Annotated in this window: 55 protein-coding genes and 1 pseudogene (1 of these 56 running past the window's edge); 26 read left to right on the top strand and 30 right to left on the bottom strand. The window is 40.3% G+C overall.

The window, feature by feature from the left end; all coding sequences use genetic code 11:
- Nucleotides 1-76, bottom strand: partial view of a hypothetical protein gene (locus tag ACXYMX_RS00280; RefSeq protein WP_459042209.1) — the start only. The gene continues 116 nt to the left of window position 1, outside the view; the window shows 76 of its 192 coding nt (coding positions 1-76); its start codon is at nt 74-76; its stop codon lies beyond the left edge, outside the window.
- 174 nt (nt 77-250) lie between these two features.
- Nucleotides 251-463, bottom strand: a complete 213-nt coding sequence (locus ACXYMX_RS00275; protein ID WP_459042208.1) for a helix-turn-helix transcriptional regulator — start codon at nt 461-463, stop codon at nt 251-253.
- A 154-nt stretch (nt 464-617) separates the two neighbouring features.
- Here ACXYMX_RS00275 and ACXYMX_RS00270 point away from each other — a divergent pair, with 154 nt between their 5' ends.
- Entirely contained in the window at nt 618-1244 is a 627-nt protein-coding gene (locus tag ACXYMX_RS00270; RefSeq protein WP_459042207.1) for a helix-turn-helix domain-containing protein, read from the top strand.
- Nucleotides 1245-1328: 84 nt separating this feature from the next.
- On the top strand, nt 1329-2708 hold the full coding sequence (locus ACXYMX_RS00265; protein ID WP_459042206.1) for a recombinase family protein: 1380 nt from the start codon (nt 1329-1331) through the stop codon (nt 2706-2708).
- 500 nt (nt 2709-3208) lie between these two features.
- Here ACXYMX_RS00265 and ACXYMX_RS00260 read toward each other — a convergent pair whose 3' ends face one another.
- Together ACXYMX_RS00260 and ACXYMX_RS00255 are read right to left on the bottom strand one after the other, a co-directional pair.
- Entirely contained in the window at nt 3209-4051 is an 843-nt protein-coding gene (locus tag ACXYMX_RS00260) for a DegV family protein (protein WP_459042205.1), read from the bottom strand.
- A gap of 70 nt (nt 4052-4121) precedes the next feature.
- Nucleotides 4122-5348, bottom strand: coding sequence for an EAL and HDOD domain-containing protein (locus ACXYMX_RS00255; protein ID WP_459042204.1), 1227 nt, complete (start codon nt 5346-5348; stop codon nt 4122-4124).
- A 126-nt stretch (nt 5349-5474) separates the two neighbouring features.
- Here ACXYMX_RS00255 and ACXYMX_RS00250 point away from each other — a divergent pair, with 126 nt between their 5' ends.
- Nucleotides 5475-6251, top strand: a complete 777-nt coding sequence (locus tag ACXYMX_RS00250) for an enoyl-CoA hydratase-related protein (RefSeq protein WP_459042203.1) — start codon at nt 5475-5477, stop codon at nt 6249-6251.
- Nucleotides 6252-6278: 27 nt separating this feature from the next.
- Here ACXYMX_RS00250 and ACXYMX_RS00245 read toward each other — a convergent pair whose 3' ends face one another.
- The 11 genes from ACXYMX_RS00245 to ACXYMX_RS00195 form a co-directional block, all read right to left on the bottom strand.
- Complete coding sequence (locus ACXYMX_RS00245) at nt 6279-7307, bottom strand: ABC transporter permease (protein WP_459042202.1); 1029 nt, start codon at nt 7305-7307, stop codon at nt 6279-6281.
- Nucleotides 7304-8035 carry an ABC transporter ATP-binding protein gene (locus ACXYMX_RS00240; RefSeq protein ID WP_459042201.1) on the bottom strand — a complete coding sequence of 244 codons (732 nt, stop codon included), beginning with the start codon at nt 8033-8035 and terminating at the stop codon, nt 7304-7306. Before ACXYMX_RS00240 ends, ACXYMX_RS00245 begins: the two co-directional genes overlap by 4 nt.
- A gap of 123 nt (nt 8036-8158) precedes the next feature.
- The gene (locus ACXYMX_RS00235) at nt 8159-10135 is read right to left on the bottom strand and encodes a S9 family peptidase (RefSeq protein WP_459042200.1); all 1977 of its coding nucleotides are present in this window, start codon (nt 10133-10135) and stop codon (nt 8159-8161) included.
- A gap of 72 nt (nt 10136-10207) precedes the next feature.
- Nucleotides 10208-11188: a quinone oxidoreductase family protein gene (locus ACXYMX_RS00230; protein ID WP_459042199.1), complete on the bottom strand. Its 981-nt coding sequence runs from the start codon at nt 11186-11188 to the stop codon at nt 10208-10210.
- Nucleotides 11189-12443: 1255 nt separating this feature from the next.
- Complete coding sequence (locus ACXYMX_RS00225; protein ID WP_459042198.1) at nt 12444-13997, bottom strand: fatty acid--CoA ligase family protein; 1554 nt, start codon at nt 13995-13997, stop codon at nt 12444-12446.
- Nucleotides 13998-14095: 98 nt separating this feature from the next.
- A complete protein-coding gene (locus ACXYMX_RS00220) occupies nt 14096-16030 on the bottom strand; it encodes an FtsX-like permease family protein (protein ID WP_459042197.1) in 1935 nt (644 codons plus the stop codon).
- The gene (locus ACXYMX_RS00215) at nt 16002-16781 is read right to left on the bottom strand and encodes an ABC transporter ATP-binding protein (protein WP_459042196.1); all 780 of its coding nucleotides are present in this window, start codon (nt 16779-16781) and stop codon (nt 16002-16004) included. Before ACXYMX_RS00215 ends, ACXYMX_RS00220 begins: the two co-directional genes overlap by 29 nt.
- Nucleotides 16732-17784 (bottom strand): sensor histidine kinase, encoded by a 1053-nt coding sequence (locus tag ACXYMX_RS00210; protein WP_459042195.1) that lies wholly within the window; start codon nt 17782-17784, stop codon nt 16732-16734. Before ACXYMX_RS00210 ends, ACXYMX_RS00215 begins: the two co-directional genes overlap by 50 nt.
- Nucleotides 17781-18482, bottom strand: coding sequence for a response regulator transcription factor (locus ACXYMX_RS00205; protein ID WP_459042194.1), 702 nt, complete (start codon nt 18480-18482; stop codon nt 17781-17783). Before ACXYMX_RS00205 ends, ACXYMX_RS00210 begins: the two co-directional genes overlap by 4 nt.
- A gap of 25 nt (nt 18483-18507) precedes the next feature.
- The gene (locus tag ACXYMX_RS00200; RefSeq protein WP_459042193.1) at nt 18508-18762 is read right to left on the bottom strand and encodes a hypothetical protein; all 255 of its coding nucleotides are present in this window, start codon (nt 18760-18762) and stop codon (nt 18508-18510) included.
- 354 nt (nt 18763-19116) lie between these two features.
- Nucleotides 19117-20109, bottom strand: a complete 993-nt coding sequence (locus ACXYMX_RS00195) for a lipoate--protein ligase (protein WP_459042192.1) — start codon at nt 20107-20109, stop codon at nt 19117-19119.
- A 141-nt stretch (nt 20110-20250) separates the two neighbouring features.
- Between ACXYMX_RS00195 and yhfH (ACXYMX_RS00190) the strand changes: the two genes are divergently transcribed.
- The 5 genes from yhfH (ACXYMX_RS00190) to yhfH (ACXYMX_RS00170) all read left to right on the top strand — a co-directional run bounded on the left by yhfH (ACXYMX_RS00190) (nt 20251) and on the right by yhfH (ACXYMX_RS00170) (nt 21127).
- Nucleotides 20251-20376 carry a protein YhfH gene (yhfH, locus tag ACXYMX_RS00190; protein ID WP_459042190.1) on the top strand — a complete coding sequence of 42 codons (126 nt, stop codon included), beginning with the start codon at nt 20251-20253 and terminating at the stop codon, nt 20374-20376.
- 80 nt (nt 20377-20456) lie between these two features.
- The gene (yhfH, locus tag ACXYMX_RS00185) at nt 20457-20582 is read left to right on the top strand and encodes a protein YhfH (RefSeq protein ID WP_459042191.1); all 126 of its coding nucleotides are present in this window, start codon (nt 20457-20459) and stop codon (nt 20580-20582) included.
- A 79-nt stretch (nt 20583-20661) separates the two neighbouring features.
- On the top strand, nt 20662-20787 hold the full coding sequence (yhfH, locus tag ACXYMX_RS00180; protein ID WP_459042190.1) for a protein YhfH: 126 nt from the start codon (nt 20662-20664) through the stop codon (nt 20785-20787).
- 49 nt (nt 20788-20836) lie between these two features.
- Nucleotides 20837-20962, top strand: coding sequence for a protein YhfH (gene yhfH, locus ACXYMX_RS00175; protein ID WP_459042189.1), 126 nt, complete (start codon nt 20837-20839; stop codon nt 20960-20962).
- Between the two features lie 39 nt (nt 20963-21001).
- Entirely contained in the window at nt 21002-21127 is a 126-nt protein-coding gene (gene yhfH, locus ACXYMX_RS00170) for a protein YhfH (RefSeq protein ID WP_459042188.1), read from the top strand.
- A gap of 48 nt (nt 21128-21175) precedes the next feature.
- Here the strand turns inward: yhfH (ACXYMX_RS00170) and ACXYMX_RS00165 are convergent, their stop codons facing one another.
- The 5 genes from ACXYMX_RS00165 to ACXYMX_RS00145 form a co-directional block, all read right to left on the bottom strand.
- The gene (locus tag ACXYMX_RS00165; protein WP_459042187.1) at nt 21176-22288 is read right to left on the bottom strand and encodes a DHHW family protein; all 1113 of its coding nucleotides are present in this window, start codon (nt 22286-22288) and stop codon (nt 21176-21178) included.
- An 11-nt stretch (nt 22289-22299) separates the two neighbouring features.
- Nucleotides 22300-23703 (bottom strand): MBOAT family O-acyltransferase, encoded by a 1404-nt coding sequence (locus tag ACXYMX_RS00160; protein ID WP_459042186.1) that lies wholly within the window; start codon nt 23701-23703, stop codon nt 22300-22302.
- A gap of 65 nt (nt 23704-23768) precedes the next feature.
- A complete protein-coding gene (locus tag ACXYMX_RS00155) occupies nt 23769-24326 on the bottom strand; it encodes a DUF4358 domain-containing protein (protein WP_459042185.1) in 558 nt (185 codons plus the stop codon).
- Nucleotides 24327-25756: 1430 nt separating this feature from the next.
- The gene (locus ACXYMX_RS00150; RefSeq protein WP_459042184.1) at nt 25757-27136 is read right to left on the bottom strand and encodes a leucyl aminopeptidase family protein; all 1380 of its coding nucleotides are present in this window, start codon (nt 27134-27136) and stop codon (nt 25757-25759) included.
- Between the two features lie 75 nt (nt 27137-27211).
- The gene (locus ACXYMX_RS00145; protein ID WP_459042183.1) at nt 27212-27364 is read right to left on the bottom strand and encodes a hypothetical protein; all 153 of its coding nucleotides are present in this window, start codon (nt 27362-27364) and stop codon (nt 27212-27214) included.
- Between the two features lie 121 nt (nt 27365-27485).
- Here ACXYMX_RS00145 and ACXYMX_RS00140 point away from each other — a divergent pair, with 121 nt between their 5' ends.
- On the top strand, nt 27486-28160 hold the full coding sequence (locus ACXYMX_RS00140) for a DNA alkylation repair protein (RefSeq protein ID WP_459042182.1): 675 nt from the start codon (nt 27486-27488) through the stop codon (nt 28158-28160).
- Nucleotides 28161-28212: 52 nt separating this feature from the next.
- On the opposite strand, the gene ACXYMX_RS00135 is transcribed toward ACXYMX_RS00140, so the two are convergent.
- The 3 genes from ACXYMX_RS00135 to ACXYMX_RS00125 form a co-directional block, all read right to left on the bottom strand.
- Entirely contained in the window at nt 28213-28713 is a 501-nt protein-coding gene (locus tag ACXYMX_RS00135) for a DinB family protein (protein ID WP_459042181.1), read from the bottom strand.
- A gap of 24 nt (nt 28714-28737) precedes the next feature.
- Entirely contained in the window at nt 28738-28971 is a 234-nt protein-coding gene (locus tag ACXYMX_RS00130) for a hypothetical protein (protein ID WP_459042180.1), read from the bottom strand.
- A 91-nt stretch (nt 28972-29062) separates the two neighbouring features.
- Nucleotides 29063-29827, bottom strand: a complete 765-nt coding sequence (locus ACXYMX_RS00125; RefSeq protein ID WP_459042179.1) for a PDDEXK family nuclease — start codon at nt 29825-29827, stop codon at nt 29063-29065.
- Between the two features lie 198 nt (nt 29828-30025).
- Here ACXYMX_RS00125 and ACXYMX_RS00120 point away from each other — a divergent pair, with 198 nt between their 5' ends.
- The 5 genes from ACXYMX_RS00120 to ACXYMX_RS00100 all read left to right on the top strand — a co-directional run bounded on the left by ACXYMX_RS00120 (nt 30026) and on the right by ACXYMX_RS00100 (nt 34197).
- Nucleotides 30026-30484, top strand: a complete 459-nt coding sequence (locus ACXYMX_RS00120) for a YaiI/YqxD family protein (protein ID WP_459042178.1) — start codon at nt 30026-30028, stop codon at nt 30482-30484.
- A 100-nt stretch (nt 30485-30584) separates the two neighbouring features.
- Nucleotides 30585-31664, top strand: coding sequence for a type III polyketide synthase (locus ACXYMX_RS00115; RefSeq protein WP_459042177.1), 1080 nt, complete (start codon nt 30585-30587; stop codon nt 31662-31664).
- An 11-nt stretch (nt 31665-31675) separates the two neighbouring features.
- Entirely contained in the window at nt 31676-32206 is a 531-nt protein-coding gene (locus ACXYMX_RS00110; protein WP_459042176.1) for an isoprenylcysteine carboxyl methyltransferase family protein, read from the top strand.
- 123 nt (nt 32207-32329) lie between these two features.
- Nucleotides 32330-33493, top strand: coding sequence for a M20 metallopeptidase family protein (locus ACXYMX_RS00105; RefSeq protein ID WP_459042175.1), 1164 nt, complete (start codon nt 32330-32332; stop codon nt 33491-33493).
- A gap of 173 nt (nt 33494-33666) precedes the next feature.
- The gene (locus ACXYMX_RS00100; RefSeq protein WP_459042174.1) at nt 33667-34197 is read left to right on the top strand and encodes a competence protein ComK; all 531 of its coding nucleotides are present in this window, start codon (nt 33667-33669) and stop codon (nt 34195-34197) included.
- 379 nt (nt 34198-34576) lie between these two features.
- Here the strand turns inward: ACXYMX_RS00100 and ACXYMX_RS00095 are convergent.
- The 4 genes and pseudogenes from ACXYMX_RS00095 to ACXYMX_RS00080 all read right to left on the bottom strand — a co-directional run.
- Nucleotides 34577-34879: pseudogene (locus ACXYMX_RS00095) on the bottom strand (transposase); the annotation flags it as partial.
- A 223-nt stretch (nt 34880-35102) separates the two neighbouring features.
- Nucleotides 35103-35681: a nuclear transport factor 2 family protein gene (locus ACXYMX_RS00090; RefSeq protein WP_459042173.1), complete on the bottom strand. Its 579-nt coding sequence runs from the start codon at nt 35679-35681 to the stop codon at nt 35103-35105.
- Nucleotides 35682-35799: 118 nt separating this feature from the next.
- Entirely contained in the window at nt 35800-36474 is a 675-nt protein-coding gene (locus ACXYMX_RS00085) for a response regulator (RefSeq protein WP_459042172.1), read from the bottom strand.
- A 21-nt stretch (nt 36475-36495) separates the two neighbouring features.
- A complete protein-coding gene (locus ACXYMX_RS00080) occupies nt 36496-37656 on the bottom strand; it encodes a sensor histidine kinase (protein ID WP_459042661.1) in 1161 nt (386 codons plus the stop codon).
- A 151-nt stretch (nt 37657-37807) separates the two neighbouring features.
- On the opposite strand from ACXYMX_RS00080, the gene ACXYMX_RS00075 reads away from it, so the two are divergent.
- Together ACXYMX_RS00075 and ACXYMX_RS00070 are read left to right on the top strand one after the other, a co-directional pair.
- A complete protein-coding gene (locus tag ACXYMX_RS00075; protein ID WP_459042171.1) occupies nt 37808-38440 on the top strand; it encodes a YigZ family protein in 633 nt (210 codons plus the stop codon).
- 175 nt (nt 38441-38615) lie between these two features.
- On the top strand, nt 38616-39671 hold the full coding sequence (locus tag ACXYMX_RS00070) for an LCP family protein (RefSeq protein WP_459042170.1): 1056 nt from the start codon (nt 38616-38618) through the stop codon (nt 39669-39671).
- A 70-nt stretch (nt 39672-39741) separates the two neighbouring features.
- On the opposite strand, the gene ACXYMX_RS00065 is transcribed toward ACXYMX_RS00070, so the two are convergent.
- Nucleotides 39742-40785: a glycosyltransferase family 4 protein gene (locus tag ACXYMX_RS00065; protein WP_459042169.1), complete on the bottom strand. Its 1044-nt coding sequence runs from the start codon at nt 40783-40785 to the stop codon at nt 39742-39744.
- 309 nt (nt 40786-41094) lie between these two features.
- Between ACXYMX_RS00065 and secA2 the strand changes: the two genes are divergently transcribed.
- Nucleotides 41095-43458 carry an accessory Sec system translocase SecA2 gene (secA2, locus tag ACXYMX_RS00060; protein ID WP_459042168.1) on the top strand — a complete coding sequence of 788 codons (2364 nt, stop codon included), beginning with the start codon at nt 41095-41097 and terminating at the stop codon, nt 43456-43458.
- On the top strand, nt 43455-44351 hold the full coding sequence (locus ACXYMX_RS00055; RefSeq protein ID WP_459042167.1) for an accessory Sec system S-layer assembly protein: 897 nt from the start codon (nt 43455-43457) through the stop codon (nt 44349-44351). The genes secA2 and ACXYMX_RS00055 overlap by 4 nt, the downstream gene beginning before the upstream one ends.
- A 957-nt stretch (nt 44352-45308) precedes the next feature.
- On the opposite strand, the gene ACXYMX_RS00050 is transcribed toward ACXYMX_RS00055, so the two are convergent.
- A complete protein-coding gene (locus ACXYMX_RS00050; RefSeq protein WP_459042166.1) occupies nt 45309-46010 on the bottom strand; it encodes a glucosamine-6-phosphate deaminase in 702 nt (233 codons plus the stop codon).
- 262 nt (nt 46011-46272) lie between these two features.
- On the opposite strand from ACXYMX_RS00050, the gene ACXYMX_RS00045 reads away from it, so the two are divergent.
- From ACXYMX_RS00045 to ACXYMX_RS00035, 3 genes are read left to right on the top strand one after another with little or no spacing between them, the layout of a single operon-like run.
- Nucleotides 46273-46413 carry a cytochrome c oxidase subunit 2A gene (locus ACXYMX_RS00045; RefSeq protein WP_459042165.1) on the top strand — a complete coding sequence of 47 codons (141 nt, stop codon included), beginning with the start codon at nt 46273-46275 and terminating at the stop codon, nt 46411-46413.
- Between the two features lie 25 nt (nt 46414-46438).
- Nucleotides 46439-46945, top strand: a complete 507-nt coding sequence (locus tag ACXYMX_RS00040) for a cytochrome c oxidase subunit II (protein WP_459042164.1) — start codon at nt 46439-46441, stop codon at nt 46943-46945.
- Nucleotides 46942-48597, top strand: coding sequence for a b(o/a)3-type cytochrome-c oxidase subunit 1 (locus ACXYMX_RS00035; RefSeq protein WP_459042163.1), 1656 nt, complete (start codon nt 46942-46944; stop codon nt 48595-48597). Before ACXYMX_RS00040 ends, ACXYMX_RS00035 begins: the two co-directional genes overlap by 4 nt.
- Before the next feature lie 78 nt (nt 48598-48675).
- Here ACXYMX_RS00035 and ACXYMX_RS00030 read toward each other — a convergent pair whose 3' ends face one another.
- Nucleotides 48676-49989: a malic enzyme-like NAD(P)-binding protein gene (locus ACXYMX_RS00030; protein ID WP_459042162.1), complete on the bottom strand. Its 1314-nt coding sequence runs from the start codon at nt 49987-49989 to the stop codon at nt 48676-48678.
- Between the two features lie 226 nt (nt 49990-50215).
- On the opposite strand from ACXYMX_RS00030, the gene brnQ reads away from it, so the two are divergent.
- The 5 genes from brnQ to ACXYMX_RS00005 all read left to right on the top strand — a co-directional run bounded on the left by brnQ (nt 50216) and on the right by ACXYMX_RS00005 (nt 57368).
- Entirely contained in the window at nt 50216-51526 is a 1311-nt protein-coding gene (gene brnQ / locus ACXYMX_RS00025; RefSeq protein WP_459042161.1) for a branched-chain amino acid transport system II carrier protein, read from the top strand.
- Nucleotides 51527-51571: 45 nt separating this feature from the next.
- Nucleotides 51572-51925 (top strand): SCP2 sterol-binding domain-containing protein, encoded by a 354-nt coding sequence (locus tag ACXYMX_RS00020; RefSeq protein ID WP_459042160.1) that lies wholly within the window; start codon nt 51572-51574, stop codon nt 51923-51925.
- Between the two features lie 138 nt (nt 51926-52063).
- Entirely contained in the window at nt 52064-54166 is a 2103-nt protein-coding gene (locus ACXYMX_RS00015) for a methyl-accepting chemotaxis protein (protein ID WP_459042159.1), read from the top strand.
- Between the two features lie 150 nt (nt 54167-54316).
- On the top strand, nt 54317-55912 hold the full coding sequence (locus tag ACXYMX_RS00010) for a SulP family inorganic anion transporter (RefSeq protein WP_459042660.1): 1596 nt from the start codon (nt 54317-54319) through the stop codon (nt 55910-55912).
- Between the two features lie 160 nt (nt 55913-56072).
- Nucleotides 56073-57368: a GTPase family protein gene (locus ACXYMX_RS00005; RefSeq protein ID WP_459042158.1), complete on the top strand. Its 1296-nt coding sequence runs from the start codon at nt 56073-56075 to the stop codon at nt 57366-57368.
- Nucleotides 57369-57671 lie beyond the last annotated feature (303 nt).

Below are 57671 nucleotides of genomic sequence, written 5' to 3'. Positions count from 1 at the left end.
GTAATTCCGAAAGACCAACTGGCGTTTCTATTTTTTCATTCTCAAACGATAAATGAGGGATTTCTATTTTGTACATTTCATGCACCTACTTCGCATTCTTCCACACCTCTTACCTGTAACAACTACATGTGTAGGTATTGATCCTTTCAATGTGCTTCCTCCTTTTTATTTAATCGCCATGATTTTCTAGTCCATTCACGGTCAAGCCTGTTGATAGGCCGATAATACTCTACTTCGGTTTTTCTGAAGTCTATCCTAAAAAAATATCATCTACCGAAACACCTAATGCAAAAGCTAATTTTTCAATATTTCCGTATTGCGCTTTCCGTAAATTGTTTACATCTTTTTCATAATGACTAATGATTTCTCCTGTCATGCCTACTTTTTCGCCAAGTTGCTTTTGTGTCAGATTAGCTCGAACTCGCAATATTTTCAATGGTTCTTTTGATAAAATACACAACACTTTGTCACCTCCTGTCGTTCTATGTCATTACTATATCACTTCGGTTTAACCGAAGTCAACAACTAATTTCAGAAATACAGAAGTATTTTCACAAACACACTTCTAATTAACTGAAATGTATGCAATACTATATATAGAAGGGAGTGGAAAAATAATGTCTAACAATTTCGGAAAGAACTTGAAATACCTAAGAACAAAGAAGCATTTAGAACAACTAGAACTAGCTCAACTATTAGGAAGGAAAAGCGCATCCACAATAAGTGAGTGGGAAAAAGGAACTTATACACCTAAATCAGGAACTCTTTCCGATATAGCTAAAATATTTAATGTCAGTTTGACAGATTTGATGGAAAGAGATTTACAAAAACCAACAAACATCATAGAAGTGTCTCAACGTACCGTGAGAATACCTGTCCTTGGAACAATATCTTGTGGAGATCCGATACTGGCCGAAGCAAACTATGAAGATTACAGAATCGAACTAGCTGATCGGTTACCATCTGGAAACTTGTTCTACTTAGAAGCAAAAGGAGATTCCATGTATCCGGAAATACCAGATGGCTCAATGGTTTTATTAAGAGAACAGAATGAAGTCGAAAATGGCGAGATCGCTGCGGTCATGGTCAATGGAAATACAGAAGCTACATTGAAAAGAATCAAGAAACAAGATGGAATGATGATATTATTGCCAGTTAACCCTGAATACGAGGCTATATTTGTTACACCGAATAACCCTGTACAGATAATTGGTAAAGTTATACGCTCTGAAAGAATACATTAATTTCTAGCGCTAGGAATTAAAAAGAGCAGACAAACCCTCATACGGGAAATCTGCTCTTTCTTATATATGAAGGGAGATAAAACTATGGATAGCACAAAGAGAGTAGCCCTATACAGTCGTTACAGCACAAATGCACAAGACGGGAACTATAGCATTGAAATACAAACAGAACGCATGGAAGCAATGTGCGCATCTAAAGGGTGGGTAGTTGGTGACTACTTTAACGATGCTGCTTATTCGGGAGCTAACATGGATCGTCCCGACTTACAGAATTTATTAAACCGACTGGATGAATTCGATGTGATAATGGTATACCGATTAGACCGCTTATCCCGTTCCCAACGCGATACAATGGAATTGATACAAGATTATTTCTTGAAAAATGATAAAGCATTTGTTTCCGTATCTGAAACGCTCGATACGACAACACCATTCGGTATGGCCATGATTGGTATATTAGCCGTCTTTGCCGAATTAGAGCGGGCTACTATTACTGAGCGTATGCAAAGTGGAATACAAAAGAGGATTGAAGCCGGATTCCGTCAGCTTGGAGGTAATCATATGCCGACAGGGTACAAGAAGGGTCCGAATAGCACAATGGTTATTGATGATCCTGAAGCTGAAAAAGTGCAGCGCATTTTTGATTTATACGAAAAACATCACTCAATTACTATCATTCAAAAGGTCTTAAAAGAAGAAGGTTATGCCAGCAGGAGATTTACGACAATAAGACAAATCTTAAGTAACCGTCTTTATATCGGTAAGGTTAGTTACAAAGAGAATGAATATGAGGGTGCCCACGATAGAATTATTTCAGATGAGCAATTTAATCGTGTACAAATTTTACTCTCACGCCATCCAGCAGGGAGAAATGCAGGTAAAGCTCGAGAAAGTCTATTTGGATCATTAACACATTGTGGAAAGTGCAATGAAATTTATATGACGTACAGTTACAAGGTAAAGAATCAAACGATAGGAGATTATTACGTGCGATCATATTTATGTCGGGCAAGACGTTTCCCAAGTGAGTATGATGAAAAATGCTTCAATAAAATTGTCAAAAACGATATCGTCGAAGCACTATTTAAAAGTGAACTACAAAGCATGATAAAAGAACGTAGAAGATCCGTAGTAACACCGAAACACAAAAAGAATTATGAGTTAGCAATTCGTAAGGTCGATGAGAAGATAGGTCGTCTAATTGATTTATATTCAGAGGGTGACATCGAAAAGGATGTTTTATCTAGCAAAATAGAGAAGTTGAACGTGGAGAAAAAGGACCTCATAACTAAACAAAGCACAGAAGAGCAGAGCGCCTCGTTAAACATCGATTTGGACGAACTTGATAGTTATGTCATAGACTTCGATAAGCTTGAATTTAGCGAGAAGAGAGCCATTGTAGAGAAGGTAATAGACCGCATAATCATAGAAGATAATTCGATAATTTTCGAATGGAACTTTTAACTATTATTGTTCCGTCGTTATTCTTAGTCACTCATACAGCATGGACTAAGTGTGGCTTCCCTTTATACGTGCTTTCAAGCAGTTCTTCGGAAGCTTTTTGTTGGCCCGCGGTGAGAGTACCTTCCCAAGCGAGTAGGTGTTTTCGAGGATAAGTAGGTAATTCACCTTTCCAAATAATGAGTTCTGTGCAGGAGGAAACGCGACCCATTTTCAAGCAATGCCTACAATACGTACACGGGCCATTGCATTTAGCACAGTCAAATGTGGTGAAGCGTGAAGGATTGTCATTTTCACATCGATTGCAAAAAGGATTGGATTGGTTCAGGAAAGTTTTGCGGGTTTTGATTCCAGAAATGATTTGAAGGTTTTCTGAGGTGATGTGGGCGTTGATGATTTCGGAAGGAAAAGGGGTGTGCATGCGGTGCCAAATTCGACCTGAAAGAAAATCTCTACTCTTTGTGGCTACTCTATTTGTCATCCGCACACACTCCTCTAATTTGTTAGTTTCGCTTTACCCAACCTAGCCCCATTGCGCCTTCGCCAAGATGTGTGCCGATAACCGGACCGAAATGACTGATTTTGAACTTCACATTCGGTAGTCTTTCGGACAATTCGTCCAGCCAAATCTTTGCATCTTCGGGACAATTTCCGTGAATGATCGCCGCTTCAAGTGGCATTTTCTCTGCATCTGCTGCCAGTAAATCTGCGATTCGTTTCATCGCTTTTTTACGTGTACGAATCTTTTCAAAAGGAACAATTACTTTTTCTTGAAAATGAAGAATCGGTTTAACTTGGAGAAGCCCGCCGATTAGTGCTTGTGCTCCCGATAATCTACCTCCACGTTGTAGGTGTGAAAGGTTTTCTACCATGAAGTAGGCACGCATTGTTTTTTTCATTTCATCTAACTCCACCAAAATCTCTTCAGGGCTGGCTCCATTTTTCGCAAGTTCCGCTGCTCGGATAACGTAAAACCCTTGCAAATAACACGATATTTCTGAATCAAAGAAGTGTACCTCCAAGTTATCCACCATTTCACCAGCTTGGATTGCTCCAGCGTACGTTCCACTTATTCCACTCGACAAATGAATGGATACAACGGCATCATAGTCTTCTTTTAGCGACTCAAATAGTTCCACAAACTTCCCAACGGATGGTTGCGATGATTTAGGTAAAGGACCTTCTCCACGTACTTTATTGTAAAATTCAGCAGTTGAGATGTCTACTTCTTCTTCAAATACTTCCCCATCAATCGTGACCGCTAATGGAATCATTCGAATCGATAACTCTTCTTGTATAAAGCTCGGCAAATACGCCGTGCTATCGGTAATAACTGCTGTTCGCATTATTTTCAACTCCTGCACTCCATTCTACATAAAGTTCGAGAAAAGGGATATAGGTAGGTGGACTACCCGACTACTCCAAATTCCGAGTCCAACGGAACGCTTCTGTGCTTATGGAGGATAGTTCGTCCATTGTAATTCCATGTTCGACCGCCAGCTTGTCTAAACGCTCCCAGTCAAATCGCTCAATTGCTTCAGCTATTTCTATGTAAGGGGTAATTGATGTTCGCGTACCTTGAAGTGTATTTGCGACTCTGTCAGAAACTGAAATTAACTTTAATACATGATCCCACTCACTTTTCATGATCACGTTCATTAACGATAACATTCCCGCCATGAAATACTCATCGGGATTATCCTTGCCCTTTTTCCTAGCCAAAAGTTCGCATGTTTTTGCACGTATTAACGAAAACTCCACTAACGCTCGAATACTCCCATTCGCGCCATCTTGATTAATTTCGCGCATGGCTAGAACGTGCATCCATTTCTTTGTATCATTCAGTCCTACGAGTACAAGAGCTTGTCTAATGGAGCTCACTTTACTTCGTACACCAACAGCCGGCGAATTAATAAAGCGCAACAGTTTGTAAGACAATGAGACATCTCGCATGATTAAGTCTGCAATTTCTGTAATACTAGATTGACCCTTATTTATCATTTGAATTATAATAAAATGCATATTCACATACGATGGAATCTCATACCCGATCATAATTTCAGGTTTCGCAAAATAATACCCTTGGAAAAGTTTGTACCCTGCTTCTTTTGCTATATTATATTGTTCTTTGGTTTCAATTTTTTCAGCGAGTAGTTGAATTTGAGGGTATTTTCTAGAAAACTTCTCCACATCCGTCCGTTCGGCTATGGACGTTCCGACAAAGTCGACTTTTATATAGTCGACAACTTGGAATAAGCGTTCATTCAGCAAATATTCTCCTTGCAAAATAAAATCGTCGAGCGCAATTTTAAATCCAGTTTCCTTCAGCCTGCTTATTCTTGTTAAAAGGGCTGGCGTAATTTCTACATCTTCAAGGATTTCAATGATCACTCGTTCGGGATCTAGGCTATCGAATACTTCTTGTGCAAGGAGTTTCCCAGTAAAGTTAATAAAGGATAATCCTTCACCTACAACTTCATTTACTCCAATTGACAAAAATGTATTCACTAGCAATTCAATCGTTGCTTTTTCCGGATTAATCCCAGGAAAAGAATTGGTTTCACTGTTTCTGTAAAGCAGCTCGTATCCAAAAATTTTCCCATCTAGATCAAGTATCGGTTGTCTTCCAACAAAGATTTTCAACAAATACACCTCCTTTTCATTTAATTATATCAATCTATAACTATTCTACTATTCTTTTATATAACTTCATACTAATAATGGTATATTTTAAGTAGGTACAATCACTTTCACTTAGGGGGAATGGGAATGGAGTTCGTTCGTTTTGAACAAAAAGGGAATGTAGCATTTGTGACGCTTAACCGACCAAATGCGATGAATGCTTTTAATTACGACATCCTAACTGAACTCGGGCAAATTACCGAGTCCATCCGAATTAATCCAGATATTCGTGCGGTAGTGTTTACAGGCTCTGGAGACCGAGCATTCAGTGTAGGTGCCGATTTAAAAGAACGTAAAACGCTAACCGATATCCAAGTCAAACGAAATATTTATAAAATCGGGGAAGTTTTTACATCTATTGCGGAGTTGCCGCAACCAACAATTGCCATGATGAATGGCTTTGCTTTTGGCGGAGGTATGGAGTTGGCCCTTTCCTGTGATTTCCGGATAGCTGCCGACACTGCGTTAATGGGGCTCACTGAAACTGGACTAGGGATTATTCCCGGTGCTGGGGGCACGCAGCGTTTACCAAGGTTGATTGGCGAAGCGAAGGCGCTTGAACTCATTTTGACGGCCAAGCGAATGACAGCTTCTGAAGCTTTTGCGTACGGTGTCGTCACAAAAGTTGTGGCATCAGAAAACCTCTTGCTTGAGACGACTACTTTTGCGGATGCTATTTTAAGGAATGGACCGATTGCAGTTCAACAAGCCAAATTTGCTGTGAAACAAGGGATGAATGTAGATTTACATACAGGTTTAGCAATTGAACGGAAGGCTTATGAGGTGACGATTCCGACTGAAGATCGAATCGAGGCGCTTGCAGCATTTAATGAGAAACGAAAACCTATATTTAAAGGGAAATAAGCAGCGGAGAAGGTGTCACCCTTCTCCTTATATTTTACGATATTTACGCAATGCACGGATGTTTATTGCAATGAACAGAAGTGAAAATCCTATTAGTGCAAAAATCTCCAAATGAATTTCACTCCACCCATACCCTCTTACCATCACATCACGTAACGCCTCTGCTGCATAATATAACGGTGTAATCAGACCAATCCAGCTAAGCCAATCCGGTAGTGTTTCTATGTTGAATAAACCGGAAAAGAAGATTTGTGGAACGACGACGATTGGAATGAATTGAATCATTTGCAATTCGTTGTTCGCAAACGATGACAATAAAATACCGAGTGTAAGTGCAGTGAGCGCAAGGAGTAATGTGATTAATAGCACATAACCGAATGCCCCTTCCATAACCATTCCGAGTACGTAAATTGTATAGGCGGCAATGATTGCCGATTGAATAATTGTGAACAAGCCGAAACCAATGACGTAGCCTAGGACGATTTCCCATCTTCGAATCGGACTCGACATGAGTCGTTCAAGCGTTCCGGTTGTCCGTTCCCGTAAAAACGATACGCCAGCAATTAGGAATACAAAGAAGAACACAAAGAAACCGAGTAGAACCGGACCGAAATAATCAAACATTCCCATTTCACTTGATCCGTGTAAATAATCGACGTCTAGACTTCCCATTAGAGCGTTTTGGTGGCCGGATGGTAAAGCCGTTTGAAGCCATTTCATTGTGGCTCCCGCAACGCTTGGATCACTTCCCTCGAGAACAACAGATGGATTATCTCCTTTAAATAGAAGGTACCCGTCAATTTTAGTTTCTGCAAGATAGCTTTTCGCATCTAATTCATTCGTAAATCTCGTTATTTTCGCACCTTCAATACGCATTTGCTCTAAAACTGCGTCAGGCACATTGACCAAGCCTACTTTGGGTACATACTCATCCACATTAAAGACTAAACTCAACATCGTCAGGACCAAAATGGGCGCAAAAATTAGAAGCCCAATCGTTCGTTTATCTCGTACGATTTGCCGTAGAATTCGCTTTACTAAAGCCAGGACTCTCATTCTTCTGCACCCCCATAAACGAGAAAAGCTTCCTCAATGGTTGAGGTACTCGTTCTGGTTTTCAGTTCATCGGGCGTGCCTATCGCTATTAATTGTCCGTCCCGCATTAATCCAAGTCGGTCGCATTTATCTGCTTCGTCCATGACATGAGTCGTTACAAGTAACGTCTTTCCCTGTTTCTTTAATTCATCAAACGCTTTCCAGACCGCTTTTCTTAAAACTGGATCGATCCCCACTGTCGGTTCATCTAAAATCAGTAATTCAGGTTCATGGAGAAGGGCAATCGCAAGGGAAAGTCTTCTTTTCATTCCTCCTGAATAATTCGATACCAATTTGGTCACATCATTTGAAAGCTGAACTAATTCTATAACTTCATTGATTCTGTCAGTTTTCTTTTTTCCTTTTAATCCATAAAGCGTCGAAAAGAACTCCAAGTTTTCTTTGGCGGATAAATCCTCATATAAGCCATCCGCTTGTGCCATATATCCGATTCGATTAATTAATTGGAGCGACGGCATTTTACGATTAAACACAAAATTTTCACCTAAAGTAGGAGTATCTAGACCAGCCAATTGCTTAACCAATGTCGTTTTACCAGCGCCAGATGGGCCGAGAAGGCCAAATATTTCTCCTTCGATAATATCGAGCGTAATGTCTTTTAATACGCTTTGTTTACCAAAGCTTTTTGAGACTTGACGAATGGAAACGCACACTTTTTTGTCAATCATTTACTCCACTCCTTTACTAGTGAGTGATCCAACAATTTCAGACTATTCAATTTTCAGTAGAATGTAAAGCATTAACTTATAAACGCAGTCACCCCAAAATTGCGGATGATTGCGTTTTTCTATTTATATATATTTTGCAAACCAATTAAGAATTTCTTCTAACCGAGCTATACGTAAATTCGGTGCGCCTGTGCGCGATAAGTTGTGATCGGCATCTGGAAAACGGACGAATTCTGCCTCTTTCTTCATACTTTTTAAAGTGATATATAATTGTTCTGCTTGCTCAATCGGGCAACGAAAATCTTTTTCTCCGTGGAGAATTAACAGCGGTGTCTCGATATTCTTTGCGTATTTAAGTGGCGATATTGCCCACAGTTTATCCACATCGTTCATATCCGCACCGTGCTGCCATTCATTAAAGTAATAGCCCACATCCGATACACCAAAGAAACTAATCCAATTCGAAATCGAACGTTGCGTAACCGCCGCCTTAAAACGATTTGTATGGCCAATGATCCAGTTTGTCATGAAGCCACCATAGCTTCCACCAGTCACCCCAAGTCGGTCCGCGTCAATCCAGTCATTTTCAGCAAGTGCAAAATCGAGACCAGCCATAATATCTAGATAGTCATCACCGCCAAAATCCTCACGAACCGCGTTTGCAAACTCTTGACTATAGCCGTGACTCCCTCGTGGATTAACGTATAAAACGCCATATCCTTGGGCTGCAAGCAACTGCATTTCATTGAAAAACGAATTTCCATACATTGCGGCAGGTCCTCCGTGGATATTTACAACGAGTGGGTACTTCTTACCTTCTTCAAAATGGGTTGGTTTCATTATCCAACCATGGACGTCCCAATTTTTAGCGCCTTTATAAACAATGGCTTCTGGTTCAACAAGTTTAACTTCATTGGTAAACGTTTTGTTGAATGAAGTTAGAATTGTTCGCTCGCCCGTTGCAATCGTCTGCTTTGCCAATTCACCAGGATTCACTGCATCGCCCACCGTTATAAGAGCAAATTCCCCATCTGAAGATACGTCATAGCCATACACATGCTCATTTTCCTGTGTAGCTGGATACACTTCGCCTTCGAGCGATACATAATAAAGACGTACGTCACCCATTGTTGAAAGCTGAATATACAAGTGATTGTGTTTCGTCCAAACGACTGCCGGTGCGGCAACTCCTTGTTGAAAATCTTCCACAAGTTGATCGCCAACAGGTGCATCCATACCTTCCGTCAAGTTCATGTGGGTTCCATCTTGCGTATCATAAACAAATAAACTTGGCTGCGTTGCTATACGATAACTAAAATCTGCGCCGACATAGGCAATGTAACGGTCATCGTTCGAAAACGTTGCGCCACCGAAGAAACCTTCCTCATCGATAAGAACTGTTTCCTCCTTTGATTCCACGTCAACGATGAACAATGGCTGACGGTATTCGAAGTCTTGATTTTCATTTCGATTCACGGCTAGGATGATTTTCTTTCCATCATTTGAAACTGCTTCAAGTGAATGGTCGTGATTGCCTTCGGTAAATTGTGTCACGTCACCCGTTGCAACATCAACTACGCCTATTTGTTTAAAAGCATCCTGTGGAACTAAACCGATTCCGTCCATTTTGTATTTCATTTTCGTAACGCGGTACGGTTGAGGAAACTTTTTCTCGTCTTTTTGTTCCGAATCTGTGAATGTCATCCCTTCTTTAACGACAGCATTTATCCACACTTTTTTTCCACATGGAGACCACTTAAAGCTTGAGACCCCATTTTCAAAAGAGGTTAGCTTCTTCGACTCTCCGCCTCTTGCAGATAAAAGAAAGACTTGGTTCTTCTCGTCCCGATTCGATAAAAAGGCGATTCTTTTCCCATCTGCCGACCATTCTGGTGAAGAAATTCGTTCGTTGCCATATGTCCACTGCGTTACCTCATGTGTGGTCAAATCAATATGAAATAAATTTGCGATATATGCATTGTCTTCCTCATTGATATGAGTGCGGACAAATACCGCTTCCTTGCCATTTGGTGCTATTTTGGGATTGGTTACAGAATTTAATTGAAACAAATCATTTGCTTCTATTTTGCGTTTTTTCATTGGTAGTTCCCCCTAAATTATTTCCACTACTATTTTGATAGTCGAGATCGTTCCCCTTCTATTCTACAACTCTTAATTCTTCACATCTAAAATAATTTTGCCAGTACTAAATCGACTTTCCATTAATTCATGTGCCAGTACAGCATCTTTCAATGGAAAATGATGTCCTATATCCATCGTTAATTTCCCATCTTCCAGCAATTGAAAGACTTGAGTTGCGGTATTTCTGAGCAATTCTGGTCGAAGTTTACGTGAAGTTCCTAAACTAAATCCTAGGACTGAACGACAACTCGAATGCAAATCACTCGTTTTAATTTGACCAACCTGTCCACTTGAATTTCCAAATTGAACAAGCCTGCCATACGGAGCTAGACACTCTAAGCTTTTTTCTGTAATCGAGCCCGCAATTGAATCTAGTATAATATTGACTCCTTTGCCTTCTGTAAATTCATTCACACGGGCAGCAAAGTCTTCTTTCTCGTAACAAATCACATGATCCGCACCCGCGTTTAAGGCTGTAGGTATTTTTGATTCAACTCCAACGGTTCCAATGATTTTCTCTGCTCCTAAAATTTTTGCCATGCGAATTGCTGTTGTTCCAACTCCCCCAGCAGAAGAGTGGATCAGGATGGATTCGCCTGGATTGATTTTCGCGATTGTCGTAAGAAGTTTGTAAGAAAGAAGCCCGACTGTAGTGCACGCAACTGCGATATCAAAGTCGATTTCATCAGGAATTGCAAACGTCAAATTTTCGTTCGCGACAACATACTCCGAATACGACCCATTCACTGGAAAACAAACGACGCGCTGACCAATGTGTAACTCTGTAACTTCAGGTCCAATGTCGACAATGACGCCAGCTGCATCTAATCCAGGTGTGAAGGGAAAACTAGTGTTTCCTTTATTGCCATATCTCGCTTTAATATCCGCAAAATTCACGCTTGCTTTCGATACTTCAATTAACACTTGGTGGCTAGTGATGGTTGGCATTTCTACGTCTACATATTGCATGACATCGGGTTGACCGAATGCTGGAACGATAATCGCCTTCATAGAAAACTCCCCCTTATTAGTATCATTGTATCGTATATTTGAAATTTGGTAGAGGAAGTTAGGCTCTTTGCGGACTTATTTTTACATAACACGCACTTGTCTCTATCGCCCTTGTTTTTCCGGCGTATTTTAAGTAGAGGGAAGTAATTTTTCCCTTTCTGAATTAATTAAGAGAGGAGTGAAAGCATGTCAATTTTTTACGAAGACGAGATTCGAAAGGTGATGCAAAAAGCTGATCGATCCGAGATTAACAATATCATGTCCCAAGATCCGCGCAGGAAGAAAAGTTGGACTAGCAAAAGTAGAAGTCCTTCGCCTTATCAAAGAAACCCCAAAAGACGGGATGACTCCGAAGGGCGCAGAAATTTTTGGGATTGAAGAAGGAGGTTAAGTAATGAATAATTATTGGAGGAGAGATGCCTACGATACGAATGATTTCAACGTTGACAACTACGGTTACCACGAACCGATGAGGTGTGGTGGGCGGAATTGCAATCAATGTCGCTGTCAACAGTGTCGGTGCCAATATCGAACAAACAGAAACTGTTGTAGGCGACGCTCTCACAGATACGGCTGTTGCGGCGGACCATTAAGATTCCTTCGCACGAATCGTTACGATTACAGGTAAACGTCAAGTGAATTTAGTAGGCTACCTAGTTTGAGTATTTACTAGGTAGTTTTTTTTGTGGGTGGGTGGTTGGTGACGGCGGAGTTCGAGTGCGACAGCGGAGTTCACTGGGACGACCGCGGAGTTCATGGCCTTGACGGCGGAGTTCGAGTGCGACAGCGGAGTTCGATGGAACCACCGCGGAGTTCGTGGACTTGACGGGGGAGTTCGATACCCCACGGTGGAGTTCGCTGTGCCGACCGCGGAGTTCGCGGGGGCGACGGCGGAGTTCGTGACCTTGACGGCGGAGTTCGAGCTCGACGGCGGAGTTCACTGGGCCGACCGCGGAGTTCGTGGACTTGACAGCGGAGTTCGAGCTCGACGGCGGAGTTCGCTGGGCCGACCGCGGAGTTCGTGGCCTTGACGGCGGAGTTCGAGCTCGACGGCGGAGTTCACTGGGGCGACCGCGGAGTTCGTCGGAGTCACAGCGGAGTTCGTGGCCCCCACGGCGGAGTTCACGAAGCCGACCGCGGAGTTCATGGTCTTGACGGCGGAGTTCGCTGGAGCCACCGCGGAGTTCACAGACTTGACAGCGTTTATTCACAAAAAAAGACCTTCCCACACACCATTGTAGGAAGGTCTTCGTGCTTATACTTTCAAACTATCTTTCAATGAGCGTCTTAGTATTTTACCTGTTGTATTTTTTGGGAGTTCATCTAAGAAATCAAATTGCTTTGGCACTTTGTACTTTGCGAGCCGTGCTTCGCAGTAGGATATCAATGCCGCCTCGTCATGAGGTATCCCTTCTTTCATCACAACAAATGCGTGGACGGATTCACCGAAATTGGGATCAGGTACGCCGATAACTGCCGCCTCCAATATGTCTCGATGTGCAAATAAAACTTCCTCGACTTCACGTGGATATACGTTGTATCCTCCAACGATTATCATATCTTTTTTGCGGTCAACGATATAAATGTATCCGTTCTCATCTTGCCTAGCCAAATCGCCTGTGTATAACCAGCCATCACGGATTGCCACTTCCGTTTCTTCTGGCATTTTGTAATAGCCCTTCATCACATTCGGGCCGCGGACAATCAATTCGCCGACTTCCCCATTTGGAACTTCTTCGCCGAGTTCATTAACGACTTTATTTTCCACGTTAACGATTGACCTTCCAATCGAGCCTGGAATGCGCTCTCGATCTATTGGATTAAAACTAGTAACGGGAGATGCTTCTGATAAACCATATCCTTCGGAAATTCGCACATCAAACCTATCCTCAAAATCATGAAGCAGCGCGACTGGAAGAGAGGATCCGCCGGAAATGGAGAGGCGAATAGTTTCAAAGTCTTCAGGCTTTCCTTCAGGGTACTGATACATGAAGTTATACATAGTTGGCACACCTGCAAAGACCGTTGCTTTTTGTTCCCTTGCTATCGTAAATACATCTCCAGGACTAAACCGTGGGACGAGTAATATTGTTGCACCTTGAAGAAGTGGCGCGTTAACTACTACCGTCAGGGCAAAGACGTGGAATACAGGCAGCGTGGCAATGACGCGGTCATTTTCTGAAAACGACAGATACTCCGCGATATCTCTGGCGTTGGAAAACAGGTTTTTATGCGTTAACATAGCGCCCTTTGGACGTCCTGTTGTTCCAGACGTGTACAATATGACAGCGGTTTCATTTTCATCAACATCAACCGGTTGGCCATTTGGTTTTCCAGAGCTGATTACTTCAGTGAATGTACGTACTTTAACTTTAACGTCGTCCGCTAGTGCTGCAATTTTTTCTGGCGTATCTGGAACTGTTTCGCAAACAATATACTGTTTAATAGCAGGAAATGCACCCGCAGCTTTTTCGACTAATGGCAGTAGTAAATCTAAAGCGATAACCACTTTTGCATCACTATTTTGTAAAATATAAGATATTTCATCGGGCGTATAAATTGGATTGACCGGAATTGCAGTTGCTCCGATTCTCATTGTCGCATAAAGCGAAATCAAAAAATGTGGTGAGTTCCCAAGTAAAAACGCGATATGGTCCCCTTTTTTAACCCCTAAATCTTGAAGTGCAGATGCAAACATTGATACGGATTGATCGAATTCTGCGTACGACGTATCTTTCCCCATAAAATGATACGCACTTTTTTCCGGTTGTTTCATTGCAATATCGTGTACTCGTGAAACTAAATTCAATTAATTCTCCCCCTTATTTGAATGAATCACCATTCATAAACCAACTGAATTCATTATATAAGAAAAGTTCTGAAAATACAATAGAGCACATGGATAAATCATCCACGTGCTCGAATATGTGTTAAATATCTCCAACGAATTAAATAGAAGTAAATAATTTGCATCACTGTAAAACCTGCGAGAACGAGTATCATTTCTTTTGCAATCGAAATCTCAGCAAGTGCATCCCAAATGACTTGCAGGGACAAAAATGCAAAGGCACTATGAAGTAAGGCTACACCCCACGGGAAGAAAAATTGTGGAATCAGTTGACGGTTCACAATTCGCTTGAGTTCGCGGTCCGTAAGCCCCATTCTTCTGAGCACATCAAATTGTTTGCGATCACGGTCGAGCGTCGTATACAAACGGAAATAGATGAAACTACCTGCCGCCAGAAAAAATACTGCCGCGAGTAACAAGCCGATTAAGAGTAACAATGAAAATGTCGTTCGTATAATCGAGTAATTTAATCCAGGGTTGTCAAACGTAAATGGCAACATATTCGATGTCCCTAAAATAAAAGACTCCGTTATCGTATCGTCTATCGATAAGCCAATTTCCTTTGTCTCTTGCCAATCAGGTATATCAAACGCATAATACATTTTCGGCGAAAAGTTCCCGTACGTTCCAATTACCTCTACCTTATTGTAATCAATATCATTCAAAACAATTGCATTTGCGCTTATTGAATTCGACTGAAACAATTGATAGGGATATGCACCTGCAATTTTAATCTTCACAAGGCTTTCTTCAAGCTCTGTCTGAACTACGCGTTCATTTAAACTTTTATAGGCTGAGGCGGATGGTGGTAAAAAAAGTGCTTCTCCTTCATTTAACTGAATTGACAAATGCCCATAAATACTGCTCAATTTATTCAAATCGGAAATACGAAGAATTGCGACTTCGCTTTTCGAGTAGGATGAAGTTTGATACAATATTTGTATTTTTTCTAGTTCATACTCGATTTGTTGCGCCTTCAACTCTTTTTCAACCTGTGCAATATGTGTTTTTTCATGCGGGTTTTCCGCTTCACTTATATATACAAGACCTAACGGATTCATTTCCCGATATTGAGATGCGAATGACGTCAAGGATGCCAGTGTACCAACCGACATAAATGCGACCGTAGAAACGATTGTTACAACGAAAAACATTCTAGCGTTTTCACGAAGCCGAACCATTCCTTCCGAAATCGATAACAAGCGAAAGTGTTGCCAATAAAATCGTTTATGCTTTTTCATCATATGTAAAAGTAACGGGAGCGAATCTGTAAAGAAATAATACGTTCCTAATGTTGCAAGAGGTGGCAATAAATACAATAGGCTGATGACGATTGTATTCGAAGTGGAAGCTGCCATTCCATAAGCAACCCCAAGACAAATCAACCCTATATAACCGCGAACCTTCGAGTAATTATGGCCGCCTTTTTTTTCCACTTCCCCTCGAAGAAGATGTGCAACTTCTCCAGATTGAATAAATATGGGGGCAACAAAAGAAATAATGATAAATAAGCTTAAAAATGCTCCGATTGTTAATAAAAACGGTTCCCATGACACATAAAGTGGGAGCGCGGGCAATAAGACAATTTCTCGGACACCCATAAAAAAGAATTTTGAAAATGTAAAGCCTAAAATCGTCCCTACTACAATTGAAACCACGCCTATCAACATCGTTTCAATAAAGATCAGTCGATACAATTGGCGCTTTTCCATCCCTAAATGAAGAAGGATTCCAAACTCCTTGGACCTTGCCTGTAAAAATGCGCGCATGGAATAGAATAAGAAAAACAGCGTAAAAATATAGAGGATAATTTCTGCAACAGCCATACCTACAAATGCTATTTCCTGAATAAAGCGGTCTTCAATTGAAGGATGAAACAAAAGCATTGAATACAGAAAAAACACCATAACTGAAAAAACACTGGCCATGAAAAATGCAGCGTAGATCCGCCGGTTGCGAATGACGTTACGATAAGCGAACTGTCGAAAGGTCATGATGGCCCCCTAATAGCGAAAGTACATTTAAAATTCTTTGGTAAAACGTTTGCTGTCGCTCATCCTTATAGATTTCATTGAAAAACTCTCCATCTTTAATAAATAAAACCCGGTCACAATAACTCGCAGCAATTGGGTCATGCGTCACCATAATAATGGTTGTCCGCTCCGTTTCATTAATCAACGTAAGAAGTTCTAGAACATCCTTCGCAGACTTTGAATCCAGATTCCCTGTTGGTTCATCCGCAAGAATAATTTTAGGTTTATGTACGAGTGCGCGCCCAATTGCCGCACGCTGCGCCTGGCCTCCTGATAATTCATCGGGTCTTCGATCTAGAAATCCGGATAAATCCAGCTGTTTCGATAATTCTTCGATTCGTCTTTTCATTTCCTCGAAAGATAAGCCATCTAAGGTGAGCGGCAATACAATATTTTCTTCGACAGTTAGCATTTGAAGCAAGTTAATGTCTTGAAAAACAAACCCTAAATTTCGGCGTCTGAACAGAGCTAGTTCATTTTCCGAAAGTTCCTCAGGTTCAATTCCACCGACCAATAATTTCCCATATGTCGGCAAATCAATTGTAGAAATCAGATTCAGCATGGTTGTTTTCCCACTACCTGAAGGACCCATTACTGCGATGAAGTCGCCTTCCAATGCTTCAAAATCAAGTCGATTCACTGCACGATGCATGACTTTTCCTTCATAGATTTTCGTTACTTCTTTCAGTTCCACGACTTTCCTCACCATCATTGTTCCCCTCCGATTCACCGTTTTCAAATAGCACTGTCACAGTCGTTCCTATAGTTTGCTTGGATTCGATTTGTAACGGATGGCCCAGTCGTTCACATACCACTGAAGCAATATAGAGCCCCATTCCGGTAGATTCACCCGTCAGTCTACCGTTTTCTCCAGTAAAAAATGCTCTCGTTATTCGGTTCAAATCTGAAGCTGGAATACCCACACCCTCATCTTGAATGGAAAGTGCAATTCCTTGTTCGGTTTGTGTAGCGAATAGATTCACTTTTTTCCCTTCATCAAACGTATACTTAACTGCATTTGTTAAAAACTGTGCGATGACAACCCGCATCCACTTGAGATCGGTTGCGATGACAAAATGCTCATCAATGGAAATGACAGGAAACACGCCATTCGCAATGAATAACCTTTTATGGTCCGTCACTACTTCTTGTATGAGCTTCTTTAAATTCACTTTTTCGATATGCATATCTTCTTCAAAAGTTTCGAGTCGCGCATTCAATAAGACCGTATCCAAGCCACTTTGAAGTCGTTCAATTTCCTCGGATACACTGTCGCGGTCCAATTCACCTTTTTCTTGCAATAAAAGCCCGATTACAGAAATAGGTGTTTTCATTTGATGAACCCAATGATTCATAAAGTCACGCTGGCGATTTTGAGCGGTATATAATGTCTGCACTTCATTTTGATACAGTTTATACAAGACACGCATAAATCTAGAAATTTCCGCATGTTCCGGTGTTGGTGCATATCGAATAAGCGCGTTTTCCATCGATTCAGGTACTCGTGTAATTTGTGTGTAAAATGAACGTCTCAGCACATATTTCCCGGCAAGATACCCTGAAGTCAATAATGTACTAATGATTAATGAGTAAATCGCCGTGTTGTAGTTTCGAAAGCCATCCAACCAATACAATAGAAATATAAACAGAACAAGAGCCATTTGAAAAAGAAGTAACGAACCATGTTCTCGAACAAATAGCCAGATTGACTTCATAACTCCTCCGCTGAAAGGACAAAGCGATACCCCGCACCGCGTACAGTTTCAATTGTCGATTTCACGTTGTAATCCGCAATCTTTTTACGTACTCGTGTCATATTTACATTCAATGTATTTTCGTCAACAAAGGATTGGTCGTCCCACAACTCTTCAAGCAAAATTTCCCTTGAAACCACTTTCGGCGAGGCCTCCATTAAAAGTTCCAAAATAACACATTCCTTTTTCTGAAGTGGGATGATTTCTTCTCCAATATGCAGCTCCATTCGTTCAATAAATAAACAGAGCGCACCCATTTTCACCGTACGTTCAGATTGAATTGGTGCATATTCTCCGAAGGATCTACGCAAATGGCTTCTTATTTTGGCTAGGACGATTTCATAGTGGAAAGGTTTCGTGATAAAATCATCCCCGCCATTTTCAAGGGCAAATACTTGATCCATATCCCCTGAACGCGCGGAAATAAACAAGATTGGGCAAGTTGTATGCATACGTAATTGGCGGCACCAATAATAGCCATCATATGAAGGTAAATTTATGTCTAATAAGATTAAATGCGGATCGAAAGCAAGGCATTCGTCTGTTACCTGATCAAAGTCTTCAATAATTGCTACTTCATACTGATACTTGCGAAGCGTTTCAGCTAAAAGTTGCGCAATTTTCCGGTCGTCTTCTACAATAAATATCCGGTGCTTCATATATGTAACCCCCTTATATCCCTTCTTAGTAGTATAACGAAGATACGAGAATTCCGTCTAATTTTATGGGAATGAAAAGCATTTTTTCAGTTATGTTAAATAGCTCTTTATATAGTTGATAAAGGATTTGTACACTCCATGTCCAGTGGAATGGAAGGCGTGGAAATATCGCTTCGTCAACGTTTTTTAGCACAGCTAAAATAATGAACATTAATTGGTGATGGCCTCCCGCAGTAAGCCCGTCAGAAAGTTCACTGTCGGTCTTACTACTTCGGCTCACACTTGTCGCTTCTGCGCTGGATTGTTTGGATTCAAGGTTAGTGGCTTGAGGTAGTGGGAGAAGAAATTATTGTACATTTCCAAGTAGATTGAAGTGAAAGACGGCGACTCCGGGAGGACAGCGGGTCAGGTGGAACAACAACAGGTTGGTCCACCGCCTGCCCTCCGGAACGCGTCAGGGAAAGATCGAACTTTATCTTTCCGCACTCCAGGGAAAAATTGAACTTTATCTTTCCGCTTTTCGGATCTGAAACGGAAATCAACAGCGCTATTGTTTAAAAGCTTTAGCAACATTATTATTTAACAGAGCTCTAGTTAAAAAAAGCCCGACAGATGTCAGGCTTCTAAAAATGGATTAATAAATGAGTCCTAGAAATTCTTCTTTGGTAATTCCACCAAGATACGTTGGAACGTCGATTGGAGCTAGTGCTTCTGCAATCGCTTGTTTATCATATTGTACGCCTTTTAAAATTCCTTCAATTACCTCAACATCACCCACACCGAAAAAGTCGCCGAATATTTTCACGTCTTCGATGTTTCCTTTATTCACTTCAAGGTGAACGTCTATTCCACCAACTGGGAAACGATGTGTGTGCTGCATATTGAATTTAGGAGACTTCCCGTAGTTCCAATCCCAATTTGCATAGCGCTCTCTAGATAATTCATGGATTTTTGTCCAATCCTCATCTGTTAGTTCTAGGTACTGGATGTTTTCTTCATTTTCAAAGATAGACACAAGAATATTGTGACGGAATTCCTCAATCGTCATCGGCTCTTCAAGAAACTCGGATATATTTGCCACGCGGCTACGAATGGACTTAATTCCTTTTGATTCAATTTTATCTTTTCGTACTTTTAATGCCGAAACAACTTCTTCAATTGCTGTATCAAACATTAGTGTCCCATGACTAAACATTCTTCCGTTCGTTGCAAATTGTGCATTCCCGGAAATTTTTCGTCCTTCGACTAGAATGTCGTTACGGCCTAATAATTCCGCTTTTACTCCCATAGTTGCTAGGGCTTTTACGACTGGATCAGTGAATTTTTTAAAGTTACGGAACGACTCTCCATCGTCTTTTGTTATGAAACTGTAATTTAAGTTGCCTAAGTCGTGATAAACGGCTCCTCCACCTGAAAGACGTCGAACAATTTTTATACCGTTTGCATCTACGTATTCTGTATCAATTTCTTCCATCGTGTTTTGATTTTTTCCAACAATAATTGACGGCTCATTAATATAAAATAGTAAAAATGAATCTTTGTCGACATCCATCGTCCGTAGCACGTACTCTTCAATCGCAAGGTTGATTTGTGGATCTGTAATCCCTTTGTTATCAATAAAATACATTCAGTTCACTCCTCTAATATACGTTCACTTTATATTTTATCTGAAAAGTTCATAAATGTGTTGACATTTGATTACTTGTTGTAATACACTACTAATATACAAATCAGTTATAGTACAGATAAGTTAAAGGAGGGTGTAAAAATGCTAGAAAATGTTATCGAGTTTTTCAAAAATCTACCTGCTAAACAATGTGCAACTTGCGGTACTGAAATCGAAGAGCAACACGAATGTTACAGCAACCAGTGTGATACGTGTAACAACCTTTAATTTTTTTTGGATTAGCTGTACTACATCAGGATGAAAAACATACATTAGTGATAGTACAAAACAGAGAGGAGCCGAATACAATGCTAGAAAACGTTATCGAGTTTTTCAAAAACTTACCTGCGAAGCAATGTGCAACTTGTGGAAATGACATCGAAGAGCAACACGAATGTTACAGCAACCAGTGCGATACATGTAACAACCTTTAATTTTTTTGACCATGCTGTACTACATCAGAATAAAAAACATACCTTAGTGATAGTACAAAATAGAGGGGAGCGAAATCATATGTTAGAAAACGTTATCGAGTTTTTCAAGAACTTACCTGCGAAGCAATGTGCAACTTGCGGTACTGAAATCGAAGAGCAACACGAATGTTACAGCAACCAATGTGATACATGTAACAACCTTTAATTTTTTAATTATGCTGAAATGAGTACGCATTAGGGAGGGACGAATCACGATGTTTGAGAACGTTATCGAGTTTCTTAAAAACTTACCTACAAAAAAGTGTATTACGTGTGGAGATGCTATCGAGGAACAACGTGAATGTTATCGGAACCAATGTGACAAATGTAGCATCTTATAAGAAGAGAAGGACAGACTACAATCTAAGGAGATGAACAGAATGATTGAAAATATTATCGAGTTTTTCCGCAATCTACCCGCGAAAAACTGTGTGATTTGTGGTGAAGAAATTGAAGAACAACATGAATGTTACTCAAATAAATGTGACACATGTAACATCCTCTAAATTTTACTAGCAGCTGTGTAGGAGAAACGCATCCGACAGCTGCTTTTTTTATTGGATTAAAAGTAAATTCGTATCTACCGTAAAGTTTGGTAAATTGTAGAGAAATAGAACTTCCTCAATTGCATGTTCCTCTAAGTAACTCCGCATCGGCATTTTATTGTAACGCAAATCCAAAACATGAATCTCATCGTAATGATTCGCAAGGAAAGGAAGTAGCGCATGTGCGTAGGAATCCTTTACTACAGCCAGTTTCCTCCCCGATCCAGCAGACGTTTCAATCTTCACAAGGCTGTGATTGCCATCTAAAAAAACAGCGTACTTATCCTTTGTCTTTAAATGCCCCATTTCGAATAACGAATCGCTTATTGTTCCATCTTCATACGTCACCTTACTCTCGACACTTTTTTTAGGTGTAAATAGTTCGATCGCATCCGGTTTTGCGTCGTATGCACTTGCTTTGGAATAAAGCGTTCCGTAAAAGTCTTCAGAAACGACCTCGAACTTAAAATCTTCAATTTCCAGCGGCTCAAACCCCATCGCTTTAGCAACGTCAACGTATGCATAATAGGCCCCTCGCATTGTCCAATGATGATCTGTTTTGAAATAAATACCCTCGTCTTTATGAGAAATAAGTGAGTTATAAACATTAATGAAAAGATTGTCTTTCGTCAAATCCAATTTTATTTCATTCAACAAAAGATTTTGATCCAAAGAAGTGGCAAACTTCGGGAGTTTTTCGGGATATATACCGGCCGCAGTCGGTGCTAGAACGACATACGTTTTTTCGATGGTTGTCTGCTTTGAAAATTCATTCAACAATTGCGTATTTCTCCAAAGCTGTTTACCGACGTTAGTAAATCGCTCAAGTAAGTAGCCATCTGCTCCGAACAACACGTTATTGTTTTCTTTTTTACCAAGTGTTTTCTCCGCTTTCGCTTTTATCCCAACCCACCCATTTTTCCACGGAAATTGATCGGATAAATACGTTTCAAACTCAGATGTATATTTCCCAGAAACGAATCGATCCCATGTGAATTTAGGCTTTTGAGAGAGTGGCCGATTTTCTTGTTCCGAAAAGGTTTTATCCTCCCCAACGACACTGAACACAAACATCGTTCCAATAAACAGTAGAAATAAGGCAACAAATATTTTTTTAGACATCGACACACCTCCTAAAAGCGAAAATATAGAAATGGATTGTAGGATTCGTCTGCAAGGTATGCAGTCGATAAAAACAAAATAAGTAGGCAAAAACCTGGAATGAGTACTGTATCAATTGATTGCCAAGCGAGCCTTTTTCTAAGCGTTTTGAGAAGTGGAACAGCTCCGATTATCACAATAACTAAAAGGATTCCGTTCGTCGTAATGAGATATAGGAAGTCATCGTCCATCCACTTGTTTCCTGAAATGCCTAGCATGACAGATAAATAGCGAAGCCCTTCCTGAATATCTTCGAACACAAATAGTGGCCAACTCAGTGTAATTAATACACTAAAATAAATATGTTGAAGTACTGGATGTGTTTTTTCTAGGATTTTCAGCAGTCCCGCCTTTTCAATCATAATAATAAGTCCGAAATAAACACCCCAGGCGACAAAATTCCAACTCGCACCGTGCCAAAGTCCAGTCAATCCCCACACAATCATTAAATTCCGATACAGGATTACCTTTCCTCGCCTACTTCCACCAAGCGGAATATACACATAATCCCTAAACCAACCTCCGAGAGTGATATGCCATCTTCGCCAAAATTCAGTAATGCTACGGGAAATGAAAGGATAATTAAAGTTTTGTGGGAAACTAAATCCAAACATTCGACCAAGGCCAATCGCCATATCGGAATACCCACTAAAATCGAAGTAAATTTGAAAACCGAATGCTAAGATTCCAAGCCACGCTGCCATAATCGATAATTCAGTTACATCCCCTGCACTAACGCTGCTCCAGAGAAGTCCTATATTGTTGGCGATTAACACCTTTTTACCGAGCCCAATCGTAAAAAGCTTCGCTCCACTTGAAAACTGAGCAAGGCTAACTGTTCGTTCTGTCAATTCTTTCTCAATCACTTCATATCGAACAATCGGTCCAGCAATCAACTGCGGAAACAAGCAGACAAAAAGTGCTAATGTGAGAGGATTTTTCTGCGCCTTCACCTTTCCTCGGTACACATCAATTGCGTAAGACATCGTTTGGAATGTGTAAAATGAGAGACCAATTGGCAACGGTAAATCGAGTGCCGCGAAATCAGTTCCGATCATTGCATTCACATTCTGGACGAGAAAATCAGCGTATTTAAAAAAGGATAACAGTCCAATATTTACGATAAGTGATGAAAGTAATCCTAATTTAGCAAGCAACGGGTTACTCAGCCGATACTTTTCTATGATTCGCCCATGAAAATAATCCGTTATTGCAGAAAATAACATTAGAAATATATAGATCGGTTCTCCCCAAGCATAGAAAAACCAACTCACGAGAAGCAAAACAATGTTTTTCAGCTTCATCGGAGCAATAAAATAAATAAATAGCGTGATCGGTAAAAAGAAAAATAAGAATACGAGACTACTAAAAACCATTCCAACACATCCGATTTGAAAAAGGCACACTACGAAAACGATAGTATGCCTTTAGTTTCTAAGTTTTATTTTACACTTTTCTTGAATATATCTTCAATTACTTCTGGATTATCATACGTTATGTAAATCAAATACAGGCCTTCAGTGACAATTCGGTTGTTTTTCACCTTTTCATATTGATCGGGTAAATAACGTTCCCATGTCGCCGTCTGTGCCGCCAATTCACGCTCCAACGCTTCTTTGAGCGAATCTACTTTGGTGTTATCCTTCGCTTTCAACACGATAATGTCATTAGAATTGACGTTCATCATCGGTGAAAGTGCAAACCCTTCTTCAATGTCTTCAACGTTTAATTCCATCCGTTCAAGGAGAATAGACGCCAACATGTCTTCTTCGTCACCACTTGTTAAATTGGAACTGAAATAACCACTTAACTCACCATCAACTAAGACTTCTTCGCCGCCAAAATCGTCTTTCATATCTTCAGCCATTTGCTCTTTAATCGCATTCATAATATCCGATGTAGAAGCGGTCGATGTAGCTTCTTCCTTGTCCGCACCACCACACGCTGAAATGACTAGAATCAATGCACATACTCCTAAAATACTCAAAAACTTCTTCATGTTTTCCCTCCTGAATTCATCGTACAAATTATTGGACGTCGTTGGAAGAATTGAGTTACACATTTTATTGATTATTATTGTGATAAATTAATAGTGTGAAATTTATGCTTGGTGGTGTGCTACGAATATGGTGCGTTGTGCAACCTAATCTCCCGGGAGTGCAACGAAAACTGGGCGTTGTGCAACCAATTGACGAGTGACCAACAAACTTGGTGCGTAGGCCAACCTAATCTCCGGGGAGTGCTACAAATACTACGCGGTGCCCAACCTTTTGACGAGTGTCCAACAAACTTGGTGCGTAGACCAACCTAATCTCCGGGGAGTGCTACAAAGACTGGGCGTAGTGCAACCTTTTGACGCGAGTCCAACAAACATAGCGCGTTGCCCAACCTAATCTCTCGGGAGTGCAACAAAACTAGGTGTAGTGCAACCTTTTGACACGAGTCCAACAAACCTGGTGCGTTGTGCAACCTAATCTCCTGGGAGTGCAACAAAGTCTAAGCGTAGTGCAACCTTTGACGTGAGTCCTACAAACATAGCGCGTTGCCCAACCTAATCTCCTGGGAGTGCAACAAAGACTAGGCGTAGTGCAACCTTTCGACGCGAGTCCAACAAACATAGCGCGTTGCTCAACCTAATCTCTCGGGAGTGCAACAAAACTAGGCGTAGTGCAACCTTTTGACACGAGTCCAACAAACATGGTGCGTTGTGCAACCTAATCTCTCGGGAGTGCAACAAAAACTAGGCGTAGTGCAACCTTTGACGTGAGTCCAACAAACATGGAGCGTTGTGCAACCTAACCTCCCGGAAGTGCAACAAAGACTAGGCGTAGTGCAACCTTTCGACGCGAGTCAAACAAGCATAGCGCGTTGGCCAACCTAATCTCCGGGGAGTGCAACAAACACAGGGCGTAGTGCAACCTTTTGACACGAGTCCAACAAACATGGTGCGTTGTGCAACCTAATCTCTCGGGAGTGCAACAAAAACTAGGCGTAGTGCAACCTTTGACGTGAGTCCAACAAACATGGTGCGTTGTGCAACCTAATCTCCCGGGAGTGCAACAAAGACTGGGCGTAGTGCAACCATTGACGCGAGTCCAACAAACATAGTGCGTAGGCCAACCTAATCTCCCGGGAGTGCAACAAAGTCCAAGCGTAGTGCAACCTTTCGACGCGAGTCCAACAAGCATAGCGCGTAGGCCAACCTAATCTCCCCACAGTCCAACAAACACAACGCACTCCCCCAACCAATCCCCCTCCACCCACAAAAAAAGGGCCCAGCCGATGTGGCTGAGCACCTATTTGATGTCTAGTCTCCATCGCCTAGCCCACTGTGGAAAAGATAAAATCTCCAAAAGTCAAAGGACGACTTCCGGAGATTTTCCTATTTCCTTCGCGGGCTACCCAGGCGCTTGCGCTTTTCTTGATAAATTATTTTGAAATATGTGTTGTGTAGTCCGCTAGAAGTCTGGCACCGTAGCCCGTTGCTGATTTTGCGTAGTAGCCAGAAGCCTTGCTCTTGTCCATAACGCCTGCCATATCCACGTGCAGCCACTTGCTTTCTTTCGGTACAAAACGGCGTAGGAATAATCCTGCTGTTATTGATCCTGCAACTGATAGAGAACTAATATTGTTCATGTCTGCATAATCGCTATCTAGTGAGCTATCGTATGCATCGACCAACGGCATTGGCCAATTGAAGTCGCCATTGACGTCGCCTATTTTTTTCATCGTAGCTGACAATTCTTCGTCTCCGAAGACGCCGCCTAACTCTGTACCGAGTGCGTTGACGACCGCACCAGTCAATGTAGCGATGTTTACGATGTACTCGGCTTTCCATTCACCTGCGCGAATCAAACCGTCTGCGAGGATCAAGCGGCCTTCTGCGTCCGTGTTACCGACTTGCACCGTAAGACCGTTTTTGTATTGGATCACTTCACCCGGATTGACGGCTGTGTTATCCGGCATGTTTTCAGCGATTGGAATTAGCGCTACGACGTTTACTTTCGCGTTCATTTTCGCAAGTAAAGTCATTGCACCTGAAACAGCTGCCGCCCCTCCCATATCCATACGCATATCACTTAAATCTTTCCCACTCTTCAAACTAATGCCGCCTGTGTCGAACGTGACGCCTTTTCCAACGAGTGCAACAAGTGGTTTGGATGCGTCGCCTTTATACACAAGTTCAACAAATGAAGGGTCATGCATGCTTCCGCGACCTACTGTGAGAAGGCCATTCATTTCCAATTCTTCAAGCTTCTTTTTATCGAACACATTCACTTCAACAGCTGTACCCTCAAAGTTTTTCTTGAGGACTTCTGGGAATGTTGATGGATTCAAAACGTTGGAAACTTCGTTCATTAAATCACGTGAAAAGGACATTGCCTCCGCACGATTTTTTCCTGTTTCAACAAAGATTTGCGCTTCATCTCCAGTTATCTGCAACTCTGTTTTAAACGCTTTAACGCTTGGCTTATATTTAACAAATTGATAGGCACCTAAGTCCCATCCTTCGGCAAATGCTGTTAACACATCGCCCGCTTCAAACTCACCGTAGCCATTTGTCAGGCTGTCCGCTGAAATATCAGCACTTGTAACTTTACTTGCACTTAATTCTCTAGCAATCGCACCTGCAGTTGCACGCACATTTTCTAGAGATGATTTCTTGCTTTCTTTTATGACAACATAGTGTGTTTCATTTAGGAATACAGAACTATGATTCCCAGATTTGTTTTTCACAAATTCTTGAACTGCTCCATTTCCAGCAATCAATTCATCCGATTCAAAAATCACTTTAACTTCAATAGACATTCAACATTCCTCCTAATTAACCTCATCGACAAGTTTTCAAAAAATTGTCTATGATAAGTGTAGCACTCTTAAAGACTATCTTCTATTTAAAACGACGAGAAGAAACGTCGCAAAAGGTCCCAATAACAAAGAGATCAGAAACCAATTCAAACCGCCTCTTCCTTTCCCTTGCGCTAGTCCCGCATTTATTAACGCCAAAGTTCCCCATCCAACGAAATACCCTTCCATCTCATTCACTCCTTTTCAACTGAACAATCCATACTATGTATTACGTTGCGATTACCCAAAAGTTTCAAAACAACAGTTGTGGTACACTTTTCTTACTTTCACCTTTAAGGAGGAATCCACTTTGAAAAAACCGTGGGATTTGAACCATTTGATTAATACGTTTGAAAGCCATCGAAATGAGTTGAATGCTGTTCCAATGGCTGCTTACATGAAAGGAAATTTCCATTTTCTAGGATTAAGAAGTCCTCTTCGCAAACAATTGTTAAAAGAATATTTTTCAGAATATACCCCACCTGAACCTAAGCACCTCTTTGAAAACGTATGGAAACTGTATCAACTCCCAGAACGGGAATATCACTACCTAGCCATAGCTCTTATTGAAAAACTGAAGAAGCATTTAACTCCAGATGATTTGCCGGTTTTCTTGCAATTAATCGAAACCAATTCATGGTGGGATAGCGTGGATTCCATTGCTCCTAATGCTGTTGGCAGAATCATTAAAATGGACCGTGAGAACGGAGAGAATGTGATGCGGGAATGGTCACAGTCAGACAATATGTGGACAAACCGTTCTGCGATTTTGCATCAGTTAAAATTTAAACAAGACACGAACGCAAACTTCCTTTTTGAGATAATCAACCAGCATACGCATTCAAACGAATTCTTTATTCAAAAAGCAATCGGTTGGGCTCTTCGCGAATATGCCAAAACGGATCCTGCAGTTGTCTTGTCTTTCACGGAGGAACACGCCTTAAAACCACTGAGTAAGCGAGAAGCATTGAAGCATTTGAAATAAAAAATAGTAGGACCTCATCCGAATTCGGGGTAAGGTCCTACTATTTCCATTCTTATTCAGGAGCCTGTCCGCCGAACGCCGCCCATTCTTCACGAGAAGGACCGCAAACACCCGGTACACGCAATCCGGCTTGCCGCATCAGTACAGTCATTTGTCCACGATGATGGACCTGGTGAACAAATACGATCCAAAGTATTTTGGAAACTCTCCATTTTTCACCATACATATCCTTTACTTCTTCAAGCGTTGCATCTGACCACTGTTCTTTCATCGCCTTTACCATCTCTTTACTTGAAGAACGATACGCTTCAGCTATTCGTGCTGCTGACGTCGGAACGGGATCCCCATCGCGCGCTGCTTCAAACTCTAACTCCGCATGGGCCAGCATCTCGTCTAGCGTCGTCACGATATGCCAAGCAATCCTTCCAAGTGACCGACCTTCAGGAGAAACCTTTTGCATCAATGATTCATCCGTCAATTCATCAAGCACTTTTTGGGTCAATTGACTTTCAATTTCCCAGTTCACAAGAAAATCTTCGATTGAATTAAACAAAATCGTCCCTCCCTAACTTCGTTTTTAACTATTGATTGACCCCGAGGATTGATCCGCCTTCACGTTTTTATAATTTTGTTCACCGACACGTTTTTTGATTTCTTCTTCCGATAATTGAGATGCTTCGGGATTCACTTGAATCTCTAGTTCTTCTTCAACCTCTACCTTTTCAAACTCTGCATTTCTTGCATCAATTTGACGACCGTATTTTTCGGATTCCTCTTTTGTCATCCGGTTGCTCGCTGGGTCGTTCGCCATTATAACGCCTCCTTTTTTGATTCACTTCGTTTATTTAATATACCCTCCAATTATCTGTACAAAACGTTCAATGCCTGTTCTTTCGAATAAATCATTTCAATCTTTCTTCCAGTGCCTCGCCGTCTTTGTAAAAACTCAAAACCCTAGCAGCACCCCTCTTCACCGAGTCTTCCATCGTCGGATTTACTAAAACGAACTTTATTCTTGTAGGGGTGCCTTTCAACAGTTCAAATGTCGGGGTTTTAGAAAAATTATACCTAATTCTACCGGGATTCTTCCCTGCTTTTAACACCCGATTGCCATAGACGTCGTTTAATTTACCGTTCGGCATGGACAGTACTGTGATAAATTGAATTTCACCGTTCGGAGAATATAATACACAAATGAAATACGTTAAACACATTTTTTTCGTGCCGTCAGTCTTCGTATAAACTGGAGGAAGATTTCCTTTATAAGGTCGAGGTGCCTTTCCTCTCACTTCAATAAAACCTTCGTAACTGTTTTGATTGTCTCCAACGAAAATATCTCCATTTATATCTCCAATATTGTCCGTAATTACCGTTTTAACATCAATATGTACAAAAGCATTATATGTTTCAAAAAATAAATCCGAACCAATTGGTGATGAATTCGGTTGTCCAAATTGGTTAAAGAGCCAATAAAAAATCCTTTCAGATCCTACTGCGAAATCTGATATTTCTTTACCTAAGTACTCTTCCCAATCGCCACGTATTTCTTCTTTAGATGTAAATCCTTCAATCATTCTTTCTCTATCTAACACTAACGAATTATGAATATTCTTCAGGTATTCGTATTCCCAAAACTCTAAGTACTCATTTGAAAATTCTTCAAACATGAAAACTCCTCCATTTCTACTCTTACACTAATTATACCAATGAATAGGGTGGCAACTACTAGTTTAGTAAACTTACTACAATTTCCCAAACGAAAACCGAATAAAATATCCCATTAGCTCGTACAACCATTTCAAAATTCACACAAAAGTTCTATGTTTGTTACACTGGGAATAAAGATTATAAAGGAGGGCTGCTATGTGACGACAATTCTTATCGATGCAGATGCGTGTCCCGTTGTGGATGAAACCATTCGCATATCAAAACAGTTCAAGTTTCCTTGTATTCTAATTTGCGATACCGCACATGAGATGCATCGGGAAGGTGCTGAAACTGTAATTGTTTCTAAAGGTGCGGATGCAGTTGATTTCGTTCTTGTGAATCGAGTCCAAAAAGGGGATATTGTCGTTACCCAAGATTATGGGTTGGCCGCCATGGTAATTGCAAAGAAAGGCTACCCCATCGATCAAAACGGGCGCTGGTATACAGAAGATAATATCGATCAACTCTTGTATGCACGGCATACCGCACAAAAAGTTCGGATGGCTGGGGGGCGTTTACGCGGACCGAGAAAAAGACTTAAAGAAAATGACCTGAAATTTGAAAAAAGCTTACTAAAATTATGCAATCAGATTGCAAACAATGAAATAGAGAATTGAATACAACTTCCCTTTATGAAAGCTTGCAGAAATTCGGCAAGCTTTCATATTTTGTTAGGCTACAACGTACGCTTAAAGACTAAGAATCTGGAGGTTGCTTATGCCTAAAATTCAAGCTGTTAGCATCTTTAAACCATCCTACGAAATCCAACAAGAACAAGCGATGCAGCTCACAAGGTCATTATTCAAAGACAAATTCAAACAAATCGAACGGTTGCTACAAGTGTTTGAGAATGGCGATATTGAAACACGAAACATTTGCATGCCTCTCAAATGGTTTGATCACGCACATGACTTCGAAGAACGCAATCGCCTTTATATTGAACATGCTGTCGATTATGGTACTCAGGCAATTTTGAAGTGTCTTGAAGACGCCAACAATTTCCCGACTCCTATTGCCCCCTCTCGTATCGACGCAATTTTCTTTATCTCAAGCAGCGGTATTGCAACACCAAGTATCGAAGCGCGGATTATGAACCGAATTCCATTTAGAGACGATACGAAACGCATTCCGATTTGGGGATTAGGTTGTGCAGGCGGTGCTGTTGGAATTAGCCGAGCAGCTGATTATTGCCGAGCTTATCCAAAGGCGAACGTCCTTGTTCTGTCGGTCGAATTATGCAGCTTATCTTTTCAAAAAGACGATTACTCGAAAAGCAATTTGGTCGGCGCATCCCTTTTTTCCGACGGCGTTGCTTGTGCGCTTATTTCTGGCGATCAATCTTCAATTCATTCGGCTCATCCGAAACCCCATATTCGTTCCACAACTTCAAAGCTAATGCCCGATTCAGAAGATGTAATGGGTTGGGATGTGAAGAATAATGGGCTCCATGTTATTTTCTCGAAAAGCATTCCAAAAATAATTACGACTTGGTTAGGTCCATTCGTTCATGAATTCCTTAGTAACAATGGAATAACTACAGCAAACATTGATCATTTCATCGCGCATCCTGGCGGCAAAAAAGTGCTTGAAGCTTATGAATCCGCATTGGAAGTTGATGCTTCAAAAACAACGATTTCTCGAGAAATTTTACGAGAGAATGGAAATATGTCCTCACCAACAATTCTTTACGTACTCCAAAGGTTCATGGAAAGCAATCCAAAACCAGGTGATTATGGGTTAATGGCTGCCCTCGGACCGGGTTTTTGTGGGGAACTTCTTCTATTAGAATGGGAATGAGGTTGATTGAAATGCTTTTCCCGATCCTTATCGCAGTGGTAGTTTTACAACGGTTAGTTGAACTGGTCATGGCCAAACGAAACGAAAAGTGGATGCGAAACCAAGGTGCATTTGAAGTCGGGGCTTCGCATTACCCATTTATGATTTTGATGCACAGTGCATTTTTTCTATCACTAATACTGGAAGTAACGGCAATAGGTAAGTCTATCTCCCCTTTCTGGGTTCCCTTACTTCTTGGATTTCTAGTTGCACAAATAGGACGAGTCTGGTGTTTGGTATCGCTCGGAAAGTTTTGGAACACTAAAATCCTAATCTTAAGAGGCGCAAATGTAATTCGAAAAGGTCCCTATCGATTGATACGTCACCCAAATTACTTAATCGTATCCATCGAGTTGCTCCTTCTACCTTTAATTTTTGAAGCTTATTTTACCGCAATCGTTTATTCCATCCTCAATGTTTGGATGTTGAGCATTCGAATCCCTATGGAAGAACAGGCCCTAAAAGAAGCGACCAATTATAGTAAACTCTTTTCAATCGACTAACCACCAGTAGCTCCGCCAACTATTTTTTGCGAACAGCTAAGTCGCATTGCAGGAAACTTATTTCATTGATATAATCATACTATTAACATTCAAACTAGTTAGACATTCGAGAGGGGTAATTCGGTGAGAATAAAATTGTTTGAGAAACTGACGAATTCATTTGAAGATATGGTAGTTATGCGTAGACATTTCCACATGAATCCTGAACTATCTTTCCATGAAGAAAAGACAGCTAAGTACATAGCTGATTTCTACTCAGATCTTGGAGTAGAAGTACGAACTGGGGTTGGTGGAAATGGTGTCGTTGCTCGTGTAAAAGGAGGCAGACCTGGAAAAACAGTCGCTCTTCGTGCCGATTTCGATGCGCTTCCTATTCAAGATGAAAAAGACGTACCTTATAAGTCGACTGTACCTGGCGTTATGCATGCATGTGGACACGACGGACATACGGCTACTCTGTTACAACTTGCAAAAGCGATTCATGAAATGCAAGAGGAACTGGCCGGCGAGTATGTTTTCATACACCAGCACGCTGAAGAATATGCTCCAGGCGGCGCGAAACCTATGATTGAGGACGGTTGTCTCGACGGCGTAGACGCTATTTTCGGAACTCACTTATGGGCTTTAACTCCTACTGGAACCGTTGAACATTTAAGTGGGCCTGTCATGGCTGCAGCTGATCGAATTGAAATTACAGTTCAAGGCGCAGGTGGTCACGGTGCGGCTCCTCATCAAACGAAGGACGCAGTTGTGATTGGTTCAGCACTTGTTACAAGTTTACAACAACTTGTTTCTCGTCGAGTGAATCCAATCGATTCAGCCGTGCTTTCAATCGGTTCTTTTATGGCAGACAATGCATTTAACATTATAGCTGATACAGCAAAACTCTTAGGCACAGTTCGTACATTCAATCCTAAAGTTCGCGACCAAATGGAAAGAGAAATTCAACGAGTTGTTGACGGTGTCGCTTTAGCGAACGATTGTACAATTCAGTGTGAATATATTCGAGGATATCCAGCAGTCATCAATCATCAGGATGAAACTGAGTTTTTGGCGAAAATTGCTGAAGATGTTCTTGGTCCAGAAGCCGTTAATGAATGTGAAGCGCAAATGGGAGGCGAAGATTTTGCATATTATTTAGAAAAAGTTCCTGGAACCTTTTTCTTTACAGGAGCAAAACCTGACGCACCCTATCCACACCATCATCCTAAATTCGACTTTGATGAAAATGCAATGCTTATCGCCGCAAAAGTGCTCGGCGCAGCTGCACTCGATTATCAAGAATAAGGTTAAAAGGTCTTTTCTCCCGGAAGGTAGAAAAGACCTTTTTTATGATTTAATAACGTTCTTAATCCCCATAAATAACAATAGTTCTAATTATTCAATTTATAGGTTGATTTAATTATCAAAATCCTTATAATGGTATTTGATAACCTAATAATTTGAAGGAGTGATTTTTATTGGATAATAAAAAAATGATTTCTGAGTTCCAAATTACATTCGACACGTTAGTCCTACAACCTATTTCTCAAGATGGTACAGACTCCACCTTTGTCATAGAAAGTCAGCAAGAATTTATCTTACCCCAAAAACCTCTCCATATGATTAAAAAATTCTGCGCTATTTTTAGCGGATCCTATGACAATGCAATGCTAATGACGACACAAGTAGTAGGTAAATTTCATAAGTTACCTGTAGTAGTAACACATTTCAATGGTTTCCCTAATATATTTTTACCGACGATGTCCGGCACTTCTAAGGACAATGTATGGATTGCATTAAACGCCATTGATAGATTTTCATCCCACGAAATGGGTTGTGAACTTCTTTTATCAAATGGACGTTCTCTAATCGTAAACGCGTCCCCCGCTACGATACAGCGCCAATATACATTAGGTACATTATTAGGTAAAGATTTTCGAAATAAACAGCTTAAAATGGTAAAATCAAGCAACCATTACTATAATCAACACGATGATATTAAAAATTGAATTTAATTAATAGCTCTGATAAATAATAATGTTGATAATTCTTATTACACAAAAGCGCTTGAGTGAGTATACCTAACACGTTGATTTCCGTTTCAGACGGATGCGTTCTTACCTCTAGTCAAGTATTTTATTTAAATGGATTATAGAAATAGTAGTAAGTTATCAGAAAGTAGCTAGGATTTGCGCTACAGACGGGCGCTTTCCGTGGGGCGGGAGGAAGCCTCCTCGCTATCTCCCACAGAGTCGCCCGTCTTTCGCTTCAATCCTACATAGTGTATAAAAGGAAGAGAAACTGACGAGCTAATCATTTTTCTTTGTTTTAAGGTATGACAAAAGGATTTTTTTGACAGGGGAAACATGTTATAGTTGGGCTGTCTCATTATGAACGGGCTATTCTGTAATCATAAGGAGTCTCATGTTGAATAAGGTGAAATGCGACTTTCAGGAACTTATTCACACATGCAATGACAGCAACCTTATGAGGTTTACTCTGAGGTTGTTTTTTTAATTGGTCATAGTATTCTACAATCGTATTCTTATTTCTTTTGCGTAACGAAATCATAGACATAATCATGAAGTAGAGAATTTTCCTCAATCTACGGTTTCCTCGTTTATTGATTCGATCCTGGTACTGGAGTTTACCTGATTGATACCGTTGAATATCAATGCCCGCATACGTATTTCCACGGACACAACCTCAGCCGCTTCCCTCACTACGCTCAGTCCAGGGTCTTCAGTTCCTGTTTTTCCGGCTGGAGTCGTCGCCTATCCGCTTCAATCAACATGCCACTTATTTTTCAAATAGTACATATCCTAAATGAATACCAACATCTTTATACGTTTCACTTAATAGGTAAAAATAAAAAAACCTCCAGCTAATTAGCCAGAAGTTTGATGCGAATCAATTATTTGTTTCCACTTTCACCTATATAATAAACGGAGGAAACTTTCCAGTTGTCTTCTTCCTTAACAAACACGGTTACTTGGCGTCCACTTTCTACGACTTCTAAACCAGTTGCTAGTTGTTTCATTGAAGTCTTAAGTTTCGAAAAAACTTGAGCTTCTTTCTCGTTATAACTAACAATTACTATGTCCGTCGCCTGACGGTCCAGGTCATATACACTAAATACATTGTCTGTCATATACGTTCGCTCTTCTTCTTTATCAAAACTCTCCGAGTGTGCCGACAACAAGTCGATATATTGATCTACATCTTTTTCATTAAATGCACTAATATATAACTCAAATACCTGTAAAAGACTCTGTTTTTCTGCTTCAGGAATATTTGTCGCTTCTTCAATCGTATCCCCTGTTATATTAAATCCTACTTTGTTTTCATCAACTCCGTGGTCAATCGCCCCATAACCGGTCGATACTTCGCCATCGTCTACAGTCCCTTGATGGATTGTTTCGCCTTTGTCACTACTACATGCACTTAAAAAAAGCACGGTAAGTACAGCTAGTAAGCTTGCTACCTTTTTCATTTCTATTCCTCCCGAAAATAAATACACTAATCTCTATTCCCTAGTCGACTCCAGACTAGCTAACAGTAAAAAGGCCGCTCCAAACGGAAGGCCCTCTTTTTCATTATACGATTCCAGTTTATTTCACTTCAACCCAGCCGTTTTTAATTGCAGAAACAACCGCTTGAGTACGATCATTTACAGCCATTTTCTGTAGGATGCTGGAAACATGATTTTTTACCGTCTTTTCAGAAATAAACAACGTTTCACCAATTGTCCGGTTACTTTGTCCATCCGTTAATAATTGCAATACTTCACACTCTCGCTTTGTAAGAAGATGGAAAGGACGTCGAATTTCATTTTGATGAAATGAGCCTTTATGTTCTCGATCGCTTAATCTACGGAATTCCTTCACTAGATTATGTGTTACTTTTGGATGTAAGTATGAACCACCTGATGCAACAACTTTAATCGCTTGGATAATCGCTTCCGCATCCATTTCTTTTAACATATATCCGAGTGTACCTGTTTTCAATGCATGGGAAACATAAGATTCATCATCGTGAATGGATAAAATAATGACTTTTGCTTCTGGGTATTCTTTCAGTAATTCTTCCGTTGCATCGACACCATTCATTCGTGGCATGTTTATATCCATAAGAATAACGTCCGGTTTATACTGTTCATAAAGACCCATTACATCGCTTCCGTCATCACCTTCAGCTATAACTTCAAAAGCGTCTTCAAAATCTAAAATGCGCTTTACACCTTCACGAAAAAGTTGGTGGTCGTCTATAATAATTATTTTAGTCATTTTTATTTCCTCCCAAGGAATCTATTCATTCATCTTATCACCTTTAATCGGAATTCGGAACAATATCGATGTTCCGGATTCTGGGTTGGTGATTATTTTCATTTCGCCTTTTAATAAGCCGATACGTTCGCGCATCCCAATAAGCCCGAAAGACTTGTCTTTCTTCTCATTCGGATCGAACCCAACCCCATTATCTTTAACGTTAATATTCATTATATCGTTAAGCCACTCAATTTTCACCCAAATGTCCTTGGCATTCCCATGCTTTATAGCATTTGCTACAGCTTCTTGAATCAGTCGGAAGGCCGCGATTTCAAGATCCGAATGAAAACGCTGTGTCTCGCCGCGGTCACGGAAATGAATGACTGTGTCTTGTTCGTATTCACTTAGCTTAGACAAATACTTCTTCAACGTTGGAATTAAACCCAAATCGTCTAGTGCCATTGGACGTAAATCATAAATTATACGGCGTACCTCCACTAAAGCATCTCTTACCATAAACTTCAACTTTGAAAGTTCTTCAAGTGCAGGTACTGCTCCACGTTCTTTATGGGTTTTTTCAATTAAACCAGTTCTTAATAACACATTTGCAAGCATCTGGGCTGGTCCATCATGAATATCTCTTGAAAGTCTTTTCCGCTCTTCTTCTTGTGCCTGGATAATACGAATTCCGAATTCTTGTTGTTGTCTAGCATCATAGAGTGCTTCACCAACGTTTTTTAAATCCGATGTCAAATATTGAATGACAACCGAAACTTGATTTACTAATTGATCTGCTCTTTCCATTGTGTCTAAAAGACCTGCAAGGCGTCTATCCAGGTCATCCCGACGTACTCGTAAGCTCTTTTCTTCCATTTTGTTAATTGAAAAGCGAACTTGCAAATCATTCGCTATTTCATAAGCTTCTCTAATTTGATCCTCCGAATATGTTGCAAAATTCTTGGATACGTCAGCTAAGCGTTTGCGGGAAAGACGTGTCATTCCATCCAAATGGTCGCCTTCAGTAATTACTATAGATATATGCTCCCTTATTTCTTCAAGTTCTAATTTTAGTTCATTGAAGCTTTCTCGACTTTGTTCACTTATAATGAAGATATCATTCTTTGATTGATCCATTGTGCGAACAATACTATTAAATATTGCATCTAATGCGTGAACATCGATTTTACTTTCATTCACTATTTTTCCCCTCCCTTGGCATGCAACCAAGACAAAAAACGCTTGAATAAAGCATTCATTTATAAGTTATCATTTTAATGATTCTCTATTTAGTATATCATCAAAGAGCCTATTGTATATTAAGATTGTATTACAAGTATTGGAGGTATCGCAAATGCGAGAAGATTACCGTACAGTAAAAAATTACGGAGAAAGTGAACTAATAATAAAAAAGTCCAAGTTTCTTACTTACATAAAACGTGCGGAAACTGAATCTGAAGCTCTTGAATTTATTCAGGAGATTAAGAAACTGCACCACACTGCAACACATAATTGTTCTGCCTATGTTATCGGACCAAATGATGATATACAAAAAGCAAATGATGACGGCGAACCTTCTGGAACAGCCGGGTTTCCTATGTTGGAAGTCTTAAAAAAACAAGGATTAAATGATACCGTCGTTGTTGTAACAAGATATTTCGGTGGTATTAAACTTGGTGGTGGAGGTTTAATACGAGCTTATGGCCAGGCCACCACTGTAGGCATTGAAGCTACAGGTGTCGTAGACCGAAAACTGCACTTACTTATGAAAGTTACTGTCGATTACACTTGGTTGGGAAAAGTCGAAAACGAAGTGCGGCAATCTAACTATCCCTTGAAAGAAATCGAATATGCAGAGGGCGTTGATCTTCTTATCTACGTTCCAATCGCAGAAGAAAATCTTTTCATCGATTGGATGACAAATAGTACAAATGGGCAAGCAATTTTTTCGGTTGTAGATAAAGTCTTCCTAGAATTCGACATTTAGTCGCATTTATTTTACCTATAGCCTCTAACGTAGTATAATTAGCAAGATTACAGTAATTTGAAAATGAAACCTTAACGGATAGAGTCACGTCTGTTACTATAGTTAATGGAAGTGCCACTACATAGCTTATTCCGTGTGGATGTGCACTCACATAGAAGGTCGGAGGGACCAATGAATGAAAAGAAAAGACTTTAAAAAAGAAATTAAAAAATCTTCACGCAAACGACGCGTAATGAAAGTTTCGCTTCTCCTTTTCCTATCCGTCTTTCTCGTCGTAGTCGCATACGGAATCGTCTTACAACAAAAAGCGCAGAGTGCCGTAGAACGAGCATATGAATCTCTTGAGGATAGAACAAAGTCAGAATTACGTGAAGAAGCTGTCGCACCTATAAATGATAGTGTCTCCATACTGTTTCTAGGAGTAGATGAAAGCGAAGCCCGTGGCGATGCCAATGGGAGATCCGATGCAATACTAGTTGCAACATTAAATAAAAAACAAAAAACAGTAAATTTGCTAAGTATCCCACGTGATTCTTATGCATACATTCCAAATAGAGATAAATACGATAAGATTAATCATGCCCATGCATTTGGTGGCACAATTGGAACGATTGATACGGTAGAAAAGTTGCTAGAAGTTCCAATTGATTACTACGTGAAAATGAACTTCAATGCTTTTATTGATGTTGTAGATGCCTTAGGTGGAATTGAAGTCGATGTTCCTTACGATCGTTTGGAAAAGGATGAGTTTGACAACGATTCAATTCAACTCAAAAAAGGATTCCAACATCTTGATGGTCGCCATGCTCTTGCATTAGCACGTACACGAAAATTAGATGACGATGTGAAACGCGGGGAACGTCAACAAATGATATTGGAAGCGATTATGAAAGAAGCTACTTCAGTTTCCTCTGTCACGAAATATGGTGGCGTGATTGATGCCGTTGGAGATAACATGAAAACAAATATGAAGTTCAGTGAAATGACTGCCTTTTTGGATTATGTAAAAGGTGGGAAACCACAAATAACTCCTATCAATATTAAAGGTTATGATGAATACATTAATGGAATCTACTACCGCAAGTTTGATGAAGACGATCTTGACCGAGTCAAAAGAGAATTACAAGCCCATCTTGGAATTACACCCCATTCTTCTAGCCTAACGGATGAAGGTAAAGGGTTCTCCGAAAAAGATGAATCTGCATTTGAAGCGAATGATGATAGAAACTAAGTAAATAAGTAAAAGGCTACGAAACTTTCTGTTGAGAAAGTTTCGTAGCCTTTTTCGATTGCGTATTTATTTATCTTCCAATCATTCGTACAAAATTGATGAGCGGGCGATAATTTGCCCCGGCCAATCCAATTACCTCGACCAACAACTCAATCGCTACGAGCATGACGATGATTAATAAGATTGCACCCCATACTGTAGCTTGCGAGAACATAATTGCTGCAACACCAAATAATGCGGCCAATCCATAAATAATTAATACGGTTTGTCTGTGTGAAAAACCTGCTCGAAGCAAACAATGATGTAAATGCGACTTATCTGGCGCCATTACTTTTTGTTTCATACGAATTCTGCGAACAATCGCAAAAAACGTATCCGAGATTGGTACACCCAACATAATTACTGGAACGATAAGTGAAATGAACGCAACGCTCTTAAATCCAAGCAGTGCAAGTACGGAAATCATAAACCCGAGAAACAGCGATCCGGTGTCCCCCATAAATATTTTAGCTGGATGGAAATTATAAAACAAGAATCCAAATGAACTAGACGCTAGAATTGCAGCTGTCGCCATTACGAATGGATCTGCCATAATGATTGCCATTACAGCAATCGTAATAAGAGCTATAGTTGAAACGCCTGCAGCAAGTCCATCGAGACCATCAATTAAGTTAATGGCATTTGTAATTCCGATAATCCAAATAATTGTAATAGGAATGCTGAGATAACCAAAATCCAACACGCCGATGAGTGGTAGATTAAGGACTTCAATTTGGAGTCCACCCCAGATTACAACGACTAAAGCCGCGAGCAATTGCCCAAACATTTTTGCTTTCGCTGTAATTTCAAACATATCGTCAAGAAACCCAGTTACTATAATAATAAGTGCTCCTATAAGAATTCCTGTTGAGTGTTCATCTTGAGGGCGCAATACAAAATACCCAATTAGAAAAGCTCCAAATATAGCAAGGCCGCCAATTCGCGGCATAATAGACGCATGTACTTTCCGATAATTTGGTTTATCAACCGCACCAATTCGGAATGCAAATTTTCTGACGAGCGGAGTCAGTATGATAGATGCTGCAAATGCAACTGCCATTGCAAGGAATAACATGTCCTTCCTCCCTAAAAATCGATAATCTAACCTTAAGTTTATTCAATTTTTTTCTTCAAAAAAATAAATCAACTTTGATTAATTCATCCGTATTGTATCACGGATTCGCTAGAAAATCATCTTTACTACATTGAATTTAGAAATCTACCTATTTCCTTTCCGTATTTTTCAAATTCGACATCTTTCCTGTCCCACCTTTCTTTTCCTGCAATATAAGGAATAGTCCTAGCTTAAGGTAGTCAGCCATCACTATTTTTGATAAAATGATTACGGGTTCTTTATTAAGGACCAAAAAAGGAGCGTATATCCATGTTATCAATTTTTAAGCGTTCAAATAAAACGAGCGAACGACAACTTCGAAAATATCGAAAAGTTGTCGAACAAATAAATAGCCTAGAAACTAAATATGAAGAGATGTCCGATGATCAGCTAAAAGAGATGACACCTATACTTCAAGAACGTTTATTAGCTAAAGAAGATATCAATTCAATCATCCCTGATGCTTTTGCCATCGTACGAGAAGCTTCAAAACGTGTTCTTGGAATGCGTCCATTTGATGTGCAACTTATCGGAGGGCTAGTATTAGCAGAAGGTAATATATCAGAAATGCACACAGGTGAGGGAAAAACACTTGTCGCCGCCCTCCCCTCTTATATCCGCGCACTTGAAGGTAAAGGAGTTCATGTCATTACTGTGAACGAATACCTTGCCAAACGGGATTTCGATCAGATTGGCCAAATTCACCGTTTTTTAGGTCTAACTGTCGGTCTGAATGTACCGATGATGCAAGGAAGTGATAAACAAGAGGCTTATCTAGCAGACATCACGTACGGTGTTGGAACTGAATTTGGATTTGATTATTTACGCGACAACATGGCTCAAAGTATTGCCCAAAAAGTTCAACGTCCCTATCATTTCGCGATTATCGATGAAGTCGATAGTGTTTTAGTTGATGAAGCAAAAACACCTTTAATCGTTGCAGGAAAGATGCAAGCCGATGCTGACCTTCATTACATTGCTGCACGATTAGCAAAACGCTTTAAAAAGGACATTGATTTTGACTTCGACGATGAAACAAAAGCTACCTCCTTAACAGATGCCGGTATCGAGAAAATTGAAAAGGCTTTTGGTGTGGACAATTTATACGAACTGGAGCATCAGACACTTTACCATTATGTACTGCAATCTGTACGCGCCCTCGTTATCTTTGAGCGTGACGTTGATTATATAATTAAAGACGAAAAGATCGAACTTGTTGATATGTTTACAGGTAGAATTATGGAAGGTCGCACATTGTCAGATGGTTTGCATCAGGCGATTGAGGCGAAAGAAGGACTTCCGATTACGGAAGAAAACAAAGCCCAGGCACAAATTACAATTCAAAACTATTTCCGAATGTATCCAAAACTTTGCGGAATGACTGGAACGGCAAAAACCGAGGAAAAAGAATTTCAAGAAGTGTACGGCATGGATGTTATTCAAGTTCCTACAAATCGGCCGAAAATCCGAATCGACTCCCCCGACCAGCTTTATAAGACTGTTGATCAAAAATATGAAGCGATGGCCAAAAGAGTTCATGAACTACATTCAACTGGACAACCCGTACTTATTGGAACGACATCCATTTTACAATCTGAAAAAGTCGTCAAGTATTTAGATGACTATAAGCTTTCTTATCATTTATTAAACGCGAAAAGTGTTGAACAAGAAGTCTATTTAATCTCACAGGCGGGTCAGCGGAACCAAATTACGGTCGCTACCAATATGGCAGGACGCGGAACCGACGTGAAACTTGGTGAAGGAGTTGCTGAACTAGGCGGGTTGTTTGTTCTAGGTACGGAAAAACATGAAAGCCGTCGAATTGACAATCAACTTCGGGGACGATCTGGTAGACAGGGTGATCCCGGAGAAAGCCAGTTCTTCCTTTCTCTTGAAGATGATATGTTTAACCGTTTTGCCAAGGATGAAGTTGAAAAGTTCCTGAAGAAAACCAATTTTGATGAAACAGGACTCGTTCTTAATTCAGAAAGTGAAGAGTTGACGGAACGAACACAACGTATTGTTGAAGGTGCGCATTACTCGATGCGTGAGTACAATTTAAAACTGGATGATGTTATCAATGACCAACGAAAAGTAATCTATTCCCTTCGCGATAATATTCTTGAGGGCCATGACCAAATTGATAAGCTAAAAACAATGTTGCACGAAACGGTAGAGTTTGCTGTTTTGGAAAATTGTCCAGAAAACGAAAGTGTTAGCAACTGGAATATAAACAAAATCGAACAAACAATGAATGCTTTGCTTCTTGAACCGATTGCGATTCCGCGTAGCATTGAAAAAACAAATGAGATAATGAAGTTACTTGATCCACCCGTTGTCCATTTACTTGATTATATCGATTCGTTCATAGACAATGAGCAAGTCGTTCAACTGATTCCTCAAGTTATGCTTTCTCATATCGATGTTATGTGGGTTAAACATCTCGAAGTCATGTCTCGATTGAAGGAAGGGATTGGACTTCGTTCGTATTCTCAAGAAGATCCAATGCGTATTTACCAACGTGAAGGACTTGAATTATTTGGACGCCACTACCAAAAATTACGGCGCGATATTGCCTCAGAAGTGATAAACTTCATGAAGTTAATTACGAAACAACAGGAGGAACAAGCATGAATCTATTTTCATTTTTTAAGAAAACCGATAAAACAGGAACAGATAGCACGATTGATTCACAGGAAATCTTAACGAACGTGGAAACTTCAGATGGAGTAGGAGAAATTGAAACGAGTCTTTCTTTACATCCAAATTGGAAGGTTCCACAAGAGCAGGATTATGTTTTTCGATTTCTAGCGAATGAACTTGAACCACTCCAACCGAATCAAATTTCCCTATCTGGAATTGATGTTGAAGTTGACCCTGCAAATGACAACTGGCTCGTGAAAGCATTTTTCCGCTCTTCTCTCGACCAAGAAATTAATGTAGGCGAAGTCGAGCTCATGCTTTTAGACGAAGACGGAGAAACACTCGCTTCTCAAGAGTTCGATTTAAATGAACTGGGCAATATTCCTGCACGAAGCGCACGACCGTGGATATTTGCTTTCACAAAAGAGAATACATTTACAGAACAACTCCCTGCAGACAATTGGAAACTTGTTTTCAACGTACAATCTCTTATTCCACATAAACTAGATTTAGATAGTGCATGGGAAGAAGGCTTGTCTACCGAGCAAAAAGAAAGCCTTGAAAACGTCGTTGAGACACTACCTAAACTAAAACCTAGAGAAGTGAATATTAGCGGATTCCAAATTAAACTTCAGGATGATGGGAGCATTGCTGCTTCTGTATTTATCCGTAACGGTCATTCCAAGCAAATTAACATTGAACAACTACCACTTGAACTGCTGGATGCCGGTGGAAATACAATTGCTAACGGGTCTTTCAAACTTGCACCGCTAGCAGTAAAAGCGAACACAACGAAACCATGGACATTTATTTATCCGAAAGAACTTGTTCAAATCACAGAACCTGATATTTCTCGTTGGGTTGCGCGCGTACCTCAGCAATAATGCGTTACACTTTTAACAGACATTTTCCGATTTCACTTGGGAAGTGTCTTTTTTTCGTATTTGGGTTTATTTAATCGTAAAAAGGGTATACATATACTGTCTGAATAATCAATCAACCTTTTTCAGGAAGGAGTGCAAGTAAGATGAAGCAAGATAGCCGTTTTTTCAGAGAACGAATAAAACGGGACAATGCTGACAACTTTCAACGAATCCATTCTGACTTTGATCATGCCGCGGGCGAATATGAACCTTTATATAAAAACGATAGACCATCTACAATAACCTCCAAGAAATCCAATCTCCAAAAGAGGGCGACTGGGGAATTCTCATACGATTCGTTTCATCATCCAATCTCCCCTTTTTTTGAAACCGGATATATAAATAGAATAAATCGTTAACATAAAAGCAATGTTAAATAATTATGTTGGTAGTTGATAAAGAATTTGTACATTCCTGGTCGAGTGGAAGGCCTGAAAATATCGCTTCGTCGCTTGGTGATGGCCTCCCGTAGTAAGCCCGTCAGAAAGTTCACTGTCGGTCTTACTACTTCGGCTCACACTTGTCGCTTCTGCGCTAGTTCGTTTTAACTTCATGGTTAATACAGAAATCAGAGTGGAGCAATCATACGATTTGCACACTCCTAGTTGATTGAAGTGGAAGACGGCGACTCCGAGAGGGTCAGCAGGTCAGGTGAAACAACCAACGAGAGCGAAAGCCGTAACGAAGCACGGCTTTTGCGAATAAAAACGTAGTGTTATGAGCACATCTTTGCGAACGGGTTGGTCCACCGGCTGCCCTCCGGAACGCGTTAGGGAAAGATTGCACTTTATCTTTCCGCACTTTGGGTCTGAAACGGAAATCAACAGCACGATTTTGTAATATGCTTGATTATTATTATTTAACAGAGCTAACATAAAAGAAGGCAAACTCTCAATTGGGAGTTTGCCTTCTTTTATGTTAAATATCTAAATCAGTTATGACTGTTACATCGTCATGATGCAAGAGTTTTGTAATTGGCCACTCTTTCGTAATCGATCCTTCGAGCAACTTTGAAATTGCTTCGCGTTTTTGTTCACCAAATGCTAACAATAGTAGCTTTTTTGAATTTGTTATCGATTGAATCCCCATCGTCAATGCCGTATTAGGGATTTGTTCGTCATTCGAAAAGTATTGACTGTTCACACCTAGCGTAGAATCCGTTAGTTCCGCAACATGCGTTAACGATTCAAATGCAGTTCCAGGTTCATTGAATGCAATATGACCATTCACTCCAACACCAAGCAATTGAATATCTAGTGGATTTTTGTCTAGCAAAGCCTCATAAGAAGCACATTCCTCATTTAAGTCCGTTGCCAAACCATCTAATAAGTTCACTGTTTTAAACTTCTTTTTGTCAAAAAGATGCTCATTCATAAAATATGCATAACTATTCGGGTTTGTTGGTGCCATCCCTACATACTCATCTAGATTAAATGTTGTTACGTTTTCAAAATCTAAATCCGACTCTGTCCATTTATTATAAACAGGAATCATTGTACTTCCCGTTGCAAGACCAATTACATGTAAACGGTCATTTTTTAACTCTTCTTGAATGATTTCAAATACCTTTTCCGCGCCATCCTCCGGGGATGTTACTTTGACGAGGTTTAACTTACTCATATTCTTACCCTACTTTCGTTTGACTTCTACTGTAATTTAATTGTAGTTTTTCTTAAAGTGTTGGTCAACTAATATCCTTTTTATGAATACCACACCCATTCTCTTAACATTTGTCGTATCTATCAACACTTTGTGAACTAAATGTGAATTCTTTCACTTTTGAGTCGAACATAGGGAATTCCCTTATTTCTATAATTCGACATTCCATTATTATTAAGGCAACAGGGATTCCCATATGTAGATTAAGAAAGGAGTGAGATTATTGGGTAAAGACTTTAATAGACAGCCGACCAACAATGAATCTTCGATTAGTTTAAAAGGTACATTTATAGCTGTTATGTTGCTAGGTGTTTTTATTCTTATCTCTTGGTTTGGCATTTACGCACTATTTATTTCTAGATAATTAATTATTGATTGGAGTGGTTAACTTGCATTTACACAAATACGAAAAAATATGGCTTACTTTCGGAGTAGGATCTCTCGTTCTATTCTTAGCTATTATTGGATTTGCTGCCTTTTGGAAAGGCACACATCCACCAAGTCACATTGAAACCATCGATCCACAAAATGTCGAAGCACATGAGGCTTTTCAACCTGAGAATCTTGGCTTGCAAGATCAAGGGAACGGAAGATATGTTGTGAATATGGTTGCTTCTGCTTTTAACTATGATTTTGGTAAAGACGAGAACGGCGATTCGGTTTCTACAATTCGCGTTCCAAAAGGATCAACAGTCCTCTTTCAATCTACTACTACAGACGTTGTGCACGGCTTCCAGGTTGCAGGAACAAACGTCAATATGATGCTTGAGCCGGGACATATAAGTCGCTTTGAGGCTGTTATGAAGAACACAGGTGAATTTACAATTGTTTGTAATGAATATTGTGGAATCGGTCACCATTTAATGTATGGAACAGTGGAGGTGTATGAAGAATGACAACAAATCAACGTACTTTTTCTAAAAAAGAATCCAGACTTTATATGTCCTTCATGTACGTCACGTTCATTTCACTATTAATTGGTGGCTTAATGGGACTTTTACAAACTCTCGTCCGTTCTGGAAAATACACATTGCCTTGGGGTATTGACTATTACACAATTTTAACAGTTCACGGTGTTATTTTAGGTCTTGTGTTAACAACATTTTTCATTATTGGCTTCCAATTCTCTCTTATGGGGAAAACGGTTGGAATATCGGATAAACAACTCAAAGTCGCATGGCTATCCTTCTGGGTTATGTTAGTCGGTACGATAATGGCAGCTATTACAATTCTAGTCGGTCAAGCATCTGTACTATATACATTTTATGCGCCATTACGCGCACATCCGGTATTTTATTTTGGATTGGCATTTGTTATTATCGGAAGTTGGATTGCAGCGGCTGTGAATTTCCGCCAGCTTTATGTGTGGAAGAAAGCACATAAAGGTGAGAAATCACCACTTCTTGCATTCATGGTAACGATCAATATGATTATGTGGGTGATCGCTTCCCTAGGAGTTGCGGTATCCGTTCTTGTTTTATTCATCCCATGGTCACTTGGTTATGCAGAAACGATTAACGTTCTATTAAGTCGTACATTATTTTGGTATTTTGGTCATCCACTCGTTTACTTTTGGTTGCTTCCTGCATATATGGCATGGTATGCAATCATTCCAAAAATTGTTGGCGGGAAATTATTTAGTGATTCACTTGCAAGACTCTCGTTTATCTTGTTGCTCATGTTCTCTATCCCTGTAGGCTTTCACCATCAACTTACAGAGCCGGGAATTGATTCGACATGGAAGTTTATTCAAGTTGTATTAACATTTATGGTTGTTATTCCTACACTGATGACAGCTTTCTCCATTTTTGCGACGTTTGAAACGGCTGGACGCAGAAAAGGATTTAAGAGTACATTTGGTTGGATCAAAGCACTTCCATGGAAAGATGTACGTTTCCTTGCACCTTTCATCGGTATGGTTGCATTTATCCCAGGGGGTGCGGGTGGAATCATCAACGCATCTCACCAAATGAACGCACTTGTTCATAATACGATATGGATTACAGGTCACTTCCACTTAACTGCTGCTACAACAGTGATCCTTACGTTCTTTGGGATTACGTATTGGCTAGTTCCACATTTAACTGGAAGACGTTTGACGCCAAGCATCAATAAACTCGGTTTAATTCAAACATGGATCTGGACAATTGGTATGATTATTATGTCTGGTTCGATGCATATTCAAGGATTACTCGGTGGACCTCGTCGTTCGAGTTTCTCAGAGTACGCGGGTGGTGAGCAAGTTGCCACTTGGCTGAACTACCAACTTGCACAAGCAATTGGAGGTTCGATTCTGTTTGTAGGAACTGTCTTGATGGTCTATATTTTCTTCAAACTCGCATTCTTTGCGCCGAAAGGGATTCAAGAGTATCCAATCGCGGAAGAGGAAATCGATGCAGAACCTACACCGAAATACCTCGAAAACTGGTATTTATGGGTTGGAATAACGCTCGCGCTCATTCTCTTTGCGTATACGATTCCAGTAATTGAAATTATTAACCACTCTCCACCAGGCTCGCCGCCATTTGACTGGCCGATCGGGAAGTAAATAGATAGTTGTAAATTAAAAAACTGCTATGTCCTTTCAGAGATTATCTGAAATGCATAGCAGTTTTTAGTTTGTATTTTATTTAGAAAGAGCGACGCGTTCAACAGCGGCAGCTACATTTTCGTGGACATTTGGATCTAAAGGATGAGGTACCAAATCATTCGGTTTAGTACTTTCAACAATTGCAAGAGCAGCCGCGATTAACATCGGATACGATATTTCCTTTGCTCGAGCATTAAGTGCTCCTCGGAAAATACCAGGGAAACCTAGAATGTTATTTACCTGACGTCCGTCCGCTGCAAAAGCCGCTCCCGCTTCTAGTGCAACACTTGGATCGATTTCTGCACTTGGATTGGAAAGTGCTAAAATAATTTGTCCTTTTTGAACCATCTCTGGTTTGATTAATCCTGAAACGCCTGTCGTTGCAATGACAATATTTGCTGTAGTCATAAGCTTTTCCAATGAATCAACAACAGTCCCACCGTGTTCCACAAGTCGTTGGCATGCCGCTTCGTCTCTATCGACACCGAGCATTTCCTTCACGCCATAAGCCATAAGCATACGGCTAATCGCAAGACCAGCGGCACCAAGTCCAATTTGCCCTACAACGGAATTTTCCAACTTCACGCCTGCCTGTCTGCAAGCAGAGATGACCGACGCAAGCGCCACAACAGCAGTTCCGTGCTGATCATCATGCATGACTGGAATTGGCAATTCTGCTTTTAGGCGCGCTTCGATTTCAAAACAATGTGGGGATCCGATATCTTCAAGAAGAATACCACCAAATCCTTTGTAAATATTTTTCACTGTATTCACAACTTCATCTGGGTCACTTGTATCGAGCAGGATCGGGATACCGCTAATCCCAGCAAATTGATCGAGCAATACAGCTTTCCCTTCCATTACAGGCATGCCGGCAACAGGTCCAATATTACCTAGACCAAGAATCGCAGTGCCATCTGTCACAATCGCAACCGTATTGGAAATACCTGTGAAGTAATTTGCTTGTTCCGGATCTTTTTTAATTAATTCACAAACGTTTGCAACGCCTGGTGTGTACACTCGGCGAAGGTCTCCAAGGGAACGGATCTCCATCTTCCCTTTCATATGAATTTTTCCACCTTCATGGGCTTGTAAAACGTCATCCGTTATCGCGTGAACGCTGATTCCGTCACCGATTTCGTTAACTGCACGAACGACTTCCATTAAATGCGCCTCATTCATACACTGAATGGATACGTCACGAATTGTAGATAGTGTTCCTATTTTAATTGTTTGAATATCCCCCATATCTCCTTTTAATTGTCCGATTGCCATTGCAACCTTTGCAAAATTTCCAGGAGATGAAGGTGTTTCAATAATAAGGTTTCTAATAAATTGAACTTGCTCCATCAAACATAACCTCCGATTTATATCTTATCTATATATAGTACACGTAGTAGTACTGACAACAAATTATACCATTCTTCTTAAGTTAAGTAGAGTAGAAATACACGATCGTTCTCCGAAATGCATTTGTCACTTACTTTTCAAACAAATTACACTAATACCTTCTTTATTGTTTATAATAGAAGATAGAAGGAACCCCTTCAATTCATAACAAGGAGTTGCACTTATTATGTCATTACAAAAAAACTTTGTAATTGGACTTATGCTTTTCGCCTTATTCCTTGGAGCAGGAAATATAATCTTCCCACCTTTACTTGGACAAATGGCAGGAGAAAACATACTCATAGCTATGTCTGGATTTTTACTTACTGGTGTTGGTCTCCCCCTTTTGGCAGTAATCGCTATTGCGAATTCTGGAGGTAGTTTACAAGCAATCGCCAGCAGAGTTCATCCACTTTTCGGAGTTGTTTTCACTTTAATCATTTACATGGCGATCGGGCCATTTTTCGGGATACCTAGAACAGCGACTGTTTCTTATGAGATAGGTGTAGTTCCTTTCTTATCAGAAGGTATGAGTAGTTCAAATTGGGTCCTACCATTGTTTACAATTCTCTTTTTCTTAGCGACGATTGGACTAGCCCTTAATCCAGCGAAACTAGTTGACCGTATTGGGAAAGTATTAACACCCTTACTCTTTACCGTCATTGGTGCGCTTGCCATTAAAAGTATTGCTACGCCCATCGGGAATATCGGAAGTGCACAAGGTGAATATATAGACAATCCTTTTTTCCGTAGTTTTCTTGAAGGTTATTTGACGATGGATGTGATTGCGGCACTCGTTTTCGGTATTGTCATTGTTAATGCACTTCGCGAAGAAGGTGTCACACAAAAAGGACCCATTCTGAAAGCTATGATTATTGCCGGTTTGATTGCTGCTACAGGGTTATCAATCGTTTATATGTCTCTTAGTTATATTGGTGCAACAAGTGTTGAGGTCATTGGATTTCAAGAAAATGGCGGCGCGGTTCTAGCACTTGCTTCCAATGTTCTCTACGGAACTTCAGGAACGGCTATTTTAGCAGCGACAATTATCTTTGCTTGCTTAACGACATCTATTGGCCTTGTGTCAGCGTGTGCTCAATACTTTAAACAGCTATTTCCAAATGTTTCATACAAATTCTTTGTCATTCTTTTTGCAGGATTTAGCGCATTAGTTTCCAATATAGGCTTGACACAACTTATCGCATTCTCTTTACCTGTATTAATGATGATCTATCCACTCGCGATTGTTTTAATGTTGATGTCTTTTATCGACAAATCATTTGGTCGCGCACCAATCGTATATATAATCGCCCTAGTTGCAACGGCTTTTGTTAGCATCTTTGATGGGCTCGCGGTTGCCGACATTCGCTTTAAATCCGTAACTTCAGTACTCTCCTATTTACCACTTTATGAGCAAAAAATTGGTTGGTTAATCCCAGCAATTGTTGGCGCGCTTATCGGAGTACTTATTAATTTCTTCACGCGGAAACAAAAGTAATGATACAATGAACACTCATTCATTATTTTAGGAGGAGTAGATTAAATGACTTTAAATTTTGACGAGATGGATATCAGTGCAATTTGGGAATTAATTGACGAGAAACTAAACAAGGAAACGGGGCCAATCGAAGGGATGAACACCGCGTATTCATTTGACCTTTCTGGAGAAGACGGTGGATTTTACGGCCTAAAAATCTCAGAAGGTAAAGCTGACGTACTTTTAGGGAATGTCGAAGAGGTCGATTGCGCGTTGACAATGAGTGTAAAGGACTTTAAAAAGCTACTTGCCGGTAACTTAAACACTACCGCATCGTATATGATGGGCAAACTAAAAGTTAAAGGAAATATAGGTCTAGCCCTAAAACTAGAAAGTCTATTGAAAAAGTATTCATTTTAATTGCATGTTGTCTGGATAATTGGTTATTAGGAGTTGTAAAAGTAGTCATATTGAATTATAACCAGATTTTTAGTCTATTGATTATATAGGTCCTTTTCTATACAATAAGAACTATCATCTACCGAGAGGAACTATCTAATGAAAAAATCTAAGAGTATCGCACGAACGCTTTCCCTACTTATTATTGGTTTATTTTTAGTCCTATTTATTGCGTACACAGTTATTACTAGCAGTATTTTACATAAGCAAAGCATTCAAGACGCAGAGAGCTCTGCAATCGCAAATGCGGAACTTTCCGCTTCACAAATGAGTGAGCAGTTTAAAAGAACCAATCAGATGCTTCGAACGACCAAACATATTTTTGAAACATTAAAAGAAAAAAATGAATTAACACCTGAAGAAATTTTAGATGTGATAGAAAACAACCTAGAGAATAACGAAGATGCAATGGGAATGGCCGCCATCTTTGAAGAAGGATCTATTTCTACAAGCACTCTAACCGATGATGAATTGATTGATAGCGAAGGCCGATTCATCCCTTACTTTTATAAAGACGCTGATTCAATTTTCCTAGAAGCAGTTGGAGGCTATGAAGTCGATGGCGATGGTGACTGGTATTTAGTGCCTCGTAGAGAAAATCGAACTGTTTTAACAGAGCCTTATGAATATCAAGCTGGTGGTGAAATGGTTTTGATGACTACGATTTCAGTGCCACTTAAAGATCAATATGGCCAATTTTTCGGAGTACTTACGACCGACCTTTCAATCGACTATTTGAATGAAGGTGTAGATACTGTTGCACCAGATGGCGGATATGCAAGTATTATTACCGGAGCTGGGTTCCTAACTACAAACAGTTTCAGCGAAGACTTAAATGGTTTGAATATGCATGATTCCTATGACTGGGTGAATTTATCGAAGACGCTAAAAACTGGCGAACCGATTACATTTTACGAAGAGTCAAAAGAATTAGATGAAGAATCATTTAATGCGTTTGCACCTATGCAACTCGATGACATTATCGACGTTTGGACAGTTCAAACGGTAGTACCTAAGTCTAAAATCTTAGAAACGTACAATACAATCCTATTGTTAACGATTATTGCGGCAGTTGTTATGGTTACCTTAATGTCCGTTGCTACTTTTGGTTTTATCTACAGGCAATTGAGACCTCTTGCACAACTACGAGACTCAATCGAAACAGCAGCAACTGGCGACTTAACTAAAAACATTGACGAAAAACATATTAAACTAGATGAGATTGGCGCAGTTTCTTTAGCTTATAACAATATGCTTAAGCAAACGAACGATGCTGTGACTGCAGTGTTAGGCTCATCTACTCAGTTAAGCACGTCGTCAAGTCAAGTACACCAAGTGTTTGAAGAGATTGTGGCATCAAGCCAAGAAGTATCGCTAGCGACAGACGAGATTGCACACGGAGCTTCTAAGCAATCTGAAGACACGGAAGAAACGAGCCACCGTATTGGTGATTTGTCCAATCAGATGGACGCACTTTCAACCCTTTCTGACAATATGAGTAAAGTGTCACAAGAGGCTGACGTGTCGACAAAACTCGGTATGTCAGAAGTTAGTAAGCTACGTCAACACAATGAATCTGCAAATGAAATGAATACGAAAGTGCAACAACAAACGAATGCACTTACGGCTAAGATCGAAGAGATTAACCAAGTCATTACGTCCATTCATGGCATAACCGCACAAACCAATTTACTTGCTCTTAACGCAAGCATTGAGGCTGCTCGTGCAGGTGAACACGGTAAAGGATTCGCAGTTGTAGCCGAGGAAGTTCGTAAACTTGCGGAGCAATCTCGTTTAGAAACAGACGTTATTCAAAGAACCGTACAAGAAATTCTAGCAGAATCACAACAAACCGTTGATGTCATCGCACAGAACATCGCACTGATGGAAGGTCAGAACGAATCTGTATCAAGTACAGAATCAGCCTTTGTTCAAAACGCTGACCTTTCAGAACAGCTGGGTGAATTCATCGACACATTGGCAACAGAACTGAAAGATATGATGGAGCACAAAGACCAGGCAATGTTAGCGATTCAAAGTGTCTCTGCAATTTCAGAAGAAACTGCAGCTTCGGCAGAACAAGTTAGTGCGTCTGCTGCTGCACAACAAGGCGAACTGGAGCGTGTCGCAGAATCCACAAACCGGATGAATGCAATCGCACAAGAGCTTCAAGAAGTCGTTAACCGATTTAAATTATCTTAAAAAAAGAGCCGCTTCCCCAATTATTCGTGGGAATCCGGCTCTTTTTTCATTTAATACGAATCTACTATAACTTGGAAACCTTGGCAATAAAGCATTTTTTCGATATAATAGAAGTTGGAATCTCTACTAAAAATATAAATCTTGAACGGAGTGAACCAATTGTTCAAGGACAACCGATTTCTTTATTACAACGCAGCTGGGTTTCGCAAAGACCTAATTGCAGGTATTACTGTCGGTATCGTAGCCATTCCACTCGGGATGGCTTTCGCTATTGCTTCAGGTGTAAAACCCGAATATGGACTTTACACAACAATTATTGCTGGTCTACTCGTCGCCTTACTAGGTGGATCTCGCTATCAAATTGCAGGACCTACCGGCGCATTTATTCCTATATTGCTTGCCATTGTTCTTCAATACGGCTACGAAGACTTGCTTATTGCAGGATTTCTTGCAGGTATTTTTCTTGTTATCATGAGTTATGCAGGAATTAGCAATTTAATTCACTTCGTGCCTAAATCCGTTACAATCGGCTTCACTACGGGAATAGCAATCATTATCTTTACCGGTCAAATCGGTAACTTCTTTGGACTTACAGGGTTGGATAAAAAAGAGTTTTTCCATGAAAACATGATTGAACTTGGAAAACAATTGTACACAGTAAATTTCTTCAGTATTCTTATCGCGCTTATTGGAATTGCGCTTATCCTTTTATTGCCTAAAATCTCGCCTCGAATTCCAATATTGCTAGTTGCTCTACTTATTCCTACAATTATTTCTGTTCTTTTATTTCCAGGTAAAGTAGAAACAATCGGTACAGCGTTTGGCGGAATACCTAATACTCTTCCTTCTTTCCACTTTCCAAAGATTACTTTTGAAAAGTTGCTAAATCTTTGGCAACCCGCTCTTGTCATTGCATCTCTTGGCGCAATTGAGTCTCTCTTATCAGCTGTTGTCGCAGATAATATGGTTGGAAGAGAAAAGCATAATTCGAAAAGAGAATTATTTGGCCAAGGAATCGCCAATATCATCACGCCTTTGTTTGGTGGTATTCCTGCAACTGGAGCCATTGCACGAACAGCGACAAATATCCGCTCAGGTGCAGTCAGTCCTGTGTCGGGAGTTGTGCAAAGCGCCTTTGTTCTTGCTTTCTTACTGTTATTCGCACCCTATGCGTCTTATATTCCACTAGCTGCGATGGCACCGATTCTTATGTTTGTTGCGTGGAATATGAGTGCCCGAAAAGCATTTATTCATATTTTGTCTATCCGATCAGGTGACTCTATTGTTTTACTCACAACATTCTTGTTAACGATTTTCGTGAATTTAACTGTCGCCTTTCAAGTGGGACTGCTTATTGCAGCGATCTCTTTCCTTCGTAAAATGAGCGGGAAACTCGAATTGAAAGAAGCAAAACTGTCGGAAGTAGAGAAATTGAAAGTAGGATTCGGCCAAGATGCCACTCTGAAAAAGTACAAGGTCATTGGCCCCCTATTCTTTGGAACTGCTAAAGTTTTTGAAGACAAATACCCGAACTTTTTCGATGAAGATACAACGAAAATCATACTTGACTTGGAACATCTTTCCGTCATCGATGCTACTGGAGAAGCTGTTCTTTCCGCTTTACTAGACGATGCAAAAAAAGTCGATGTACTCATTGTTATCAAATCACTACCAAAAGATAAAGTTGCCCTATTTAAAAATAGTGGACTGTATGACAAAATTGGAAAAGAGAATTTCTTCATGTAATTTTAGATTAATCAAAAGGAAGACTAGCCCATCTTTATGGACAGTCTTCCTTTTTACGTACATTCTTTAATTAACCTATTAATTCAAAAATTAGGAAGTACGGGTTATACTAAGATATATAATGAAAATCGCATGACTAAGGAAAGGAGATGTTCGTCTAATGAATCCATCTTTTGAAGAAATGCAAAAACGAATGAACCATATTGGGAACCTGAATGGATACATCGAAGAAATAATTGAAAAGATCCCTGGAAACCTACTACCAAAACCGATACAGAATAAATTGAAAGATGTAATAATCAACGACAATGAACTCTCGCATTTACTCGAAGGTCTAAAAGATCCTAGACCTCCCCGCTTTGTACTTGTTGGGCGCACGGGCGTTGGAAAGAGTAGTCTGATTAACGCTTTGAGCGGACATCATCTTGCAGAGGTGAGTGATGTAGAAATCGGAACAACAAAGGCCCGTCGATTTACATATGAAACGGATGGACAAGTTTATTTCGAAGTGATCGACACACGTGGGATTGGCGAATCGGAAGCCTTCAGCACAAAAGCTGAGGAAGACTTAATGGATGTCATACGAGATTTCAAACCAGATGCCCTACTCTTTCTTCAAAAAGCAACGGAACGTGCACATATTGATAAAGACATTGAAATCACAAAACGAATCATGCAAAAAACAAGTGCAGATCTTCCACTTATCGGGATCATCACACATAGTGATGAAATGAATCCTTCTAGAGAGAAGGATCCTACGAACTATCCGGCTAGTAAAGTGAGGCTGATACGCGAAAAACATGCGCAACTCGTTCGCATATTTACGGATAACGACATGCCTTTTGCTCACATTATTCCGGTTTCCTCTTATATTGAATGGAATGAAGTGCCTGAAGACAATCCGGCAGAATGGACGATTGCATTTGACGGACGTTACGGAATTGAAGAGTTGCTCGATTTTTTGGAAGACAGTATCGACGTAAGGGCAGCAATCCATCTTGGGATGACGATTCGACTCAATAAAGTGGCAGAAAAAATTGCGAATCGTTTTATTAAGGTGTTTTCTGCACTTGCGGCAACCGTTGCGCTGAGCCCGATTATTGGAACAGATGTCGGAGTGCTTTTAGCCTTACAGTCGATACTTCTTATGATCATCGCCTACCTCTCAGGACGTGAGCTTGCTTTCAAATCAGCACGCGAATTGCTGATTTCACTCGGTGGGATTGGTGCAACTGGCTTCACACTTCGTTTAATTGCACAGCAAGGAAGTAAATTTGCCAATCTTCTCTTCCCTGGTGCTGGTTCCGCTTTAAGCGCAAGCATCGCTAGTGGCGGTACGTATGCAATCGGGAAAGCTGCTTCCGCTTATTATTTAAAAGGTGTTCCTGAAAGTGAACTAAAAAACATTATTAAAGAAGCACAAGATGAATTCAATGATGAAAACAAAGCTAACTAAAAAAATCCACTTAGCCTCTAGGGAGGCCACTGAAAAACTTACGTTTTTTAATTTGTAGCAATCTTGAAAATCAAAAAGGAGCCAATTCGTTCGGTTTTGAACGAATTGGCTCCTTTTCCTTTGATTGCTCTTACTCATCTTCCTTCATTTTCGATTATATCGAAAAATGAAGCGCTATTTAGCGTCTGGGATTCTAGTTTACAGTACATTCCGTTGATTGGAGTGCAGAGCGGCGACTCCAGCGGGATGAAGCGGGACAGGTGAGACCCAGCAGGGAGCGATAGCGATCCGATGCGGCTCACC

This window comes from Sporosarcina sp. CAU 1771, from assembly GCF_054482775.1.
Note: the sequence above shows the minus strand (reverse complement) of the source record. Positions and strands in the feature narration are given on the sequence as shown.

Bases quoted from the DNA above. Each gene is read 5' to 3' on its own strand.
- ACXYMX_RS00240 (WP_459042201.1), bottom strand. From the start codon at position 8,035: ATGATTGACAAAAAAGTGTGCGTTTCCATTCGTCAAGTCTCAAAAAGC.
- ACXYMX_RS00030 (WP_459042162.1), bottom strand. From the start codon at position 49,989: ATGGAGCAAGTTCAATTTATTAGAAACCTTATTATTGAAACACCTTCA.
- ACXYMX_RS00065 (WP_459042169.1), bottom strand. From the start codon at position 40,785: ATGTTATTCCTTGCAATGGCAGTTGCATTTGCAGCATCTATCATACTG.
- ACXYMX_RS00270 (WP_459042207.1), top strand. From the start codon at position 618: ATGTCTAACAATTTCGGAAAGAACTTGAAATACCTAAGAACAAAGAAG.
- ACXYMX_RS00245 (WP_459042202.1), bottom strand. From the start codon at position 7,307: ATGAGAGTCCTGGCTTTAGTAAAGCGAATTCTACGGCAAATCGTACGA.
- ACXYMX_RS00220 (WP_459042197.1), bottom strand. From the start codon at position 16,030: ATGACCTTTCGACAGTTCGCTTATCGTAACGTCATTCGCAACCGGCGG.
- yhfH (WP_459042190.1), top strand. From the start codon at position 20,662: ATGTTAGAAAACGTTATCGAGTTTTTCAAGAACTTACCTGCGAAGCAA.
- ACXYMX_RS00075 (WP_459042171.1), top strand. From the start codon at position 37,808: ATGCGAGAAGATTACCGTACAGTAAAAAATTACGGAGAAAGTGAACTA.
- ACXYMX_RS00070 (WP_459042170.1), top strand. From the start codon at position 38,616: ATGAAAAGAAAAGACTTTAAAAAAGAAATTAAAAAATCTTCACGCAAA.
- ACXYMX_RS00090 (WP_459042173.1), bottom strand. From the start codon at position 35,681: ATGAAAAAGGTAGCAAGCTTACTAGCTGTACTTACCGTGCTTTTTTTA.
- ACXYMX_RS00110 (WP_459042176.1), top strand. From the start codon at position 31,676: ATGCTTTTCCCGATCCTTATCGCAGTGGTAGTTTTACAACGGTTAGTT.
- secA2 (WP_459042168.1), top strand. From the start codon at position 41,095: ATGTTATCAATTTTTAAGCGTTCAAATAAAACGAGCGAACGACAACTT.
- ACXYMX_RS00050 (WP_459042166.1), bottom strand. From the start codon at position 46,010: ATGAGTAAGTTAAACCTCGTCAAAGTAACATCCCCGGAGGATGGCGCG.
- ACXYMX_RS00015 (WP_459042159.1), top strand. From the start codon at position 52,064: ATGAAAAAATCTAAGAGTATCGCACGAACGCTTTCCCTACTTATTATT.
- ACXYMX_RS00115 (WP_459042177.1), top strand. From the start codon at position 30,585: ATGCCTAAAATTCAAGCTGTTAGCATCTTTAAACCATCCTACGAAATC.
- ACXYMX_RS00235 (WP_459042200.1), bottom strand. From the start codon at position 10,135: ATGAAAAAACGCAAAATAGAAGCAAATGATTTGTTTCAATTAAATTCT.
- ACXYMX_RS00250 (WP_459042203.1), top strand. From the start codon at position 5,475: ATGGAGTTCGTTCGTTTTGAACAAAAAGGGAATGTAGCATTTGTGACG.
- ACXYMX_RS00215 (WP_459042196.1), bottom strand. From the start codon at position 16,781: ATGATGGTGAGGAAAGTCGTGGAACTGAAAGAAGTAACGAAAATCTAT.
- ACXYMX_RS00160 (WP_459042186.1), bottom strand. From the start codon at position 23,703: ATGGTTTTTAGTAGTCTCGTATTCTTATTTTTCTTTTTACCGATCACG.
- yhfH (WP_459042189.1), top strand. From the start codon at position 20,837: ATGTTTGAGAACGTTATCGAGTTTCTTAAAAACTTACCTACAAAAAAG.
- yhfH (WP_459042188.1), top strand. From the start codon at position 21,002: ATGATTGAAAATATTATCGAGTTTTTCCGCAATCTACCCGCGAAAAAC.
- ACXYMX_RS00230 (WP_459042199.1), bottom strand. From the start codon at position 11,188: ATGAAGGCGATTATCGTTCCAGCATTCGGTCAACCCGATGTCATGCAA.
- ACXYMX_RS00150 (WP_459042184.1), bottom strand. From the start codon at position 27,136: ATGTCTATTGAAGTTAAAGTGATTTTTGAATCGGATGAATTGATTGCT.
- ACXYMX_RS00260 (WP_459042205.1), bottom strand. From the start codon at position 4,051: ATGCGAACAGCAGTTATTACCGATAGCACGGCGTATTTGCCGAGCTTT.
- ACXYMX_RS00020 (WP_459042160.1), top strand. From the start codon at position 51,572: ATGACTTTAAATTTTGACGAGATGGATATCAGTGCAATTTGGGAATTA.
- yhfH (WP_459042191.1), top strand. From the start codon at position 20,457: ATGCTAGAAAACGTTATCGAGTTTTTCAAAAACTTACCTGCGAAGCAA.
- ACXYMX_RS00130 (WP_459042180.1), bottom strand. From the start codon at position 28,971: ATGGCGAACGACCCAGCGAGCAACCGGATGACAAAAGAGGAATCCGAA.
- ACXYMX_RS00005 (WP_459042158.1), top strand. From the start codon at position 56,073: ATGAATCCATCTTTTGAAGAAATGCAAAAACGAATGAACCATATTGGG.
- ACXYMX_RS00085 (WP_459042172.1), bottom strand. From the start codon at position 36,474: ATGACTAAAATAATTATTATAGACGACCACCAACTTTTTCGTGAAGGT.
- ACXYMX_RS00195 (WP_459042192.1), bottom strand. From the start codon at position 20,109: ATGTATTTTATTGATAACAAAGGGATTACAGATCCACAAATCAACCTT.
- ACXYMX_RS00145 (WP_459042183.1), bottom strand. From the start codon at position 27,364: ATGGAAGGGTATTTCGTTGGATGGGGAACTTTGGCGTTAATAAATGCG.
- ACXYMX_RS00210 (WP_459042195.1), bottom strand. From the start codon at position 17,784: ATGAAGTCAATCTGGCTATTTGTTCGAGAACATGGTTCGTTACTTCTT.
- ACXYMX_RS00055 (WP_459042167.1), top strand. From the start codon at position 43,455: ATGAATCTATTTTCATTTTTTAAGAAAACCGATAAAACAGGAACAGAT.
- ACXYMX_RS00155 (WP_459042185.1), bottom strand. From the start codon at position 24,326: ATGAAGAAGTTTTTGAGTATTTTAGGAGTATGTGCATTGATTCTAGTC.
- ACXYMX_RS00035 (WP_459042163.1), top strand. From the start codon at position 46,942: ATGACAACAAATCAACGTACTTTTTCTAAAAAAGAATCCAGACTTTAT.
- ACXYMX_RS00165 (WP_459042187.1), bottom strand. From the start codon at position 22,288: ATGTCTAAAAAAATATTTGTTGCCTTATTTCTACTGTTTATTGGAACG.
- yhfH (WP_459042190.1), top strand. From the start codon at position 20,251: ATGCTAGAAAATGTTATCGAGTTTTTCAAAAATCTACCTGCTAAACAA.
- ACXYMX_RS00125 (WP_459042179.1), bottom strand. From the start codon at position 29,827: ATGTTTGAAGAATTTTCAAATGAGTACTTAGAGTTTTGGGAATACGAA.
- brnQ (WP_459042161.1), top strand. From the start codon at position 50,216: ATGTCATTACAAAAAAACTTTGTAATTGGACTTATGCTTTTCGCCTTA.
- ACXYMX_RS00265 (WP_459042206.1), top strand. From the start codon at position 1,329: ATGGATAGCACAAAGAGAGTAGCCCTATACAGTCGTTACAGCACAAAT.
- ACXYMX_RS00205 (WP_459042194.1), bottom strand. From the start codon at position 18,482: ATGAAGCACCGGATATTTATTGTAGAAGACGACCGGAAAATTGCGCAA.